A 56,540-nucleotide genomic window follows, 5' to 3' on the forward strand; every position below is an offset into this window, starting at 1 on the left:
TGTGCGACATTGCAAACGGCCTGATGGCGATTCCCAACCTGATTGCCATCGTTCTGTTGTCGCCCCTTGTGGTCCGGCTCACTCGGGAGTATTTCAGAACCCGCAGCCTCTCCGTATCGCAGGATTGAAGGTTTCCGGATTATTCCCCGGCTTCCCGGGCCTGCTTGAGCTTTTCCAGTTTCTCGTGCAGCAACTGCTCCAGTTTGATCAGCTGCTCACGGTTTTTCTCGTTGGGTTTGTTGGTGTACAGGTCCACGTAGGTCTGGGTCACCGAACTCAGAATGGGATGCAGTTTTTTATAGTCTTCGTCGGCCATGGCTGGATCCTCCCCGGGGGCTTCAATCTGTTCAACTATGGCTCATTCGCCGGCATGATCAAGTTGGTCCGCCCAGGCGGGAGAAGGTTCCGGCTCATTGGCGTGTGCATCCCGGCGGCTCTCCGGTGACCAAACGGTGTATGCTTTTGGCAGAGTGGGTTCCGAGCCCGCTGACGATCTCGCGCAGAACAGCAACAAAAGTGACAAGGGATTGAACCAATAATGTCCACAACAACCCCATCCCCCTCTTCCCCCATGGCTCTGGAGAACATCCGGGTTCTGGAGCTGGGTCAGCTGATTGCCGGCCCCTATTGTGGCCAGATCCTGGCCGATTTCGGTGCCGAGGTGATCAAGATTGAACCGCCCGGCAAGGGCGATGCCATGCGCCAGTGGGGGACCGAAGATCAACACGGCGACCCGATCTGGTGGAACGTGATTGGTCGCAACAAGAAGTCCGTGACCCTGGATCTGCGCCAGCCGGAGGGCCAGGAACTCCTGAAGGAGCTGGTGGCCAAAGCGGACGTGCTGATCGAGAACTTCCGACCCGGCACCATGGAAAAATGGGGCCTGGGTTATGACGTGCTGTCCGCCTTGAACCCCAGACTGGTGATGGTCCGGGTCACCGGTTTTGGGCAGGACGGACCCTATGCCAGGCGGGCAGGCTTTGCCGCCGTCTGCGAGGCCATGGGCGGGTTGCGCTACATCAGCGGTTACCCGGACCGGCCCCCGGTGCGGGTGGGTATTTCTCTTGGCGACTCGCTGGCGGGACTGCACGGAGCCCTCGGCGCGCTGGTGGCGCTGCAAAGCCGGGAACGGACCGGCAAAGGGCAGATGGTCGACAGCGCCATTTACGAATCGGTACTGGCGATGATGGAGAGCCTGATCCCGGACTATGCCCGGGCGGGCAAGGTGCGGGAGCGGAGTGGCAGCTTCCTGCCAGGTCTGGCACCGTCCAACGCCTATCCGACCCGTGACGGCCGTGATGTGGTCATTGGCGCCAATCAGGACACGGTGTTTGCCCGCCTGTGCAACGCCATGGGGCAGCCGACGCTGGCAGACCATCCGGATTACGCCACCCATCGGGCCCGGGGCGAGAACCAGCTGGCCATTGATGATCTGGTGGCGGCCTGGACCCGTCAGCATGACGCCCAGCAGATTGTCGATGTACTGGCAGAGGCCGGCGTTCCGGCCGGTCTGGTCTACCGTGCACCGGAAATGCTGGACGACCCCCATTTCCGGGCGCGCGACAGCATCGTTGAAGTCCCCGACCGTCATGGCGACCCACTGCCCATGCAACAGGTGTTTCCCCGCTTGTCCGATACCCCGGGGCGGGTCAGGCACGTGGGTGTCGCACTTGGTGCCCATACCGACGAGGTTCTCAGTTCTATTCTGGAGCTGGACGAGGCACGTCGGGAAGAACTCAGGGACAAACGGGTGATTTGACGCGGGTGGTCGTGGTCTGTCATTCGGATCTTCCGGGCTCTGCTAATCTGGACAACAGGCGGACGCCATTGATACAACCGGGTGTGGTCAATTCCGGTGTGGCCTTCGGGGCCGGCCGACTGGCGTCTGACAATCAACAGGAGGGATGGTTGTGAAACTAGAAGTCCGAGGTATTGAGGATGGGCAGCCGATTCCGGAGCGATTTGCTTTCGGAGTCTACAGTTCGACCGATCACATGAGCTTTGGCCCGAACAAGAATCCGGAACTGGTGTGGGACCAGGTTCCCGACGGCACCAGGAGCTTTGCGGTGATCATGTTCGATCCGGATGTGCCCAGTGTTGCCGACGATGTGAACAAGGAAGGCAGGACGGTCGCCGCGGATTTACCCCGGGTGGACTTCTTCCACTGGCTGCTGGTGGATATTCCGGCGGATACCCGCCGTATCCCCGAAGGCGAGGACAGCGATGGCGTCGCCCCGAAAGGAAAAGCGGGTGGCCCCGGTCCGATCGGCGTCCGTGGGGTGAACAACTACACCCAGTTTCTCGCCGGCAACCCGGATATGGGGGGTACCTATTGCGGATACGACGGCCCCTGCCCACCGTGGAATGATGAAATCATGCACCATTATCACTTCGAGATTTTTGCCCTGGATGTGGACAGCCTGGGCCTTGAAGGTGAATTCGATGGCAATGCGGTGCGCGAGGCCATGAAAGGGCACGTGCTCGACAGTGCGCGAGTCACCGGTACCTACACCCTGGACCCGGATCTTCGCTGAGTCCGAACGAGCTTGGGATTCTTTGCTGTGACCGGTCTCCGGGCACAGCGATAAATTGCCCTGGTTGATCTTGTATACAGCTGGAAAACTTGCTGCTAAGGGACCACGATTAGGGAAAGCGCTTAATCACGGCAGGACAGGCCATGGCTACCCCGACAGAATACCCGCTGCCCACGGAGGGAGCCGAGGGCGAGTGGAATGAGGATTCCATCCGGCAGGAGGTGAATGCACTGCGGCACAAGCCCGGCGCACTCCTGCCGATCCTGCACGCAATCCAGGACCGCATTGGCTACATTCCCGAGGGAGCGGTTGCCGTCATCGCCGAGGCCCTCCAGCAGACCCGCGCCGAAATCCACGGCGTCATCAGTTTTTATCATCATTTCCGAACCCGGCCTGCCGGGACCCATGTGTTGCAAATCTGCCGGGCCGAGGCCTGCCAGTCCATGGGCTGCCGGGCGCTGGAATCGCACATACAGCAGCGCCTCGGGATCGGCTTTCACCAGACCACCCACGATCGTGAATTCACCCTGGAGCCCGTCTATTGCCTGGGCAACTGCGCGTGTGCGCCCTCCATCCGCCTGGACGACCGGATTCTCGGCCGGATGACGCCGGAGAAATTTGACCTGCTGGCGGAACAACTCACCACCTCGACACTCGAAGTGCAATAAACGGGGGAATACATGGCAACTCGAATCTATGTGCCCTGTGACACCACGGCGTTGTCACTTGGAGCGGATGAGGTCGCGAGGCAGATCCAGCAGGCGGCTGACGAACGGGGGCTGTCCATCACCCTCGTACGCAATGGTTCCCGGGGCCTATGCTGGCTGGAGCCCCTGGTGGAGGTGGATACCGGTCAGGGCCGGATTGCCTTTGGCCCGGTGGAGCCCGACGACGTGCCCACGCTGATTGAGGCGGGGCTGCTCGAAGGCCGCCCGGACCACGAAGCCTGCCTCGGCAACATTGAAGAACACCCCTACCTGAAGCGTCAGCAGCGCCTGACGTTTGCCCGCATCGGCCTGACCGATCCGCTGTCCATCGAAGATTATCGTGAACACGGTGGCTTTCAGGGCCTTGCCCGGGCGGTAGAACTGTCGGGCCAGGCCATTGTCGATCAGGTCAAGGAATCTGGATTGCGAGGCCGGGGCGGCGCGGCTTTTCCAACCGGCATCAAGTGGCAAACGGTGCTGGACCAGCCGGATGACCAGCAGAAATACATTGTGTGTAACGCCGATGAAGGCGATTCCGGTAGTTTCGCCGACCGGCTGGTGATGGAGTGTGATCCCTACCTGCTGATCGAGGGCATGGTGATTGCCGGTCTGGCGGTGGGCGCGGACCAGGGGTTCATCTACCTCCGGGAGGAATACCCGGTGGCCCACCGCATCCTCGACGAGGCCATCGCCCGGGCAGAGGCCGAGGGCTACCTGGGGGCAGACGTCCGCGGCACGGGGCAGAGTTTTTATCTGGAAGTCCGGCTGGCGGCCGGGGCCTACATTTGCGGTGAGGAGACGTCCCTGCTGGAGAGTCTGGAAGGCAAGCGCGGGCTGGTGCGCGCCAAGCCTCCACTGCCGGCCATTCACGGATTGTTCGGTCAGCCCACGATCGTTAACAACGTGCTGTCCCTGGCGACGGTACCGTTCATTCTGGCCCAGGGTGCATCGGCCTATGCCGACGTGGGTATGGGCAAGTCCCGGGGCACACTGCCGATCCAACTGGCGGGCAACATTCGCCAGGGTGGTCTCATTGAGCTGGGGTTCGGTGTGACGCTGCGAGAGATCCTGGAGGATTTCGGGAGCGGAACCCTGTCGGGCCGGCCCATGAAGGCGGTACAGGTGGGTGGGCCGCTGATGGCTTACCTGCCGGAAAGCCAGTGGGATACCCCCATGGATTACGAGGCGTTCGCCGGGCTCGGCGCCGGCATTGGCCACGGAGGGGTCGTGGTCTTCGACGACACCGTCGACATGGGCGCGCAGGCCCGCTTCGCCATGGAATTCTGCGCTGTGGAATCCTGCGGCAAGTGTACGCCCTGCCGCATTGGTTCGGTGCGCGGAGTGGAAGTGATTGACCGCATCCGGGCCGGCGAGCGCCCGGAAGAGAATCTCGCATTACTGGAAGATCTGTGTGAAACCATGGTGGATGGTTCGCTCTGTGCCATGGGCGGGATGACCCCGTTCCCGGTCCAAAGTGTCATGAAACATTTTCCGGACGACCTGACAGGCTGACCGGAGGGAGGCAAGGCATGCTGCAATACTACGAGCCCGATCAACGGCATCTGGATCCGGATCTGGACTACGGCACCCCGCCCAGCACATCGGAGACACTGGTTGAGCTGACCATCGACGGCAAGGCGATCCGGGTGCCCGAGGGCACCTCCGTGCTCCGGGCGGCGGCCATGGTAGGCATCAACATCCCCAAGCTGTGTGCGTCGGACAACCTCGAAGCCTTTGGTTCCTGCCGGTTATGCGCGGTTCAGGTGGAAGGGCGGCGTGGCTACCCGGCGGCCTGCACCACACCGGTGGCTGACGGTATGGCGGTGACCACCCAGAACGATCGGCTGGCCCGGCTGCGCCGGAACGTCATGGAACTGTATATTTCCGACCATCCGCTGGACTGCCTCACCTGTCCGGCCAACGGCAACTGCGAATTGCAGGACATGGCCGGTGTGGTGGGACTGCGGGAGGTGCGCTATGGCTTCAGCGGTGAGAACCATCTGGATGCGGAAACCGACGCCTCCAATCCCTATTTCAGTTTTGATCCCAGCAAGTGCATTGTCTGTTCCCGCTGCGTGCGGGCCTGTGAAGAGGTGCAGGGTACTTTTGCCCTGACCATCGACGGCCGTGGCTTCGAGTCCAAGGTGTCGGCGGGCCAGAACGAGCCATTCATGGATTCCGAGTGCGTCTCCTGTGGCGCCTGTGTGCAGGCGTGCCCCACCTCCACGTTGATGGAAAAGAGTGTGATCGAGTCTGGTCAGCCGGAGCACAGCGTGGTGACCACCTGCGCCTACTGCGGCGTGGGCTGCTCTTTCAAGGCCGAGATGCAGGGCGACAAGCTGGTGCGCATGGTGCCCTACAAGGGCGGCGATGCCAATCACGGCCACGCCTGCGTGAAAGGCCGCTTCGCCTTTGGCTACGCCACCCACAAGGATCGCATTCGCGAGCCGATGATCCGGGATGCCATCAACGACCCATGGCGGACTGTATCCTGGGACGAAGCCATTGAATTCGCCGCCCGCCGGCTGCGGGCCACCCAGGATAAGTATGGCCGGGAGAGTATCGGAGGTATTACCTCCTCCCGCTGCACCAACGAGGAAACTTATCTGGTGCAGAAACTGATCCGGGCCGCGTTCGGCAACAACAACACCGATACCTGCGCCCGGGTTTGCCATTCCCCCACCGGCTACGGCCTGAAAACCACCATTGGCGAGTCCGCCGGCACCCAGACCTTCGATTCGGTGATGAAGTCGGACGCCATGATTGTTGTCGGCGCCAATCCCACCGACGCCCACCCGGTGTTTGCTTCCCAGATGCGCCGACGTCTGCGCCAGGGCGCCAAACTGATCGTGATCGATCCCCGCCGGATTGACCTGCTCCATACCCCCCATGGTGGTGAGGCTATCCACCTGCCCCTGCGCCCGGGCACCAATGTGGCAATGATCAACGCCCTGGGTCATGTGGTGGTCTCCGAAGGTCTGGAAGATCATGACTTTATCGACAATCGCTGTGACCCCGAGGCCTATCGGGAATGGCGCGAGTTCATTGCCGAGGAGCGGAATTCGCCGGAGGCCATGGAGGTCGTAACCGGAGTACCTGCGGCTCTGGTGCGTCAGGCCGCCAGGCTGTTTGCCGAAGCGGGCAACGGCGCCATCTATTATGGCCTGGGGGTGACTGAGCACAGCCAGGGCTCCACCATGGTCATGGGCATTGCCAATCTGGCCATGGCCACGGGCAACCTGGGCAGAGAGGGCGTTGGTGTGAATCCGCTTCGGGGTCAGAACAACGTACAGGGCTCCTGCGACATGGGCTCCTTCCCCCACGAATTCCCGGGTTACCAGCATGTCGGCGACGCTGCGGTTCGCCAGCACTTTGAGGCCGAGTGGGGCGTGACCCTGGATGACGAGCCGGGGCTGCGCATTCCCAACATGTTTGATGCTGCGGTGGCGGGCCATTTCAAAGGGCTGTATGTGCAGGGCGAGGACGTGGCCCAGTCCGACCCGAATATCCAGCATGTGGAGGCGGCGCTGACCTCGCTCGATTGCCTGATCGTGCAGGACATCTTCCTGAACGAAACCGCCAAGTACGCCCATGTGTTACTGCCCGGTTCCACCTTCCTGGAGAAAAACGGCACCTTCACCAACGCCGAGCGGCGGATCAACCGGGTACGCCGGGTCATGCCCCCGATTGCCGGGTTGGAGGACTGGGAAGTCACCATGGCGTTGTCCAATGCCATGGGTTACCCCATGAACTACAGTCATCCATCTGACATCATGGATGAAATCGCCCGTCTGACCCCCAGCTTTGCCGGCGTCAGCTACGACAAGCTGGATCGTCTTGGCAGTATCCAGTGGCCCTGCAACGACGCCCATCCGGAAGGCACGCCCACCATGCACGTGCAGGACTTCCCCATTGGCAAGGGGCATTTCGCGGTGACCGAATACGTGGCCAGCAACGAGAAAACCACTCGCAAGTACCCGCTGGTGCTGACCACAGGGCGGATCCTGACCCAGTACAACGTGGGTGCCCAGACCCGTCGAACCAACAACAGCAAGTGGCATCCGGAGGATGTTCTGGAAATTCATCCCAGTGATGCGGAACTGCGGGGCGTCCGTGAGGGTGACTGGGTGGGTATCACCAGCCGTGTCGGCCAGACGGTGGTCAGGGCCCGCATCAGTGAGCGGATGCTGCCCGGGGTGGTGTACACCACCTTCCACCACCCGGAAACCGGGGCCAATGTCATCACCACTGAAAACTCTGACTGGGCCACCAACTGCCCGGAATACAAGGTCACGGCGGTGCAGGTGGAGAAGGTTTCCCAGCCCTCTGCCTGGCAGCGGCACTTCGAGCAGTTCGATGAACGTCAGCACCAGTTGCTGAAGACAGCCAGCCCCGATCCGGAGGCAACCGATGCCCCAGCGCTCAAGTAATTTGGGTGGCCAGCCTCCGGGCGCGGCCGACAGCTCTCTGCCACTTCCGGTTCGGGAGCTGGTGGTTGAGGTGCAAGGTGGCGTCGCCGGCACGCCCGGGTTGGACAGTGTCGCTGAGGAAATCCCGGTGGCTCTGGTCTACAACGGCGTGTCCTATGCAGTAATGATGGCATCGCCCACCAATCTTGAGGATTTTGCGCTGGGATTCAGCATGACCGAAGGCATCCTGAATGGTGCTGACCAGCTGTTCGACCTCGAGGTGGTAGCCAGTGAGCTGGGGCTCAGTGTGGAAATGCACATTGCCGGGGAGTGCCTGGCTCGTTTGAAGGCGCGGCGTCGAAACTTTGCCGGACGCACGGGGTGTGGCCTGTGCGGTGTGGAATCGCTGGAGCAGGCAATTCCAGCGGTCGCCCGGGTGACGCCTGCCCCGGTACCCGGAGATGGGGCGGTACAGCGTGGCCTGGCCCACCTGCGCGAGCATCAGCAGCTTCAGGAGCAGACCGGTGCCACCCATGCGGCCGCCTGGTGCGATAGTCGGGGCCACATTGTGTGTGCCCGGGAGGATGTGGGCCGTCACAACGCACTGGACAAGTTAATCGGTGCGCAGCTTCAAAGCTTTGGCGACGACGCGTTTCGCGATGGCTTTGTGCTGGTTTCCAGTCGCGCCAGCTACGAAATGGTGCAGAAGTGCGCCAGTGTCGGAATTGCCTGTCTGGTGGCCTTGTCTGCGCCCACGGCCCTGGCGATCAGGCTGGCCCGGCAGGCAGGTATGACGCTGATCGCGTTTGCCCGGCCCGGACGCCACGTTATCTACCATCGCAGTGAACCGCAGACGGAAGAGGCTAACCATGACTGACCAGGAGCTGGCCCACCTGATCCAGATGATCAACCAGATCAGCGACAACAACATTTATCACGGAGACGAGGCCCGCGCGGCAGAGGCTGTGGCTACCCATCTGCGCAAATTCTGGGCGCGCAGTATGAAGCAGAGAATCACGGAGTACGCCCGTGCTGATGGGGCGCAGCTGTCTGACGTGTCGAAACTGGCGATTTCCCGCCTGAGCGAGCTTCAGCCATCGTAAACAGGCGCCTCCGTCACGCTTTGCGGGATGCGCCCCACAGCTGGCAATGAAACGGAGGTGGAACATGAACAAGGTATGTGTGGTGGTGGGTGTAGGCCCCGGGAATGGCGAAGCCCTGGTTCGGCGATTCTGCGCTGAAGACTATCAGGTGGCGATGCTGGCCCGGAGCGAAGAGTACCTCACCCGATTGGCCGATGAGCTGCCCAATGCCCATGCGCTGGTTTACGATGCCACCGATCTGGATGCTGTACCCGCGGTCTTCGAGAGTATCCGGCAGCAGCTGGGTGAGGTATCAGTGCTGCTCTATAACGCAGGTGGCGGTATCTTCAAAAGTGCCGAAGAAGCCAGCCTGGAAGAATTTGAGGCGAGCTGGCGCATCAACGTGGCGGGGCTGGTGGCCGCCACCCAGGCGCTGTTACCCCAGCTACGCCAACAGGAACACGCGAGTATCGTGGTCACCAGTGCCTCCGCTGCGTTGCGTGGCCGGGCCAACACCGCACCCTTTGCGTCGGCCAAGGCGGCCCAGCGGAGTCTGGCCCAGTCGCTGGCCCGGCAGCTGGGGCCCGAGGGAATTCATGTGGCCAACGTGATCCTCGATGGCGTGGTGGACCTGCCGCGCACCCGTCGGGCCCTGCCAGACAAACCCGATGAGTTCTTTATCCAGCCATCTGCCGTAGCCGATGCCGTGTGGATGCTGACACAGCAAGCACCGTCGGCCTGGACGTTCGAGCTGGATCTCAGGCCCTTCGGGGAGTCCTGGTAGGCTTCTTGCCGCTCACACCTGATGAGTGGCGAGGATTTTCTGCAGGAAATCCCGGGTGCGTGGGTCCTGGGGGTGGTAGAAGATGTCGCTTGGCGGCCCCTGTTCCACAATCCGGCCCCCCTCAATAAACACCACCCGATCCGCGACGTCCCGGGCAAAGGCCATTTCATGAGTCACCAGAATCATGGTCTGGTGTTCGGCGGCCAGCTGCTTCATCAGGCCCAGCACTTCGTCCACCCATTCCGGGTCCAGTGACGAGGTGGGCTCGTCAAACAGAATCACTTCCGCGCCAGTGGCCATGGCCCGGCCAATGCCCACGCGCTGCTGCTGGCCGCCGGACAGCGATGCCGGGTAGGCATCGGCCTTGTCGGCCAGGCCAATCCGTTCAAGGATTTCCCGCGCCCGTGCATGGGCTTTGGCTTTCGGCCAGCGGTCCACCACGATCAGCCGTTCGGCGATGTTCTCCAGCGCGGTCTTGTTGGCGAACAGGGCGTAGTTCTGGAACACGAAGGCGGTATGTCGGCGCAGTTGCAGGACGTCCTGCTTGCTGGCCCTCTCCACATCAACCGTCAGGTCGCCCACCGTCAGCTCGCCGGCGGTGGGTTGTTCGAGAAAGTTCACACATCGCAGCAAGGTGGATTTACCCGTCCCTGACGGGCCGATAATGACCACGATTTCGCCTTTCTCCACGGTCAATTCAATACCGTCGAGTACCACGGTTTCACCGTACTGTTTGCGCAGGCCGGTCAGTTTGATCATCGGCTATAGGCCTTGTTCAGGCGGGTTTCCAGATTGCCTTGCAGCCACGACAGAATCTCCACCACGATCCAGTACATGACAGCCGCGACAATGAAGGCTTCAAAATACAGGAAGCTGCCGGAGGCTTCTTTCTGAGTGGCGCCCATCAGTTCGGTCACACCCAGGGTGAACGCGAGGGAGGTGGCTTTGATCATATCGATGAAGTAGTTCATCAGGGTAGGCAGGGCCACGCGGGTGGCCTGGGGCAGAATGATCCGGCGCATCAGCTGGCCGTTGGTCATGCCGATGGACAGCGCCGCTTCGGTCTGGCTGCGGTCAACGCCGACAATGGCTGCCCGAATGGACTCGGCCATGTAGGCGGCGAAGTGCATGGTCAGGCCCATGATGGTTGCGGTGATGCCATCGATCACCGTCAGCGAGCTGAACAGCTGGGGGAGCCCGTAGTAGAACAGGAAAAGCTGCACCAGCAGCGGCGTGCCCCGGAAGAACGAGATGAAGACAATGGTGAACTGGTTCAGTACCGGAATCTTCAGGACCCGAACCACCGCAAACAGGCACGCCAGGATCAGCGCCAGGAGCATACCGATCGACGCCAGCTGCAGGGTCAGGGGCAGGTATCCGAGCAGGACCGGAACCAGCCCTAGCATGTAGTCGACGTCGAGGGTGCTCATTGTGCTATCGCCTGTCCTCAGGGAGCGGTGATGTCAGTACCGAACCACTTCTCGGAAATCGCTTTCAGCGTTCCGTTCTGGCGCAGAGTGCTCAGGGCGGCATTCACCTCATCCCGCAGGGCACGGCCCTCATCGGTGTTCGGGAACGGGTAGGCGTTGGCGATGCTGGAGAAGGTCGGGCCGGCCAGCTGCAGGGGCAGCGGCTTTTCCCGGATGATCTGGCTGGCGCTGACACGGTCCATCACGAAGGCATCAACCCGGCCCAGGGCGGTGTCACGCTCGATGTTGCTGTCGTAGGTCTTGATGTTGATCTCGTCGGCATAGGGCAACTCGCGCAGCAGGGCTTCGAAGTTGGAACCCAGGTTTACCGCCACGGTCTTGCCTTTGAGGTCTTCCACACCATTGATGGTGTCATTGCCTTGCTTGGTCACTACCTGGGCACCGTCGTAAACGTAGGGCTTGCTGAACAGGTAGGCCTTCTCGCGCTCTTCGGTGATGGTGATCTGGTTGGCTACGGTATCAATTCGGCCGGAACCGAGCATACCAAACAGGCCGGAGAACGCTGCGGTGCGGTATTCCACCTCGCGGCCCATCTCTTCCGCGATGGCGTCCATCACATCCACCTCAAACCCCTTCAGGGTATCCTGCTCAACAAAGGTGAACGGGAAGTATTGGCCAGACATTCCGACACGGAGCTTGGTCTCTTCCGCGAACAGTGGCGCAGACACCAGGGACAGTAATACAAGAACAGTCGCTAGCAGGGTTTTCATTATCGTTTCCTTCCTGAATTTCCTGAGTGGGTGCCGCATCTGCGGCGTACGACGTTGAATAATAGAGCCAAAAGGGCGCCTTAGCCTAACACGACAAGGCTTTGCATCGATACGGGCTTTCCCAGAGCCCTGTCTTCTGGCGATTTCAGCGATGTTCTGGCCGGCCTGGTAACAAATCGTTGTCCCCGGTGTCCTTGATGCTGTGGGCGGGTTTCGGGAGTTCGCCGCTGGCAAGAATCGGAGTCGCTCCATGTTCCAGCTACCTGTTCACCGTTTTCTATCTAACCAATGGCTAGTGGGCTTTGTTGCCCTCCACCCGCGGGTTCTGGTTTGCCCGGTATACCTTTCACCCGGACACCCGGGTCTTCGAACATGAATAAATTGGTTCACGGGTGTAATGGTTGCAGAACTCAAGTGTCTCCCGTTTAACCGCTGTGCGCGGTGCATCGGCCCGAAGCGGGCCACTGACGATGAAACGAGGGAGAGAACACCATGAACAAGAACCTCCACCCACTTCGACAAGCAATCCGGGCATCGGGCGAACACCGCTGCACGACCTGGTGGTCGGCCATGCTCATGACCGCACTGCTGGCGGTGCCGGCAGCTGTTTCGGCCGCCTGCAATCCCTGCTCTCCGTGCAAAGGCAAATGCAAGGCCAGCCAGCAGTGCAAGGCAGGGTGTAATCCCTGTGCAGGTAAGAACCCCTGCGCTGCAAAGAATCCCTGTGCGGCCGGGGGCATGTGCGCGGCCAAGCCCAACCCCTGTGCCGCCAAGCGAGTCACCCGTCCGGCCGGTTATCAGCCCTACGAGGGCAATCCCTGTGCGCTGGTGGCCATGGGCAAGAAACTGTTCAGTGATACGTCCCTGAGTACCAATGGCCTGTCCTGCCAGAGCTGCCATGCCGATGGTGCGGGCTACCAGGCCACCTTCGCCAGCGCTTACCCCCATTCCGTGGAAATGGCGAAGAATATTTTCGGCATGGACAGCGTGCATCTCGATGAAATGGTCCAGATCTGCATGGTGCAGCCCATGGCGGCCGAGCCCTTGCCCTGGGACAGCGAAGAACTGGCGGCCCTGACGGCCTACACCGAGAAGGTCCGGCTTGAGCTGGCGGCTAATCCCTGTGCCCTGAAAGGCGGCAAATGCGGGGCCTGCAATCCCTGCGCGGGCAAGAATCCCTGTGCCACGAAAAACCCCTGCGCCACCAAAAATCCGTGCGCAGGCAAGAACCCCTGCGCTTCAGCGCGCGTGAAAGCCGGTGATTCTGAAGCCGCCTGAGGCGGGATGTTGGCATGCAGTGGGCGGGGCGGCCAGGCCGAAAATCGGTCGCCCCCGATAAGGAGACAGCAATGACAGAACTTCAGATACCGGCGTTATCGGCACTGACGGATCAGCAGATTCTCACCAGCCTGGCGGCGGTGGATGATATCCGGGAAAGCTACCGGGTACTGGAGAAAGCCGGTCTTAACATCGTTGGCGAGGTCCTTAAAGGGCAGGGTCCGTTTTACGAGCTGGACCATTACCCGCAGGGCGACGTGTTCGATGCCGAGTCCGCTTCCCAGTATTACTACCATGCCCATCGCGACGATCACGACGAGCACGGCCACTTTCACCTGTTCCTGCGCAACGGCGCTATTCCATTGGGTGAGGCGCCGGTGCTGGGGCCAGCGGGGGACGATCAGGTAGTGCATCTGGTGGCGATTGCCATGGACGCCTGGGGATACCCCACCGACCTGTTCGCTGTGAACCGCTGGGTCACCGACGAAAGCTGGCTGCCGGCTAATCGGATTGTTCAGGTTCTGGACCGGTTCGAGATGGACCACGCCTACCCCAGTTGGCCGGTTAACCGCTGGCTGACCGCCATGGTGCGATGCTTCCGGCCCCAGATTGAAGCGTTGTTGCTGCACCGGGATCAGGTGGTGGCGGCTCATCCCTTGCCGCTGGAGGAAACACTGGAAGACCGGTCGCTGGACATCACCGGTAACCTGCCGATCGATGTGGAGCTCTGGGCCACGGCGCTGGCCGAGGAACAACGCCAACGCGCCGGCCGGCGTAGGGCATAATTGTGGTCAGGGAGCAGGGCTGCGGGGTTTACTGGCCGGGGTTGTTGGGTGGCTTGCGTTCCTCGAGTGCGGCAGTCACCCGATCCTGAATCCGGTCGATCACGTCGCCGTCCACCCGTGCGGAGGCGTGCCCCTGCATCAGCCGTGCGCTCATGCGCAGGTTGCCGATAAAGGAGCGGCAGTCTTTACACATCATCAGATGCACCTTGATCGACAGGGATTTGCCAAAGCCCAGTTCGCCGTCGATGTAGTCACTGGCAATGCCCGCCAGGTCCCGACACATTAGCATTCGCCTGTCTCCTGGAACGTTTCTACCATCAAGAAAATTTTCTGCCGTGCGCGATGCAGCATCACGCGTAGATTGGAGGCGCTGACATCCAGAATGTTACAGACATCCTCGGATTTGTGCTGATGGGCCTCGTACAGAATAAGCGCCGAGCGCTGGGTTTCCGGCAACTGGCCCAGATGTTTGTCGAGGCAGTCGCTCAGGGCACCGTTTTCCATCAGAGCATCGGCCGATTCATCAAAGCGAAGCCTGGGGGGCGTGGCCCAGCGGCCCGAGGGTTTGAACCGGTTATCCAGCTCCGGCTCCAGCGCTTCACTAAAGTCCGTGTTGATTTCCCGGTTGCTGGTTCGCAGACGGTTCTTGCACCGGTTGGCGACGATTCTGTGGAGCCAGGTCTTCAGGCTGGAGCGCCCTTCAAAGCGCTGGATGGCCTCAATCACGGTCACCCAGCAATCCTGCACGACTTCCTCGGCGGAGGACGGGTCCACATAGAAACGGGCCACGGACATCATGCCAGCGGTGTGTTCGGATACGGCCTGTTCGAAGGCGGACTGGTCGCCCCGCTTCAGGGCCTCGATCAGATTCTGTTCGTCCAGCGCGTTGGGCGTGCTCACGGATTGGCTCCCTGTTGTCCTTTCAACCAGTCCTGCTTTGTCCGTCGTCGGGGCTGAAGGTTTCCCATCCCCCAGAGAAAAATCAGTGGCCTGTCTCAGCTTATAACAGATCCTGAAATTGTGCGGGGATTGGGACCGTCTGGTGAAACTTTTGTGAGGTTTACGGCGTAATCTCTTTCATAACGATCTGGATTTGGGAGAATTTTTTCAAGACAACTGTAACAATGGCCGGGACTTGGCATCAGTGCAGTATCGAATCCACAACACGGGAAGAAGTGATGAATCGGAAAAAATGGCTGATGATCCTGGTAATCCTCGCGGTGGTGGTCGCCTTCTGGGCCAGTGGTGCTCAGGATGTCCTGACCCTGGATTACCTGAAAACCCATCAACAGAGCCTGCAGGCATGGATAGCCGATAACACCGGGCTGGCCATCGGCGGTTACATGCTGATCTACATTATGGTCACGGCACTGTCGTTACCGGGTGCCGCCATCATGACCCTGGCCGGCGGTGCCTTCTTCGGAAATCTGTACGGCCTGGCGGCCGTATCGATTGCCTCCACCATCGGTGCTTCCCTGGCGTTCCTGGTGGCCCGTTTCCTGGCCCGCGATACCCTGCGGGAGAAATACGCGGCAACGGTGGCCAAAATGGACCGTGGCATCGAGAAAGACGGTGCCTTTTACCTGGCCACCCTGCGGCTGGTGCCGGTGTTCCCCTTCTTCCTGATTAACATTGCCATGGGCCTGACCGGCATGAAGCTGGGCACTTACGCTCTGGTCAGCTGGCTGGGTATGTTGCCGGGCACCTTCGTGTTCGTGAATGCCGGCACCCAGCTGGCCCAGGTCCAGTCCACCGGCGACATTCTGTCCGCTGACCTGCTGCTGTCGTTTGCTCTGCTGGGCCTGTTCCCGCTGATCGCCAAGTTTGTGGTTGGCTTCATTCGCCGCCGCCGTGTGTACGCGGGCTGGGAAAAGCCGGAGACCTTCGATTACAACCTGCTGGTGATTGGCGGGGGTTCCGCCGGTCTGGTGTCCGCTTACATCGCGGCGGCCGTGAAGGCCAGGGTGGCCCTGATCGAACAGAACAAGATGGGTGGTGACTGCCTGAACACCGGCTGCGTGCCCTCCAAGGCGCTGATTCGCTCGGCCCGGGCGGCCGATACCCTGCGCCATGCCGATCGCTACGGCCTGGAGTCGGTGCCGGTAAAAGGCTCGTTCAAGAACATCATGGACCGGGTGCATCGCATCATTGCCAAGGTGGAACCCCACGATTCGCCCGAGCGCTATCGCAAGCTGGGTGTGGACTGCATCGCCGGCAAGGCCACCTTCGTGTCGCCCTGGGAACTGGAAGTGACCCATAACGACGGCCACACCGAGCGATTGACTGCCCGCAGTATTGTCATCGCCACCGGTGGCAAGCCGGCGCTGCCGCCGATTCCCGGCCTTGAGGGTATGGACCCGCTGCATTCCGACAACCTCTGGTCCATCGAAGACCAGCCGGAGCGCCTGCTGGTGCTTGGTGGCGGGCCGATCGGGTCGGAACTGGCCCATGCCTTCGCCCGGCTGGGTTCGAAGGTCGTCCAGGTACAGCGAGGTGGGCAGTTGCTCGCCAAGGAAGACCCGGATGTGGCCGAGGTGGTGCAGAAGCAGTTTGAAGCCGATGGCATCGATGTTCGCCTGAACCACAGCGCCAGCGAATTCCGCATCGAGGACGGCGAGAAAGTCCTGTACTGCGACCACGAGGGCGAACGGGTGCGTATTCCTTTCGATCAGGTACTGGTGGCAGTGGGCCGCACCGGCAATACCGACGGGCTGGGTCTTGAAAAGCTCGGTATCGAACCGCTGGCCAACGGCACGGTGCCGGTGGAAGAAGACATGAGCGTGCGTTATCCGAACGTGTTCGCCTGTGGTGATGTGGCTGGCCCTTACCAGTTCACCCACGCCGCCTCCCACCAGGCCTGGTACGCCGCGGTGAACGGTCTGTTCGGTCAGTTCAAGCGCTTTAACGTGGATTACCGGGTGATGCCCTGGGTGACTTTCACCTCGCCGGAAGTCGGCCGGGTTGGACTGAGCGAAAGCGAGGCGAAGGAAAAGGGCATCAAGTTCGAGGTAACCCGCTATGGCCTGGACGACCTGGACCGGGCCATTGCCGAAAGTGAGGATTACGGCTTTATCAAAGTGCTCACCCCGCCGGGCAAGGACAAGATCCTGGGCGCTGTGGTGGTGGGTGCCCACGCCGGGGAAATTCTCGCGGAATTCACCCTGGCCATGAAACACAACCTAGGCCTGAACAAGATTCTGGGCACCATCCATCCCTACCCGACCTGGAATGAATCGGCCAAGTTCGCGGCGGGTGAATGGAAGCGTGCCCATGCGCCGGAAGGTGTTCTGAAATTGCTGGAAAAACTGCACGGCTGGCGCCGTGGCAAAGACACCAATACCCCAAGGAGCGTGTATGCCCCTGATTGAAACACGAGAGGCCCGCAAGCGGATTCCCGCGGTGGAAATCCTGGAACCGCGGGCCTTCGACAGCTGGACCCACACCCGAAACGGCGACCCCAGGGGGTACATCGACGCTGACAAGCTCAAAGAACTGTGGATTCATACCGGCACCGCCTGCAACCTGGCGTGTCCGTTCTGTCTTGAGGGTTCGCACCCGGGAGATGGCCGGATTCCCGGGATGAAGCTGAGTGATGTGAAGCCGTTTATCCACGAAGCGCTGGATATGGGCGTGGAGCAGTTTTCCTTCACCGGTGGTGAACCGTTCGTGATCCGGGACTTCGTCAACATCCTCGACTACGCCAGCCAGCACCGGCCCTGTTTTGTGCTGACCAACGCCACCGAGCCGTTGCACAAGCGGATTCATCAGGTGAAACCGCTGCTCAATAATCCCTATCCGATTCATTTCCGGGTCAGCCTCGATTTCCCGGACCGGGAGCGTCACGACAAGGATCGGGGTGAGGGCAGTTTCGACGGTGCGCTGGACGGTATTCGGTTGCTGGTGGATCTTGGCTTCAAGGTGTCTATCGCTCGCCAGACCGATGGGAACGAGAACCCGGCGGAGGTGGAAGCGACGTTCCGGGATATTTTCCGGAAGGCTGGTATCCCTGAGAACCTGGCGTTCACAGCGTTCCCGGACCTGGGTACGCCCGGGTCTGACGATGGTAGCCCGGAGATCACCGAGGGCTGCATGGAGAAGTACCCGACCAGGGAGAGCCGGGCGCACTTCATGTGTACCTACACCCGGATGCTGGTGAAGAAGGGCGATCAGGTGCGGGTGTATGCCTGCACGCTGGTGGATGACGACCCCCAGTACGATCTGGGCACCTCGCTGGCCGAGAGCATGGATGAGCGCATTATGTTGCGGCATCACCGGTGTTTTTCCTGCTACCGGTTCGGGGCCAGTTGCTCCGCGCCCACCTGATAACAGTATGCAACTGAGCCGGGTGCGGGGGGGAGGAGATGACTTTCTGCCGGGAAAAGGTGTCTGAGCGAAGCGAGTTCTTTTCCCAAAGAAGGGCGTTTCGCCCCGCTGCCCCCGCACTATCGCGCAACCTGTTAAACCGTCGGGTGGCTGGTGAACCGGGCATTCATTTGAATTGAAAAAAGAACTCGCTGCGCTCCGACATTTTTCTCAATTCAAATAAACACCCGCTCCACCGACCAAACGGCGTTGTTTGGATCGAATACTAAAAAACGTGGATGTGAATAATGACGACATTTGAAGGCGCCCTGTTCTGGGGCTTTTTGCTGGTCTACGGCGTGGTGATGTACGTGCTGTCGCCCAAGAGCAAGACCGCCAATTCGTTCTACAAGGGCGCGGATGATCAGGGTAACCCGGTGGGTCAGTGGTCACTGACCGCCAGTATCTTTATCAGCTGGATCTTTGCCAAATCCGTCACCAACGCCGCCAACCTCGGCGCGGCCTACGGTGTCACCGGTGGCCTGGCCTACGCCAGCTACTGGCTGTCGATTCCGGTGGCCGGCTACATCATCTACCTGATCCGTACCCAGACCGGTGCCCGCAGCCTGCAGGATTTCCTCACTTCCCGCTTTGGCCGTCTGGCCGCGCTGGCCTTTGCGGCGGCCATCCTGATTCGGCTGTACAACGAGGTGTGGAGCAACACCGCGGTAGTGGGTGGTTACTTCGGCCTGCCGGGCGAGTGGGAATACTACGTGGCAGCCATGTTGTTTACCGCCTTCACCCTGGCCTATAGCCTCAAGGGCGGGCTGCGGTCGTCAATCTTTACCGATGTCATTCAGGCGGTGGTGTTCGTGTTCTTCGTGGGTGCGGTGCTGTTTCTGATTATTCCGGCCAACGACACCAGTTCCCTGCTGAGTAATGGCGAGTTCCGGTTGGATGCCGGCTTTGACCTGTTGCTGGTGGCCCTGCTGCAGATGTTCAGTTACCCGTTCCACGATCCGGTGCTGACCGACCGGGGCTTTGTGAACAGGGAAAAGACCATGCTCAAGAGCTTCGTGGTGGCTGGTCTGCTGGGCTTCGTCGCGGTATTCATCTTCAGCCTGGTGGGGGTCCATGCCCGCATCAACGGCATCGAGGCCATGGGCAATGCGCCCGCAGCCGTGGGGCAGTCCCTCGGCCTGGCAGCACTGTTCTTTATGAGCGTGGTGATGATGACCTCGGCCGGCTCGACACTGGACTCCACCTTCACCTCGCTGGCCAAGTCGCTGGCGGTGGACCTGCCACGGCTGGCGCGTCGGGCCAGTGAGCGGTTGCCGAGCATTCGCGTGGGTGCGGTGGTGATGGTGATCTTTGCCGTTGCCGGTAACCTGCCCATGTTCGCCGGCACCGATATCCTCAAGGCCACCACCATCTCGGGCACCATGGTCATGGGGCTGGCGCCGGTGTTCCTGTTTTACGGCTTCACCCAATGGTCGCCGTGGAGTTTCCACCTGAGTTTCTGGACCGGGCTGGGCCTTGGTGTGTTGCTGGCGGCGGGCCTGATTCCGGCCAGTTGGGCCATTGGTGAGGGCAAGTATGCCATGCTGCTGGGCGTGAACGCCTACGGCTTCCTGTTGTGTTCGGCCGGATTTTTCCTGCCGCTGGTGGTGCGTCGGTTGGCGGGGCGTTCACTGGCGGCCGGTGAGGCATAGACGTCCATCAAGGAGGAATCATGACGGAAGGACGAAGTTGCCCACTGGCTTATCGATACCGCCCGGAGGATCTGTGCAAGGAGCCTGAACCGGCAGAGGCCGATGTGCTCTATATCGTCGGTGGCCTGTATGGAAACCCTCTGGCTCTTGATGAAATCGAACGGATGGCCCGATTTGAGAAACAGCAGGGGCGGCGTGTCCGGCTGGTGTTCAATGGCGATTTCAACTGGTTCAACGCGGAGGATGCGCTGTTCCGGGATATTAACACCCGGGTTCTGCAGCATACGGTGAGCCTGGGCAACGTCGAGTACGAGCTGGCCAATCCCAGTGACGGTGCCGGCTGTGGTTGTGCCTACCCGGACTTTGTTGATCAGGGTGTGGTCAATCGCTCCAATCGCATTATGGATCGGTTACAAGCGGTTGCGAGCCGACATTCTGACCTCCAAGAAAAACTATCTGATCTCCCCCGGTATCGCTGTCTGTTCTTTGGAGGCCTAAAGGTTCTGGTGTTGCATGGAGACCCGGAGTCCCTGGCGGGCTGGGGATTGGCTCATGAGTCGTTTAGTGGTGCAAACACTGCGTCGGATTCTGGAGTGGTGGAACAATGGCTTGCGACCACCGGTGCCGATGTTATCGCCTGTACTCATACCTGCCTGCCGGTGCTATGGGGCGGGCAGGTTGATGGGCGGGACCGGGTGGTGGTCAACAACGGCTCGGCCGGGATGGGAAATCTCAAAGCAGACGCCCGTGGCCTGGTCACTCGCATAGCCCTTGCTGGCCCCGAGTACCCTGGAACGCCTGACGATACGCTGATCGAGGCTTCTTTGGGCGCGGTGTCTGTATCTCTCCAGCCGGTGGCGTTCGAGTCTGATGCCTGGCTTCAGCAGTTCGACCGTATCTGGCCTGACGGCTCGGATGCGGCCGTGTCTTACCGGCAACGCCTGGTCCAGGGAACCGCTCTGGAGCTCGGGCGGGTCTCTTTTGTTTCAATTTCGTAACGGATTCGTCACTGGCGTTAAACAAAAGCCGGGCTACGCTTGATAGGCGCGTGCTGGCCGGGCGGTTTCGCTTCAGGAAGGCCCGACTTGATAAATATTTCGTGGTCTATATAATTCATCACTAACTTTTTGAGACGAACTAAATCACGTTATGACATCTGAAGGTTCGAATACCACCGCCATCACCCTCCGCGTACCGACGAAGGATGATGGCTACCGACTCCACCAGCTGGTTGACGAGTGTCCGCCACTGGATCCGAATTCGATTTACTGCAACCTGTTGCAGTGCAGCCACTTTGCCGACACCGGCGTGGCGGCGGAGAAAGATGGCGATCTGGTCGGCTTTATCTCCGGTTATATCCTCCCCCAGCAGCCCGAGACCTTGTTCGTCTGGCAGGTAGCGGTCCACGAGAAAGGTCGTGGCGCCGGTCTGGCCAAGCGGATGTTGAAGGAAATCGTTGGCCGGGATGTGTGCAAGAACGTCACACACCTGGAGACCACGATCACTCCGGATAACGAGGCATCCTGGGCGCTGTTCCGCTCATTCGCTCGTGATATGGGCGCTGAGCTGACCCATCACGAGCACTTCGAGAAAGACGCCCACTTCGGTGGCGTGCACGATTCCGAGCATCTGCTGCGGATCGGTCCTTTCACGAAGTCGCCCTGATCGCACTGCTCCTGACATAGAGCAATCCGACTGCGAACAATCGTGAGCTTTGAATTGGCGAGCCGGCAGGCCACTGAGGTAGGCCTGCCATAGGGCTTCAATCAACGCACGGCAGTTTGTCGCGACCGACTATGCAATAACCGGCAAACTCCCGCGCATCTACCTCGAACCTGACATGCTAAGAGGCAAGACAATGGAACTTTTCAAGACGACTGAATCCGAAGTACGTGTATACAGCCGTGCCTTCCCGGTGATTTTTAACCGTGCCAAGAACGCGCACATTTACGCCGAAGATGGTACTGAATACCTCGACTTCTTGGCTGGCGCTGGTTCCCTGAACTACGGCCACAACAACGACATCCTGAAGAAAGCCCTGATCGAGTACATCGAGTCTGACGGTGTTTCCCAGGGCCTGGATATGTTTACCACGGCCAAGCACGACTTCATCGAGTCTTACAAGAAGCACATCCTTGAGCCCCGCGGCCTGAACTACAAAATGCAGTTCACTGGCCCGACCGGTACCAACTGTGTAGAAGCGGCCATGAAGCTGGCCCGTAAGGTGAAAGGCCGTAACGGCATTATCTCCTTCACCAACGGTTTCCACGGTGTGACCATGGGCGCGGTTGCTGCGACCGGTAACAAGCACCACCGTGGCGGCGTTGGCACCCCTCTGGGTAACGTCGACTTCATGTTCTACGACGGCTACCTGGGCGAAGACGTAGACAGCCTGGCCATCATGGACAAGCTGCTGAGCGACAGTTCTTCCGGTATTGAACTGCCAGCGGCGGTCATTGTTGAGGCCGTACAGGGTGAAGGTGGCTTAAATGCCTGTCGCGCCGAGTGGCTGAAGGGACTGTCCGAGCTGTGTAAGAAGCACGACATCCTGCTGATTCTTGACGATATCCAGGCGGGTAATGGCCGTACCGGTGAGTTCTTCAGCTTCGAATTTGCCGGCATCAAGCCGGACATCGTCACAGTCTCCAAGTCTCTGAGCGGCTATGGCCTGCCAATGGCACTGGTCCTGTTCAAGCCGGAACTGGACGTATGGGGCCCGGGTGAGCACAACGGTACCTTCCGTGGTAACAACATGGCGTTCATCACCGCCCGTACCGCTGTCGAGACTTACTGGAAAGATGACGCTTTCGCCAACGAAGTGAAAGCCAAGACCAAGGTACTGGGCGATGCCCTGCAGGCTATCTGCGACAAGTACCAGGGTGAGTTCAAGATGAAGGGCCGCGGCCTGATGCGTGGTATCGAGGCCAAAAACGCCGATATCACCGGCGCGATCACCAAGCGTGCCTTCGAGAAAGGCCTGATCATCGAGACCAGTGGTCCGAACGATGAGGTGATCAAGTGCCTCATGCCGCTAACCACCAGCGAGGACGACCTGAAGAAAGGTGCTGCTATTCTTGCAGAAAGCGTGGATGAAATTATGCAGGAAGGGGTTAAAAAGGCGTCGTAAGGCGCCTTCTCATCCACTCCACACATTCTGCAGTTAACGAAGGCACAGGTATGGCTTCACAACAACATACCGTCGAGAAAATCGGCGGTACCTCGATGAGTAATTACGAGGCCGTCCGCGATAACATCATTATTGGTAATCGCAGCAAGGACGACCTCTATCAACGGATTTTCGTGGTGTCTGCCTACGGTGGCGTCACCAACGAACTTCTGGAACACAAGAAAACCGGTGAGCCGGGCGTTTACGCCCTGTTTGCCGACGCAGAATCCGATTGGGCCTGGGGCGACGATCTCACCAAGCTGGTGAAATTCCTCACCGACATCAACGGTGAGCTGTTTGAAGACCCGATGCTCAAGCAGCAGGCGGACCAGTTCATCACCGACCGTATCGAAGGTGTTCGTGGCTGTCTGATCGATCTCCAGCGTCTGTGCTCCTATGGCCAGTTCCAGCTGGAAGAGCATCTGCTGACCGTGCGGGAAATGCTCGCTGGTATCGGTGAGGCGCATAGTGCGTTCAATACCGCCCTGAAGCTCCAGCAGGAAGGCATCAATGCTCGCTTTGTCGATCTGACCGGCTGGCGTGATGCGGAACTTCTGCCACTGGACCAGAAACTGAAGCAGGCGTTTGATGCGGTGGATCTGAGCCGCGAACTGCCGATCGTGACCGGCTACACCCAGTGTAAAGAAGGCCTGATGCGTACCTTTGACCGGGGGTACAGCGAAATGACCTTCAGCCGGGTGGCGGTGATCACCGATGCTCGCGAAGCGATCATCCACAAGGAATACCACCTGAGCTCCGCCGATCCGAAGATCGTGGGCGAAGAGAAAGTGGTTCCCCTTGGCCGCACCAACTACGACGTGGCCGACCAACTGGCGAACCTGGGTATGGAAGCGATCCATCCCCGTGCCGGTAAAGGTCTGCGCCAGAACGAGATTCCCCTGCGGGTGATGAACACTTTCGAGCCGGAGCACACCGGTACGCTGATCACCGGCGACTACGTCAGTGAAACACCGCAGGTGGAAATCATCGCCGGCACCAAGGGTGTGTTTGCGGTTGAGGTGTTCGATCAGGATATGCAGGGCGAGCCGGGTTCGGACCGTCGGATCCTGGACGTGCTGAGCCGCTTCAAGGTTCGGTTCATGTCCAAGGACACCAATGCCAACACGATTACCCACTACGTGGATGGCACCCTGAAGAACGTCAAGCGGGTGGTCAAGGCGCTGAAGGAAGAATTCCCGAACGCTGAGATCAACACGCGCAAGGTGGCCCTGGTGTCTGCCATCGGCAGTGATATGAAGGCAACGGATATTCTGGGCCGTTCGGTGAATGCCCTGATGGACGCGGATATCAGCGTACTGGCCCTGCACCACAGTATGCGCCAGGTGGATCTCCAGTTCGTGGTGGATGAAGACCACTACGACAAGGCCATCGCGGCCCTGCACGCGGCTTTGATTGAGCCGCACAACCACGAATACGCGATCGTCGCTGCATCGACCGTCGGGTAACGGGTTATCGTCAGGCGGAACCGGTCGCTCCGCCTGACGATAATGGAGGACGTCTTGCCTCCAGATCGGGGCGCCCGGTTGGCCGGCCTGCTTACGCGGGTTTTTCATGCCGGGCGCTGACCGATCACCTTCCCCCCGCTTTCTCCTGCGATCGCCTCCCTCATACTCCGTATTGCCACGATCCTCCCGTTGGTTTCTCCGGGAATCCACCCCCTACCCGATTACGTATCCTCTTTAAATTCCACACCGGACCCTTTGCCATGCTTGAATCCAAAAGGCTGGGACCGACTCCGACCTCGCCGCAGGACGGCGACAGGGAAACCTTGGTTGGGCTGTATTTCAGGGATGCGTCCCGGTATGAATTGCTGACTGATGAGGCGGAACGGCGTCTGTCACGCAAGCTGAATACCTGTTACCGGGTAATCAGCGCTGCGCTGGACCTGCCGGAGGAGACGCCACGAACCTACCGGACGTCGATTGGCGCGCTCGACAGCTCTGTCTGCCAACTCCCTGTCCGCCCCCGCCGCGCCCTTCGTCTGGCCACTGCCTGCCGCCGTAAGCTGATTCAGAGCAATCTGCGACTGGCGGTACACATCGCTCGTCGATACAGCCAGCATGGTATTCCCATGTCTGACCTGATTCAGGACGCCAACGTGGGTCTGATCAAGGCCGCCGAGCGATTTGATCCGAGCCGGGGTTTCAAGTTTTCCACTTACGCCTACTGGTGGATCAGCGAAGAGGTAAAGCGTTGTCTGCAGCGCGGTAACCGGGTGGTTCATACCCCGGAAAACGTGGTGGATGAGATCCGGCAGTTACAGAAGGCGTCCCTGAGGATGCACCAGAGCCTGGGCCGGACGCCGTCCCAGGCTGAACTGGCCCGGGAGATGGAGGCGTCGCCCTCACGCATCAGTGAGCTTCGGGCGCTGGCATTGCGGGAGGTGTCCACCGAACTGCCGCTGGTGCAGGATGGCTCCGTTACCCTCGGCGACAGCCTGGCCGGTGAGGAACAGGCTGTGCCCGAGCATTCGATGGCGCAACGGGATAACCGGCGAGCCCTGCAATCCATGTTCGACAAACTGACGGACCGCGAACAGGCGATCTTGTCCCGTCGGTACGGGCTGGGTTTGCCAGCGCCGGAAACCTTGCAGGTGATTTCCGATGACATGGGTATCAGTCGGGAGCGGGTGCGTCAGATTGAGAAACTGGCCCTGAAGAAGCTGCAAACCCTGTTTGACGATCCGGACGAGGTATTCGGGGCCTGAACTCTCAGGCCCCGGATGTGACGGCAAAATACCAGGCAGCGACCAGTATCTGGCACACCACCACAACCGACGTGAGCAGTAACCGCAGGCGCAGGTACCACGACGGCCAGAAACTCTTCATCCACTTCACATCGACCAGGCAAAGCCCGACGAAGGCCGCGGTATAAATGAACACCTGGGCGCCGACGGGAGGAATGAGGCCCAGGCCGGCGGTGAGGAAAAAGACCTGGCTCAGCACAATGGTCACGACCGGGGATTGCGGATAGGTCCGGTCACCCAATTGCATGGCAATGGGCCAGTAGACACCAGCCATGAATGCAAGAATGCCCGCACTGTACAGGTAGAACCAGTAGAGTATGGAGCCGTGATACTGCGGCAGCAGATAGAGCGAGAGGACGCCCGCCAGAAAGGGAACCAGCCCCGCCAGACCCACCAGCACGGCAATACGGGATACCGAAATCATGACCGATCCTTGTGAATGCGGATACGAAGCGGTTCGATATCATCCGCGGGCATGCCCACCATTTCATGGTAGGCCGAAGGATGAACGATCTCGGTTTCCCTGACGTCAAGACTCCCGAGGGTGTCCTGAACTTCCCATGAGCTGCGGAACAGACGGGTATGCCCGGCTTTGTCAGACAGCAGGAATGTTCCGCCATTCAGGGTAAGTCGGGCCATGTAGTGCTGGCCCTCAAGGGAAAGGATCTCCAGCAGCTCGATCTCAGGCCTGGCCTGCTCTCTCAATTCTTCGAGGGTAATTCTCACCGTGTTGCTCCCCGGCTGCGGGTGTGAGGTACTTACGACCCGGTGCGGGGTTGAGATCAGTTACCCAGGGCCCGGCACTCCCGGTGCTGGGGACACGCGACCAGATGGTCGTTCACCATGCCCACCGCCTGCATGAAGGCGTACACGATGGTGGGGCCGACAAACGTGAAGCCGGCTTTCTTCAGCGCCTTGGACATGGCTTCGGCTTCCGGGGTAGTGACGGGCACTTCCCCGAAGGTTTGCCAATGATTCTGGATTGGTGCGCCGTCGACGAACTTCCATAGAAAATCGGCGAAGTTGTCGCCTTTTTCCTTGAGATCCAGGAATCCTCGGGCGTTTTTGATGATCGACTGCACTTTCAAGCGGTTCCTGATCACGCCCGGGTTGGCCAGCAGCTCGGCCACTTTCTGGTCGTCGTAACGGACGATCTTTTCCGGATCGAAGCCGTCGTAGGCTTTGCGGTAGGTCTCCTGTTTACGCAGGATGGTAATCCAGCTCAGGCCGGCCTGCTGGCCATCCAGGCAGAGCTTTTCAAACAGGGCCTGCGGGTTCCATTCCGGCCGCCCCCAGACGGTATCGTGGTAGTGAACGTAGAGTGGATCGGTGCCGCACCAGGGGCAGCGCTGGGTTTCGGACATGAGACCGTCTTACTCCTGTTCAACGTGCATTGATTGTATGGTTTGCCTGAGCGCGACCGATGCATCCAGTTGCCGGTGCTCAGACCCCGAGAGGGTTTGTATCGTTTGCGGCGCGCTGACCTGATGAACGGCTGGGAGACCATTTGTGGTGCCTTTCCACACCAGGGTAACCAGGCAATGGGGTAACCGGAAACAGCAGGCCTGCCAGTCCGGTTCGGGCCGGTCACCGATGAGCTCGAATCCGGGCAGGACCTCAAGGGTTTGGAGGTTGCCGGCGATGCCGCGTCCCGTGGCCTTGAGCCACGCTTCCTTCAGGGTCCAAACCGTCAGAAAGGCCATTGGATCGTCTGCCTCGAGCAGCCAGGCTTGCTCCCTCAGGCTGAACCAGCGGCGCACGATGGATTGCCAGCGCGGCTTTCGCTGGATCGGTTCCAGGTCGATGCCTACCGGCACACCGTGACTTGTGGCACAGGCGACCAGGCCCTGGCTGTGGCTGAGTGACAAACGCCAGCCCTCTGGTGCCTCTGACCGGACCAGCCGACCGGACACCGGTCTGCAGGCGTCCGCCGGTTGGTTACTGGCGCCGGCCAGTGCCTGACGGATCAGCCAGCGGCTGAGCAGGTATTCGCTCCTGCGCAGCCCAGTCAGTGAGCGGAGGGTTTCCCGCTCGTGACGGATCAGCCAGGGTGGTTCCCCGGCCAGGCCGGTGCTGCCTTCCTGACATAGCCAGATGGAAGGGAGCTGGTCAGGGCTGGAGTCGCTGAATGGTCCAGCCATCGCCATCCCTTACGTATTCGAACCGATCGTGCAGGCGACTCGGGCGACCCTGCCAGAACTCGACTCGCTCCGGTCGTACCCGATAGCCGCCCCAGAAGCTGGGCAGCGGCACATCCCCGGCGCTGAACTTGCGCTTCATTTCCGCCACTTTTTGCTCCAGCAGGCCCCGGGAGGTAATGGCCTTGCTCTGCTCCGACACCCAGGCGCCAATCTGGCTGCCCCGGGGCCGGGAGGCGAAATAGCGCAGGGATTCGGCCTTGCTGACCTTTTCCACCCTGCCCTGAATGCGCACCTGCCGGTTCAGGCCAATCCAGGGGAACAGCAGTGCCGCCTGAGGGTTTTCCTCCAGTTCATGGGCCTTGCGGCTGCTGTAGTTGGTGTAGAACACAAAGCCGTTCGGGTCGAAATACTTGAGCAATACGGTGCGAAGGTTCGGCATACCGTCCCGACCGGTGGTGGCCAGGGACATGGCATTGGGTTCCAGCAGTTCCGCTCTGCGGGCATCCTCGAACCAGTGCTGGAACTGGCGGACCGGATCGTCTTCCAGACCCTCACGGTCGAGGCCTTCGCTTTCAAAGTCCCGACGCATATCGCCGATGTCCATAACCTCTTCCCCCTGATCAGAAACTGTCATCGGTACGAGCGCAGAGCATATCGGGTTCCGCAGGCCCTGTCAGGGCCGGTATTAAGTCACACGGTTACAGAATAACAACAAAGCCGGGAAGGCCGGAGTCAGTCTGTTCCGTAAATCCCGGCAGTTAAGTGTTCGCCCGGTAGGGGAAACGCCCACACAAATCCCGCAAGTCGAATTAGCAGAGAGGTCAATACGATGTTGGCGGATTACGATTCATCGCTGGTAACAGCGTCTTATGTGGTGGCCGTGCTGGCGGCCTACACCGCCCTGTATTTTGGTACCCGCCTGAATACCGCGCGGGGAGAGGAACGGCGTCGCTGGTTGATTGGTGGCTCACTGGTGATGGGATCCGGTGTCTGGACCATGCACTTCGTCGGCATGCGCGCCATGCCCATGGATGTGCCCATGTCCTTCGATATCCTGATGACCGGGCTGTCCTGGGTGGCTGCGGTGCTCGCCTCGGGTCTGGCGCTCAACATCATCAGTCGCGACCGGGTGGGCGTGGTGCCGTTTTCCACGGCGGCCTTGGCCATGGCCAGCGGCATTGTGGTGATGCATTACCTCGGCATGTATGCCATGCGCATGTCCCAGGCGCCGATAATCCATTCAGGCTTCCTGCTGCTGTCGGTGGTGATTGCGGTGCTGGCCTCCGGCGCAGCGCTGGCAATTTGCCGGTACCTGCGGAGCGTGGAAGGCGGTCGGGTCGTGCTGTTCCAGTTTGTCGCCGCCCTAGTTATGGCGGCGGCCATTTGCGGCATGCACTACACCGGCATGCTGGCGTTCATGTATCCGGAAGGCGCGGTGCCTGCCGCAGATAACGGTTTGTCGGGCCAATGGATGGGCATTCCCCTGGCCGTGGCCAGCGTCGCGTTGCTGGCGGTGGCCCTGGTGATAACCGTGGTGGATGTGCGCGATCGCCGCGCCCTGGACCGCCGCAAGGCCGAGGAAAACCGCCGGGTCAGACAGATGGCCTTTGTCGACCGGCTCACTGGTCTGCCCAATCGGGCGGGGCTGGAGCAAACCCTGCTGGATAGTCTGGCCCGGGATCCGGACCGGGAAGATCAGTTCGCGCTGATCTATCTGGATATGGCGAACTTCCGCGACCTGGCCAGCTGGCTGGAACCCGATGTGCTGGACCAGCTTGCCATGGATGTCTGCAATACCCTGAAAGAGTATTTGCCCGGGTCCGCGTACCTGGCCCGATACTCCTCCAGCGCCTTTGTGATTGTCTTGAAGGACTACCAGCGGTCAGATTACGGATTCCTGTATCGCCGTCTGCGCCAGATCGATGAAACCATCTCGGTGGCGGGCCGACCGATTACCTGGCGGGCCGGACAGTCGGTATACCCGCTCACCGGCGCCTCCAGCCGGAAACTGATTCGTGCTGCCATGGTGCCACGTCCGCTGGATCAGATTGGTCACTTTGACAAGGTGACAGCGGATGCCGAGTTGACCTTGCCGGGGCATCTGGGACATAGCTGACAAAACAGTGCCTTGGCGGCTATTCTAGTCACAAGGCACAAGCCATGAAGGCCTTGGGCTAAGTGCTTAAAAGGAGAGAACGCTGTGGCCGAAAGCCGAAAACATACCCCTCTGGCACGCACACTGCTCATCGTACTGGCTGTTCTGGTGCTGCTCTACGCCATCGTCGGCTTTCTCATTCTGCCATGGTGGCTCGAGAAGAATCTGCCAGAGCAGCTCAGCGAGCGCATGGGTTGGCAGGGGGAGATTTCCCAGGTTTCCATCAATCCCTTCGCGCTCAGTGTAGAAGCGCTGGGACTATCCGCAGAGGACGACAGTGGCGAACCGGTGCTCGGTTTCGATCGCCTGTTTGTGAACCTGAACCTGTTCCAGCTGGTCCGGGGCATTGTTGGCTTTGAGGCCATTCAGCTCCAGGAACCGTTTATCCGTCTGGATTTGCTGGAAGACTATTCAGTCAATTTTGCCCGTGACTGGCAAACCCATAATCCCGTCGTCAGTGCGCCTGAGCAGGAAGCGACCGACGCCGATCAGGCAGCGCCACCGCGCCTGTATTTTGGTGAACTCGTGATCGACGGTGGCGAACTGCTGTTCCGGGACTTCAGCCGGGGTACGGCCCAGCCGGCAGAGTTCCGGATCACCCCTCTGGACCTGAATCTTCTGGATCTGGCCACCTGGCGCCGGGACGATTCCGGCAGCACCTACAATGTGCAGGCCGCCCTCGGGGACGACACCATCGAATGGCAGGGCGACCTGAGCGTGGTGCCGCTGGCATCGCAGGGCTCTATAAACGTCAGTGGCCTTGGCTACGATAACCTCAAGCACTTCCTCGCGCCCTTTCTGCCCTACGACTTGCGTGGCGGCGAGATCAGTCTGAGTGCCGATTACGATCTGGCCGGCGGCGAGGTATTCCAGTTAACCACCCGCAACGGTGAAGTATCCCTTCAGGGATTGGCACTGGCGTTGTCGCCGGATAGCGAGCTGGCCGCCCTGTCCACGGGGGCATTCACGGTCGACCGGATAACCTTTGATCTGGCTCGTCGGGAGGCCGCCATCGGCGAGGTGAGCATCACCGGACTGGACATGGCGTTGGCCCGTAATGAATCCGGGCAGATCGACTGGCTGGTGCCACTGTCTTCGGGGCAAGCGCCGAGTGAAACCTCCGGAGAACCGAATGCAGAAAGTCCCTCCGCCGAGCCGGTCGCCTCACCCTTCCGCTGGTCGGTGCAGGGGATTGCCCTGGCGGACAGTCGCATTGCCTGGCGCGATGCCATGCTGGACACACCGGCCGAACTGGCCCTGGAACAGCTGTCTCTTGAGGTGGGGAACGCCAGCCACCGGCTGGATGAGCCGATCGGTTACCAGTTGCGGGCCACCCTGGCCAGCGGCGGCCAGTTTTCCCTCGATGGCCAGGTCACACCGCAGCCGTTTACGTTCGAAGGTGCGGTGGCGGTCTCCGGGGTGGCGCTGGAAGCTGTCAGTCCCTATGTACAGCAAAATGCCAACCTGAGGGTGGTCAATGGCACGCTCGGCCTTGATGGAAACCTGGATCTGGATGGTCAGCAGGATCCACTCACGGGCACGTTCAGCGGCACGGCAGAGATTGCCGATCTGGCACTCCGCCTTCCCGAGCAGGAGGGCGAGTTGCTGACCTGGAAAGCCTTGAGGCTGGCACCCATTGAATACAACGTGAGCCCCGCACGCCTGGAAATCGGCACGGTCACACTCACCCAGCCGGCTGTCGGACTGATCCGGGGGGCGAATAATGCGCTCAACGTGGCTTCGATTGGGCCTCAGGGTGGCGCAAAAACGGGGGACTCCGGCGCACAGCCCTCGGCTGCCGGTGATACCCCCGGCTTCATTTTCCGAATCGGCCAGCTAATGCTGGAGGAGGGTTCGGTGGCGTACACCGACCGAAGTCTGAAACCGCCGGTCACCACCTCGTTAGACCGCTTCTCCGGTAGCGTTACCGGGCTGAGCAATATCAAGCCCCAGGAGGGTAAAGTCAGCCTGCGGGGTCGGATCGACAAGGTCGCTGATCTTGAGTTTGCCGGCACCATCGGAACCCTGGGTTCCGATGCCACTAACGATCTGCAGCTCACAGTGGATGGTCTTTCCCTGCCCCAGCTTTCACCCTATTTCAGTCGGAGGCTTGGTTATCACGTCGACAGTGGCAAGATGGATCTGAATCTTGACTACAAGATTGCCGGGACCCGCCTTGATGCCAACAATCACGTTGTGCTCGATAAGATCGAACTGGGTCAAGTGGTCGACAGCGATGAGGCGGTAGACGCACCGGTGGCCCTCGGGCTGGCGGTACTGAAGGACGGCGACGGGGTGATCGAACTGGACCTGCCGGTAAGTGGCGATCTGTCAGACCCGAGTTTCAGTGTCCGGGATGTGATCCGGAAAACCTTTGTGAATTTACTGGTCAAAGCGGCGGCAGCACCCTTCACTATTCTGGGTTCGATTGTCGATCTGGCTGGTTTCACCAGCGAAGAATTGGGCGTGGTCAACTTCGGGGCCGGCAGTGCCGAGTTGTCGAAGCCGGAACAGGAAAAACTGGCAGCTCTGGCAAAAGGCATGGCAGACCGGCCAGAGTTGATCCTGAATATTCGTGGCGCTGTGGCCCCGGATGTAGATGGCAGTGACCTGTCCCCGAACGCCTTGAGCAACCTGGCTTCTGAGCGGGCTCAGGTGGTTCGCAATTTCCTGGCAGAGAGTCAGGGCGTGTCCCCGGACCGACTCTACCTGCTAGACGCATCCAGTAATGCCACGGTGCCCGACGAAGGCCTTGTGAGCATCGACCTTACTCTGGATGCCCGTTAGCAGCGAGCTGGGCAGGCAGGTTATCCGGTAGTTGAAGGCCCCACTTGTGGACCAGTTCAGCATAGGAGCCGTTGGCGATCAGCGGGTGCAGTAGCCGCATCAGGTCGTCCGCGGTTACCCGGCCTTCCTTGCGGCCGATCACGCGCAACTGGTAACGCTGGTCTGGCTTGTCCGAAATAAGCAGCTGGGACCGGCAAACGTCGTTCTCTGCCAGGATGTCGCGTAAATAGGATCGGTTGATGATGGCAACTTCCGCCAGTGACGGTCGATCCGCTTTGATCAGCCGCAGGCTTCGATTGTGGTTGTCGGAGAACTCGATACGGAAGTTCTGCCGGAGCACGTCTGGATCGGTCTCACGGTCGGCAAAACCGTAATGGTAGCCGGACATGGCGACAATGCTGCGACTGGCAATGGCATCGAAAAACGACTGGTCCCGGTCGGGTTTGTTCAGTGCAACATACACTTCCTCTTCAACGAGGATGGGCTGGCTGATCAAGGCATCCCGGTCCGACCAGCCCCAGTCGGCGCTTTCAAAGAGGATGATGTCGTACCGTCCGGCTTCAAAATCGAGGTAGCGCCGTTTCGGCGAGGTGTGAAAAACTCGGATGTCCAGGTCGTCGTGGGCCGCTTCCAAAGCGGTGATCAGATCACCTAATAGCCCTTTGGGTTTCTGGTTGCTGCCCATATCCGCAATCGGCGGGAAATGATAGGCGCCGAGGGTGATGACGGTTTCCGACTGGGCAATGGGCAGCCAACCGGCCAGCAGGGCTGTGCTGGCAAGCTGCAAGAAGGTTCGTGAAAACCGACCAGTAACGGACATAGGGTGACTGCCTCTGGATCAGATGACTCAGTTGCAGCCTACCACCTGCAACACAGACCCTGAATGACAAGATTATAAAGTTCTGCAAAATGGGATTAAGAAACATGGGACACGTTGCCAGCCACTTCTTCGCCTACGTATCGCGCCTGCGGTGGATAAAGCGCTGGGGCCTGATGCGCAACGCCATTGAGGAGAATGTCGCGACCCACTCCTGGGAAGTGGCGACGTTAGCCCATGCCCTGGCGTTGATCCGCAACCGGCATTTTGGCGGCCAGGTGAACGCCGATCGCATCGCGGCGGCCGCCCTGTATCACGATGCCACCGAGGTCATCACCGGGGACATGCCCACGCCGGTCAAATATCACTCCAAAGTCATGCGAGAAGCCTTTGGCGATATCGAACACAAAGCGGAAGCGGAACTGCTGGCGTTGTTACCGGAGGATCTGCGGGACGATTTTTCGCCCTATGTGCGGGAATCGCGCTTGCCGGCGGAAGACAAGGAACTGATCAAGGCTGCCGATCGCCTGTCGGCATTGTTGAAGTGCGAGGCGGAGATCCGGGCTGGCAATTCAGAATTCGAGCCGGCGGCCCGGCAAATCCGGGCACGGCTCGTACAGGAGGGATTACGGGAAGTGGAGTATTTCCTGCAGGTGTTTGCGCCCAGCTACGACCGCCCGCTGGACAACCTGCTGGAGTAACCCCGCTTCCCGGATGGGTCAGGCGTCGGCGGCTGATCCGAGCACGCCGGCACGCAGGCCATCCCGTTGCAGGGACTGTCGAACCACGTCTTCCGGGCTGCCAGTCAGTTCGCGGAACATGCCCATGGAACCGAGCAGCGCAGAAGACTCGTAGGGCACGAAGATCCGCTCGCCGTCTTTGGCCATGTTGGGCAATACCTTGATGTAGCTTTGCCCCAGCAGGTAGCCAATAACGGTCTGCTTGTTCTGTTCCGTTTCGCCCATGGCACTGAGCACCAGGCGGATGGATTCCTGCTCACCCTGGGCCCGTAGGATGGCGGATTCCTTATCGCCCTGGGCATTGAGGATGGCGGACTCCCGCTGGCCCTGGGCCATGGCAATGGCTGCCGACTTCTCACCTTCGGCTTCGGTCACGGTCGCCCGGCGCTTACGCTCGGCTGCCATCTGCAGGCGCATGGCTTCTTCCACTTCTTCCGGCATGCTGATGTCCTGGACTTCCACCCGGGTCAGCTTGACCCCCCACTTGGAGGCTGGCTCCTCCATTTCAGCCTGAATGGCGTTGTTGACCTCGCTGCGGGACTCGAACAGTTTGTCCAGTTCCATCTTGCCCACCACCGAACGCAGGGTGGTCTTGGCAAGAACTTCAACGGCCTGGCTCATGTTGGCGACTTCGTACACGGCCCGGCGAGGATCGATGATCTGGTAGTAGAGCGCGCCGTTGATTTTGACCGTCACGTTATCGGTGGTCACCACCGGCTGGCCCGGAAAATCCATCACCGTCTCGCGGCGATCAATGCGGGTTTCGTCGCTGGTGACCGGATGGTAGTCCTCGCCCATGCGCACGTAGCGGATCATGGTGATCGGGCGTGGCCGCTCGATAAACGGGATGATGATGTTTACCCCGCTTTCCAGCACCCGGTTGAAGGAACCCAGGCGCTCGATGACCATGACCTCCGACTGGCGGACAATCACCAGCCCCTTGGCGATGATAAAAATGCCGATAACAACGAAAACCAGGCTGATCACCAGTCCCGGTGAGATGAATGCTTCCATGTTTACTGCTCCGTGTTGTGGGTCGTTTCGACAACGGCGGTGGTGCCGTCAAACTGCTGAAAGATGACTTCGGTGCTTTCGGGCAGGTCGGTCTGGCCCGTGCTCTTAACGCGCAGCCGGTAGAAATCCCCGTTCACCTTGATGCCGGTGGCACCGTCAAAATCCCGTTTCAGGGTGCGATAGCGCTGCTGGTGTTCTACGCCAGTGCCGGTCGTGCCATAGGCCACGCCCTTGGGCGAGAAGCGGGGACGTATCCAGCGGATTGCCACCGGTACCAGGATGCCGGAGAAAATGCCCATGGCGACCAGCTGACCTTCGAGCGGCGCGCCCAGAAACGCCACCAGGGCGGTCAGCGCAGCGGCAACGCCCAGTGCCAGCAGCACCAGAACGCCGGAGGTAAGTTCAGCAAGGCTCAGCACCAGGGCCAGGATCAGCCAGAAATGCGTGAGGCTCCATTCCATAGGTAACGTCCAGTAATTCAGAGAGTTGGGCCAAATCAGGAAGTTGGCCTCCGGGCCCTGATTGTATCCAAATCCGTGTGCCGAGTCTTCGGGTGACCGAAGTGCCTCTCAGTTCTGTGGGCGAAGTCATGTTCAGGGGGAGGCCAATTGATAAAGAATCTGCCTTACTAAAGAAGGGCGGCTTCCCGCGCGTGACAAACTAAACGGGGCGTTGCATTCAACTCAGTCAGCGAGGAGAACTGACACTTATGAAGGATCTGAACAACAAGGTGGCCGTGGTAACCGGTGCGGGTTCTGGAATTGGGCGGGCACTGGCCCAGGCGCTAGCTGCCAAGGGGTGCCGATTGGCGTTGTCCGATGTCAATGACACCGGGTTGGCGGAAACGGTGAAGTCGCTCGGTGAGGTTGAGGTCAAAAGCTACCACCTGGATGTGTCAGACCGGGATGCAATCTACGCCCATGCTGAACAGGTACGGAAGGATTTTGGTCAGGTCAACCTGGTGATCAACAATGCCGGTGTCGCTCTGTCGGCGTCGGTCCGGGAAATGACCGACGAAGACTTCAAGTGGGTGATGGACATCGACTTCTGGGGTGTTGCCCACGGCACACGTGCCTTCCTGCCGCACCTGATCGAATCCGGTGATGGCCATGTGGTCAACATTTCCAGTGTGTTTGGGCTGATTGGCGTGCCCAAGCAAAGCGCCTACAACTCAGCCAAGTTCGCCGTCCGTGGCTTTACCGAGGCGTTGCGGCAGGAAATGAAGTTGGAGGAACAGGCGGTGGAAGTGAGTTGCGTACACCCGGGGGGCATCCGGACGAACATCGCCAACGCCGCGCGCATGGGCAAATCGGAGAATGCCGCAGGACTCCGCAAGGGGTTTGACAAGCTGGCTCTCACGACCCCGGAAAAGGCTGCGAACACCATCGTCAAAGGTATCCTTCGCAATGAATCCCGCATCCTTGTCGGTCCCGACGCCTGGGGCATCGACGCCATCAACCGGCTTTTGGGCGCCGCCTACCAGCCTTTGGTGGAGCGTTTCTCGCGCAAGAACCTGTACGTGTAAGGGGCGGATGGCCGGAGTCATCCGGCCATCACACGGCAGCGCTTGTCCTGTTGTCAGACAGGAAAAACCACCTATACTTGCTGAGACGTCAGGGAAAGAAAACGATCAGCATGGATAAGCCAAACCAAATGGATTTGGGGGCAACACTGGAGCACAGCCGCTCCGGCCTCAGGGACAGTCATCGCCGTTCATTGACACGGCTCCTGTTTACCGTAACCGGCACGGCCCTTGTGCTGTTTGCGTACATGCAGTTTCTGGCGGGCGCGTTCTGGGTGGGTGGTGCAGAGCTATTGGCCAGTGTCGTGTTGTTTATCGGGTGCTGGCGGTTGAAAACCACACCACAGCTGCAGCAGTGGATCTATCTCTATCTGGCCTCCCTGTTCTCCTTCTTCCTGATCATCATGATCCTGCCCAATGCCTCGGTGACCGCATTCGTCTGGGTACTGATGATGCCAGTGCTGGCCTATTTGCTGCTGGGCAAGCATGAGGGATTGATCCTCAGTATGCCCTTCATGATGTTGGGCTGTTATTTCTACTACCGTTACCTCGGAAGCGTTGACAGCCCCCAGGTCGCCATCGATCTTCTGAACATGGTGTTATGCGCGGGCCTGATGCTGACCTTTGTTCACCTGTATGAAGTGCGACGGGAAGAGGCGGAGAGCCGGCTGGTGGAGGTGGCCCAGACCGACGGCCTTACCGGCCTGCCCAGCCGCAGCAGCTTCCAGGCAACGCTGGCCCGCACGTTGGCCGAAAGTGAACGCAGCGGCGCCGAATTTGCCCTGGTGATCATGGATATCGACCATTTCAAGCTGATTAACGACACCCTCGGTCATGTTGCCGGCGACAAGGTCCTGAAACACATCGCCAGCCGATTGCAGGAAAGACTGCGGGCCACGGACTTCGTCGGGCGCATTGGTGGCGAGGAGTTCGGTCTGATTCTGCGTAACGTCCGGCCCGACCATGCCTTTGAGCTGATGGATGAGCTCCGGCAGGTGGTTGCTGACAGGGACTTGCGGTACGGCGAAGACCGGATACGGGTGACCGCATCCTTTGGCATTGCCCACTGGCCCAGACACGGCCATACGGCGGAAACCCTGTTCTCCATGGCCGACCGGTCGCTATACAAGGGTAAGACGGCCGGGCGCAACTGCGTGGTGTCGGCAGAGGCCCCGGGTCTGCTCCGTTCACGGGATATATTGGCTGGCGGCGCCGCCTGAATCAGGTACCCTTGGAGCAGGTTCTGAGCTATCCCTGAACGAACGGACTGCCCTATGTGTGAATTGCTGGCCATGAGCGCCAATACCCCCACCGACCTGTGCTTCAGTTTCACCGGCTTGACCCGACGCGGCGGCGCAACCGGTCCGCACAAGGATGGCTGGGGAGTCGCGTTTTATGAAGGCAAGGGTGTGCGGGCGTTCCACGACGTGGACGCCAGCGCCAATTCCCGCATTGCCGAAATGGTTCAGACCCACCCGATCAAGAGTGAAGTGGCCATCTGCCATATTCGTCAGGCCAATGTGGGCAGTGTCTGCCTGGCCAATACCCATCCTTTTATCCGGGAGCTGTGGGGGCAGTACTGGGTGTTTGCCCACAACGGCCAGATTTCGGACGTCAAACCACAGCCTGGGTTTTACGAGCCGGTCGGCTCCACCGACAGCGAGGCCTTGTTCTGCCGGATGCTCAATCACCTGAGGGATCACTGCAACAGGGAAACGCCGGCCGAGGACCTGGTGCAGCATCTGGTCCAGCTGTCGGTCGAGTTTTCCCGGCTCGGGGTCTTCAACCTGTTGCTGAGTAACGGCGACTGGCTCTTTACCTATTGCAGCACCAAGATGGCTTGCATCACCCGCCGGGCACCGTTTGGGCCGGCACGACTCAGGGATGCCGATGTGATTGTCGATTTCGAGTCTGAAACCACGCCCGATGATGTGGTCAGTGTGATCGTGACTGAACCGCTCACCGCCGACGAAGTCTGGGATATCTACCAGCCCGGGGAGTGGCGGTTGTGGCGTCAGGGCGGTGTTGTCTTGCAGGGACACGCTGGCGAAGCATGATGCTGCCGGCCTGCTTGCCAGTCGGCTACGACAGGCCAGCCATGCTCGAATTACTGCAATGTTCGCCGGTTGGTTGCCTGGTACTCCGGCGCGATGTGCTGCTCGATCTGTTTCTTGAACTCAGCGACCAGTTCGCTGTTGTCCTTGTCCCAGGGGTGGAAGTCCGGGCGGAAGTAATCCAGCCACGAGGGAATCAGGCTCGAAAACGCGCCCTTCCTGCCCCATAGCTGCCAGAGGCCCCGGGCCGAGTCTGTCAGCGAGAAGCGCTTGCGATCCCTGAGCATCATGCGAGCGGTGAACCAACTTGCCACCACTCCCAGAACGGCAGTGCTGAGTAACAGGTAAAACGCACGTTCGGCATAGGTACCGCCGGCCTGTTTGAAGACATCGTAGGCCACCGCCTTGTGTTCGGTTTCCTCGATGGCGTGCCAGACCCACAATGGCTGCATGCTCTCGTGCAGGTCTGCGCGGACATCGTCACGCTCCAGCAGCAAGTCCGCCATCATGGCAGTGATGTGTTCCAGGGCGCAGGTGATGGCCAGCTGGTGGCGCTCCGGCAGCAACCTCACCACATCCAGCAGTTGTTTCAGGTCCTGTTCCATGGCTTCCACGGGCATGCCCTGTTCGGCAACGTGTTGATTCATATCGTCGTGTTCCAGGGAATGCATGGCTTCCTGACCGATAAAGCCTCGCACCTCGCGCTTCAGTTTTTCGTCCTGAATGTCCTTGCGGAAGGCGCGCACAGAGTCAACAAAGAACTGTTCACCCTCGGGGAATAGAACGGACAGGGCATTCATGGTGTGGCTGACCAGGTAATTGTTGTTGACCCAGTACCGGGGCACCCTGGCATCAAAGGTAAAGCCCATACGCTGTGGCTTGATGGTCACGGTCTCTGGCGTGTGTGAGGCATTCCGAGGAATCGTCCCCGATTTGGCTGAAGCATCTGACGTCTGCATGTCTGTACTCCCTTGTGGGCGGATGTCATGGCCCCAGTTTGTGGAAATCCAGAGAGTGTCGGAATGCGATTAGGGGACGGTCTCCGTTCAGGTTGGGACACGGGGCCTGTCGATTGGCCGGATTGACGGAGTGGACCCAGGGCCGGCCCCACTGTCGGCCATGAGGGCTTTTGATAGAGTCGGTGACATTGCTTTGTACTCTTAATCGGGAAGGAACCACCATGACCAGAACCGGACCGGGTCAGGAACGACGGACAGCGGGGTTGTCGCTGGTTCCAGGCGTTTACATGAAGGTACTGGCCGAGACGGTCCGCCGGCTTGGGCACAATGACCGGCTGATGTTCCAGGGCCTGAATGTTACTCCCGATGACCTGAAATCCAGCGACAGCCGCGTCTTCGCGACCGATGCGATTGTGCTGGCCCAGCGTGCCCTCCATCTGGCGGGACCGGATGGCCTGAGCTTTGCGCTGGCACGACAGCTGCGCCTGACCATTCATGGCACGCTGGGCTTCGCGGCCCTCACCAGTCCGACCTTCTCGGCTGCGGTCGCCTCGGTGCAGCGTTATCTGCAGTTGCGGGCCCCTTTTCTGAGCATGGATTATTCCATCACCGGTAATCAGGTGCGGATGTATCTGCACGCAGAGCCCGGACTGCCGGAGTTGTATGACTTTCTGTTGGAGACCGTCAGCGCGACCCTGATTTACCTGACCGAACAGCTACTGGACCGTGGCATCGCGGGGCAGCGGGGGCTGATCATGGAACAGGGCAAGCTGCCAGGTGTGATTGTCCGTCTGAGGGCGCCTGAGCCACCTTACTACCCGCGTTTTGAGTGCCAGTTGCCCGTGCGCTTCGAGTACGGGCAGCCTGAAGACACGCTGGTGTTTCCCCTCGAACTGATGACTGTGCCCATGCGGCTGGCCGATGCGGATGCGTCCCGCATGGCCCGGGAGCAGTGCGAGCTGGAACTGCAAAAGGCGTTGAAGGAGCAAGGGGACATCAGTCTGGCCATCCGAAACATGTTGCGGATGATGCCGGGGCCTTTGCCCTCGCTGGAGGCCACCGCCGAGCGCTTTTTCGTATCCTCGAGAACCCTGAAACGACGGCTGGCAGAGCGCGATACCAGTTATCGGGAAATCGTTGAGGCGGTACTGAAAGACCGGGCCATTCAGTTGCTGCGCTATACCAACAAGTCAGCAACCGAAATTGCCTATGAACTGGGGTATGCGGATCTGTCCAATTTCAGCCGTGCGTTTCGGAAGTGGACCGGCAAGTCGGCTGGCGAATTCCGGGAAACCGATCCCGCGCCCGACGTTGGTCCCTGACCGGCGCTGGCAAAAACCGTCTCATCAGCCCTTGTGTATTTTCGTCCGGGCACCCATATAACTGTTTGAAACCAATCATTATCGGGACGTTTTATGACCACTGACTTGGACGTGAAGGATACGCACAGCAAGCTGTTCGGGTACCTGCTCTGGATCTTCGGGTTCCTGGGTTCCCACCGGTTTTACTATGGAAAGCCAGTGACCGGCACCATCTGGTTCTTCACCCTGGGCCTATTGTTTGTCGGCTGGATCATCGATCTGTTCCTGATCCCGGCCATGGACCGGGAGGCGGACATCCGGTTCCGAAGCGGGGAAGTCAACTACAACATTGGCTGGTTACTGCTCACGTTCACCGGTGTCTTCGGCTTGCACCGGATGTACATGGGCAAGTGGATCAGCGGCATCATCTACCTGCTCACCGGCGGTCTGTTCCTGCTTGGTGTGCTCTATGATTTCTGGACCCTGAACGACCAGATTTCCATCCGCAACCGGGAACGGCGGTTCGACTGATTACAGCCCCGCCGCCTGTTCCAGCTCTTCCAGCCCCTGCTCCAGCCCATCCAGCATCCGCTGGAGGCTGGGCAGGGTGCGCCGGCAACCGATGAGGCCAAATTCGACCTGATCGTTATAGCTGGTCAGCGTCATGTTCAGGGCCAGACGGTCCATCGCAATGGACACCGGGTACATGCCTTCCAGTCTCGCGCCGTTCCAGTACTGTGTCTCTTTCGGACCGGGCACGTTGGATATCACCACGTTGAAGGTCTGCCAGTCCGGCGCCATGCCGGTGAGCAGGTGGAAGGCGGCAGGTGCCATCATCAGTGCGGTATAGTTGATGATTTCCTCGGACGACATCTGGGCGTAGCGATCCTTGGCCTCCCGGACCTCCCTGTGAATGTGCATCAGCCGTTCTGCCGGCTCGCTCAGGTCGGTCGCCAGCGAAGCCAGGATAATGCCCACCTGATTACCTTCGGCACTGCTGTCGTCGTGCCGCAGGGACACTGGCACCATGGCCACCAGTGGCTTTTTCGGCAGAGCGTCCCGGTTCATCAGGTACACCCGCAACGCCGTGGCGCACATGGCCATCACCACATCGTTTACGGTAGTGCCATAGGCATGGCATACCCGACGGATTCTCTCCATGCCGAACGACTGGGCGGCGAAACGGCGTGACCCGGTGATTTTCTGGTTCAGGACGCTGCGCGGCGCGTGGAAGATGGAATCGTACACGGGGTTTTTGCGGGCCTCGTTGACCGTGCGAAGAATCTCCCGGGCAACGGTGGGCACCGTGCCCAGCTGCTTGCCCGATTCGCCCAGCCAGTGTCGGAGCGTACGCCACAGACTTGGCTCCGGGCCATCGTCCCGCCCGGAGCGAGCCGGCAGGTCCCAGATGGGTGGCATATTCCGCCGGGACGGATCGGACGACAACATGCGCCGAATCAGGCGCATGGCCGACATACCATCGACCAGCGAATGATGCACCTTGATGTACAGGGCAAACTGCCGGTCCTGCAGGCCCTCGATCAGATGCAATTCCCACAGGGGCCGTTCCCGATCCATCAGGTGTGAATGCTCGGCCGAAATGAAGGTCAGCAATTCTCGTATTCGCCCCGGTGTGGGCAGTGCCTCGAACCGGAAGTGATGCTCCAGATCCAGGTGGTCGTCGTGCACCCACACCGGCTGCGTCAGGCGGGTGTCGAGGCAGCGATCGAAGGGCGCTGTCACATGAGTGTGCTGGCGGAGCTGCCCGGCCAGCTGGGCCACGTAATCGTCCGGCGCATCGTCAGGAAAAGAGAACAGCTGGAGCCCGCCCACATGCATGGGTTGCTGGCGCTTTTCGAGCCAGAGAAACAGCTGATCGGTGGGGCTGAGAGATTTCAAATGACGATCCTTGTTCAGGGCTTGGTGTGGATGACTTTGATGGTAGCCGAAGGTTTGGCGCCCGGACATTGACCGGTCCGCAGAATTGACGGTTCCTGCCGGTCAGGTCTGAACTAAGGTTAGGGTCGTAGCAGTTAATCAGGGAAATCAATACGCAAGGGGTGAGTCTGTGCCGACAGAGTCAGGCATACATGGCGTGAAGACAAGGTGCTGGGCTGGGTGTGTCGCAGTGTTGATCTTGCTGATGGGGCTGTCGGCCGGCGTCAGGGCGCAGCAGGCGCCCGATGTGCGTCTGGAAACGGTCGCCCGGGAACCGGTTCTGCAGGAGATCCCGCTCAATGGCACGGTGAATCCGTTGAAGGCCTCGGCTATTTCCCCGGCTGTCGCCGGTCTGGTGGACTCGGTGCCGGTGGACACGGGCGACCAGGTGGCCCGGGGCGATGTCCTGGTAGAGCTGGACGATGAGCAGGCGGTTTACGAACTGGCGGCGGCCCGGGCGGAAGCCAGCCAGGCCCGGGCGCTGTTGGCGGAGGCTGAACGCCGGTTACAGGAAGCCCAGTCTGTTGGCGCCGGACGGAACATCGCCGCCACCGAGGTGCGCAGCCGGGAGAACGATGTCGTGGCGGCACGGGCGTCCCTGGCCCGAAATCAGGCGAGATTCAACCTGATGGAAGTCATGGTGCGCCGACATCAGGTATTGGCTCCGTTCGACGGGGTGGTCAGCAGCCGGAGTGTCGACCTGGGCGAGTGGATCACACCCGGCGGTGAGATCATGCAATTGGTGGACATCACCCACCTGCGCCTCGACTTTCAAGTGCCCCAGGAATACCTGCATCGCCTGGACGAACGTTCCCGGTTACTGGCTCGTGTCGGAAAGCACAGCAAACTGAAGGAAGCGCCGATCACTGTGCGGGTGCCGGTGACCGACCCCCAGGCCCGTACCTTTCTGCTGCGGGCGCGGCCACCGGAAGGTGAGACGGTCTGGCCGGGCATGGCGGTGCAGGCCACCCTGCAGGTGAGCACCGGCGAATCCGGACTGACCGTATCCCGGGATGCCCTCAACCGTTACCCCGAAGGCCGCGTTACCGTGTGGATTGCCACGCCTGCGGGGGATGACACCTACACCGTCAGCGAAAAGCGGGTCCAGCTTGGTCTGGCCTTTCAGGGCAAGGTGGAAATCACCCGTGGTCTTGACGGGGGCGAGCAGGTGGTGGTGCGCGGCAACGAGTCGCTGACGGAGGGCATCACGGTCCGGCTGGCTGCCCGAGAGGCCCGGTAATGTTTTCAGCCATCATCAGGCGCGGCACGCTGGTCGCTGTCGTTGCCCTTATCATAGCGATCCTGGGCACTGCGGCTGCCTTTCGCATCCCGGTCCAGATGATTCCGGATCTGGAAGTGCGCACGGTGACCGTGGAAACCCGCTGGCCCGGCGCGACGCCCCAGGACATTGAGAAGGAAATCCTGATCGAGCAGGAGCGTTATCTCCGCAACGTGCCCAACCTGAGCCGGATGATGGCTACCGCCTTCAGTGGCAGCGCGGAGATTGAACTGGAATTTCCGTTCGGAGTGGACATCACCGAAACCCTTATCCAGATCAACAATGCCCTCAGCCAGGTCCCTGATTACCCTCTGAACGTGGACGAGCCCCGGATTGTTGCTGCGTCCTTCTCCTCTAATTCCTTCATGTATCTGAGAGTGTCCACCCTGCCGGGAAACCCCCGGGAACTGGATATCCAGCTGATGCGGGATTTCATCGAAGACCGGGTGCGGCCACGAATGGAAAGTGTGTCCGGGGTGTCCGAGGTTGAGATCGGGGGGGGTGCTGACCGGCAGATTCAGATCCTGGTCGACGAAGCGGCGCTGGCACAGCGGGGCCTTGGCCTTGTGGATCTGCGTAACGCCATCAACCAGCGCAACCGGGATGTCTCCGGGGGGGAACTGGAGGCGGGCAAGCGCCGCTACCTGTTGCGGACGGTCGGGCGGTTTGAGGATATTTCCGAGCTGGAACAGCTGGTTATCCGCCGTCAGGGCGACAGTGTGGTGCGGCTCAGGGATGTGGCCCGGGTCCAGACCGGCCATTCCCGCATCCGGGAGCTGGCGATCGTCAATGGCCAACGGGTGATCGGCGTGCAGGTCCGGCGCGAGAGCGGTTCCAATGTCATTGATATCAAGCACGCGATGATGGACGAGGTGGCGTCCATCAACGAGGAAGTGCTTGAACCCGCGGGCATGATCCTGGAGCTCACAGCGGACGACGCCCGCTACGTGGAGGCGTCCATCGCCAATGTCTGGACCAACCTGGGCATTGGCGCGGTCTTTGCCACCCTGGTGATGTACCTGTTCCTGCGCTCGGGCCGGGCCACCCTGGCCGGCGTCTGTGGTATTCCCCTGTGCGCCATTGCGGCGTTTATGGGCCTGCTGCTTACCGGCCGGACCATCAACGTCATCTCGCTGGCCGGCATTGCCTTTGCCATCGGCATGACCGTGGACAACAGCATTGTGGTACTGGAGAACATTGAGCGCCATCGGCGTCTGGGGCTGGACCGCTTCGAATCGGCGCTAAAGGGTGTGCAGGAGGTGTGGCCAGCGGTGTTCGCTTCGACCGCCACCACGCTGCTGGTGTTTCTGCCGATCCTGTTTATCGAAGAGGAAGCCGGGCAACTGTATTCCGATGTGGCCATTGCCATTTCAGCGGCCATCCTGGCTTCCATGCTGGTGGCCATCACCATCATCCCCACCCTGTGCGCCCGGCTCGATTTTCGCCGCAGCGCCACGGAAACCGATCAGTATGGCAATGTGACCGCAGGCGGCTGGTCCACGTCGGTGCTGCGGGCGGTTCGGTGGCTGGTGTCTGAATCCTTGCGTCGCACCCTGGTGATTGTTGCGACCGTTCTGGTCAGTGCCTGGATCATTTTTGCCCTGACGCCGCCGGCGGAGTACCTGCCCGAGGGCGAAGAACCCAAGACCTTCGCCTTTATGAACGCACCGCCTGGTTACAATCTGAGCGAAATGGCCGCCATTGCCCGGCAGGTCGAGGACCATTTCCTGCCCCACGTGAATGCCGATGGCCTGGCGTATGCTGCAGGCGAGACCCGAGTCCCGCCCATGGCGTACCTGAACATGCAGGTGTCACCCACCGGTATGCGGATCATCGCCGAAACCCTGGATCCCACCCACATTGAGGCGCTGATGGATGAAATCACCCGGGTCTACGAAGAGTTCCCGGGCATGCGCGCGTTTGCCGCGAAAGGCTCCATCATCTCGAGCAACGATGGCGGCACCCGCAGCATCAACCTCGATATCTCCGGCCCGGATCTGGCGTCGGTCTATCGGGCTGCCAACGCGGCCTATCGCCAGGCCGAAACCATTTTCGACAACCCACGTATCCAGAGCCAGCCGCCGACCCTGTCCCTGGCTCAGCCACTGGTGCAGGTCCGGCCGGACTGGGACCGCGCGGCAGAGCTGGGCCTGGACACCGAGGCCATCGGCTTCACGGTGGCCTCACTGACGGAAGGCAGCTATATCGGCGACTTCTTTCTGGACGACGACAAGGTGGACATCTATGTCTACGGTCAGGCCAGCGAGGGGGTGCAACTGGCCAGTCTGCCCGATGTCATGGTGCATACGCCGGATGGCGCCACCCTGCCACTTTCCAGCATTGCGACGCTGGAGGAAACCGTGGACACCAGTGTGGTCCGGCGCGTGGATGGCCGGCGCACAGTCACCCTGAATGTCATCCCGCCGGGCAAGGTGCCGCTGGAAACCGGGGTGGAACGGGTGCGTACCGAGTTACTTCAGACCATGCGGGAAGAAGGAACGCTGCCGGCCAGCGTGGATGTGGATATCTCCGGGGCCAGCGATCAGCTCAATGCCACCCGTGATGCCCTGACCGGTAATTTCATCATCGCCATTGCCATTGTTTACCTGGTGCTGGTGGCCATCTTTGCCCACTGGGGATTCCCGCTGCTCATCCTGACCGCCATTCCGCTCGGCGTTGCCGGAGGCATCATCGGGCTGGCGCTGATGAATCTGGTGGGCGGTATGCTGCCGCTGCTGGGGCTTCAGCCCCTGAGCCAGCCGTTCGATATGATCACCATGCTGGGCTTCCTGATCCTGATGGGCACCGTGGTGAACAACCCGATTCTGGTACTGGATCAGGCCCGCCAGAACCTCCGCCACCAGGGCGGCAATGTGGTCGAGGGGGTGGTCGATGCGGTGGCCACCCGGCTGCGTCCCATTGCCATGACCACCCTGACCACCATTTGCGGCCTGTCGCCGCTGGTATTCCTGCCCGGGGAAGGCACCGAACTGTACCGGGGCGTGGGAGCCATCGTCCTGTTCGGGCTGATGGGGGCGGCCATTGTGACGGTCACCTTCCTGCCGGCCCTGGCGATCCTGGTGTTTTCGCTCCGGGACCGCATCGACACCGAAACAGGTGCCGTGCGTCGTTAATGTCCAGAAACGAAAAAAACCGGAGCATCTCATCCCTTCAGGGATTCGATGGTCCGGCACCAATGCCAACAACAATGATCTGATGATCCAGCCAAATCCATGGCCAAAGCGTTCATCCTTACGGGTTATTTAGCGATCTTCATGCCAGTTTTTAGTCTCTATAAAAATCAGTGGGTTGGTGTGGTTTTGACGGTAAAGGCCTGGCCCGAGTGCAGGAAAGCTGCCCCGAACTGGGGCGAATGCCCATTTTTAAGGCCGGACAGTGGCCGGGTACTTGCTCCAGTCCTGTTGTTCGGAGTTGAAGGGCTGGCGTTTTGCCATGAGTACCAGAAGGCAGCCGCAACCGGCGGTCGCTTCCTAGGCTGCGGATTACCTGATCGCCTCACGCCAGTGCGAGTCCTGTATCCCGGAGCTTCGCAGCCTGCTGGAGGCCCATGGCGACGCCGGGGCGATCGAAGTGCGGGATCAGGTGTTAGCGGACTGACCGAAGCATCTGCATAGGTACCCGGTAACGGACGCCTTTGGCTGCGCCGGTGCCCTCCACCGTGCAGGTTTTGCGATTCACCCGCAGAATTCGTCCCTGAATGACCTTTGGTTCCTGGCCGAAAACGATGGGTTCTCCGACCTGCCACTGCCGGTGGCTATGAACCGGGCCGGGCAGTTCCAGGGGCGTGTCAGACAGTCTCAGCGAGTGGTGTTCGGCCTTTTCGGCCAGGGTCTGTCGTGCCGCCTCCGCGCCCCCGCTCTGATGCAGATTATCCAGAATGTTGTAGAAATGCCGGTTATGGACCGAGCCTCGAAAGCGTTTGCCGGCGCTTTGCTGAAGTAGGTGGGCGAACTCGTGACAGCAGGTGTGGGCCAGCAGGTTCAGCGGGCTGACTTCTCCGTCGAAATAACCCCTGCGCTGGATTTCGCGACTGGACAGCCAGCCGTGGGCGGATTCGGCGCAATGCTTGGCCTCGATCATCCGCACGCCATAGGTGATCTGGTGTTGCTTGTTCCGGGGATCAAAGCGGTGGTAAGTGGCCTGGCCGGAACCGGTGCGGCAGGCCAGCGTACTGCCTGGAAGCCGTTCCCGGACCCAGTTGGCGGCCGGGAGCCAGAGGATCTGCTCGGTGACTTCGCACATCAGTTCACCGAGTTGTCGGGCAGGTAGGGCAGTGGTACTCATGAGTCGGGCTTATCGCTTGGACGGTCTACAACGGTATGGCTCTAGGGTAACGCCAGCGGTGGCCGATGACCATGAACATTCTGAGAGTCGCAGTGGCGGTCAGGCCAGCCAGTCAGCACTCGCCAGCCAGATCAGCCTCAATGCCAGCACCGTCAGCACCAGATTGAACAGCCGGTTAAACCACTGGTTGCTGAACGATTTGAGCAGGTGCAGGCCAATCCAGGTACCGGCAAAGCCGCTGATGATCATGGCCAGGATAAACGGCAGCCAGTCCGGAAAGACAAATCCCGCCAGACTGAACACCAGTGCCTTGGGCGCATGTTGCAGGCTCATGGCGGTGGCGAAGGTGGCAACGGTGGAAAAACGGTCTGGTTGAATCTGCTTGATGAAAGCGGCGACCAGAGGCCCGGTTGCCCCCACGAACAGGCTGATGAAACTGGTCAGCGCCGAGGCCAGAAAGGTGCCGACGCTACCGAAGGATGCCCTGGGCAGTGGCGGCCCCCAGCACAGGTAGAGCACAAACCCGGCCACGGCCAGTTGCCAGACCGGCTCGGGCAGATCGACCAGTAACCATGCCCCCGCCAGGGTGCCCACCAGAACGCCGGGTGCGAAGGCGATGATCACCGGCCAGTTGATGTGTCGGACGGTCATGGCCGCCCGGCCAGCGTTGGAACCCAGCTGAATCATGCCGTGGACCGGAATGATGGCCGCCGGGGGCAGCCAGCCGGCCATCAGCACCAGAAGCAGCACGCCGCCGCCCGCCCCCAGGGTGGCGGTGATCAGTGAGGTCAGTGCAGAACAGGCAAGCAGGGTCAGGGCAATGGGCAGGCTCAGGGCCTCGGGTAACAACAGGCTTACTTCCATGCACAGAAGTCCGTCTCGGTGATTTCCGGTGTTTTGCACAGGGCTTCCATGGCCAGTTCCACATCGGCCACATAATACAGCGATGCCAGACCCAGCCGGTCCCGTCCCAGATTATGAAACACCATACCAAAGGCAATATCGCCGGCGCTAAAACGCCCATGGTGGGTGGCGAAGTAATCGGCGGGTTTGCCCAGTTGCGGGTCGGTCAGCAGCGAGGTGATCCGCCCTGCACCGCCGTGGTAAGCCTGTATCAGCAACAAGTTAAACAGACGTTCCCGTTTTTGCTCCGTCAGGTGGCCAAAGCGTTCATTGAAGGCCGGTCGCAGGTTCCGCGCGTTCTGGTTGGTCAGGCGCAGTGCACAGTCGATTTGCGCCAGCCGGTGCCAGTAGTTCTTGGGCCGGATCTGGCAGTCGGACAGCGCCGTGGGCGACAGTTGCATGATGCCACGGGCGTCTGCGGCCGAGTGGGCGCGTTGCTGGCCGCCGCTTTCAATCAGGATCTGTCCGGCCAGGTGCGGCAGCAGCCCGGGTGCGAGGTTGATCCGCTGCTGCTCCGCGCGGGTGCTGTAAACGTAGTTCAGCGCGTCGTGCAGGGAACCCGGCTCGGCCGACGAAGCAAAGGCCAGGTCGTCCCAGGCGCCCCACAACCGGTAGGCGGGCGCTCGGCCAAGGTAGCGGGCCAGGGCTCTATCAAGGTCCACATGGGGTTGGTCGCAGGAGAGTGCGAAGGGATACCCCGTTTGTCCTTTGCCCCCCGGTACCCAGGTGTCAACCCGTTCGTCCTGGTGCAAGGAGCGCCGGGTATCGTTGAGCTGGGCCTGGGTTGCTTCCCGGGTGGCCTTGTCGGAGAGCCAGGCCAGAAACTGCCCGCGCATATCGAACAGGATGTGGCGGTCGCTTTCGGAGCAGTAGCCCGACTCTCGAAGGACCCAGTCGCGGATGGTCAGAATGTTGGTGTAGACACCCTGGCTGACCCAGTAGGGTGAGCTGCGCACGACCTGGGTCCAGTCCCGCTCCGAGTCGTCCGGGACGTCTGACTCCGCCGTGGCACACAGCGCCCACAAGGCGGTCAGGATGAAAAACAGACTCTGCTGTCGTAAGCTCAGGCGATTAGGGTCCATACGCGCTCCATCCCTGATATTCCAGGCGAGACAATAACAACCGGAACTGATCATGAAGCAATCAGAATACCTGAGGTACGACGCAACAGCACTGGCTGATCTGATGAAACGCGGTGAGGTGAGCGCCCGAGAGGTATGTGAGGCGGCCATCGAACGTGCCACCCATGTGGATGGCACCCTGAACACCATCTGCCACCCACAGTTTAACGAGGCCAAGGGGCAGGGCTTTCCTGCTGAGGGGACTCTGGCCGGGGTGCCCATGCTGCTGAAGGACCTGGCCCAGGAACAGGAGGGGCATCCCTGCACTTATGGCAGCCGAGGTCTGGCGAAGAACATAGCGACCCGGGATTCGGAATTTGTCCGTCGGGTAAAAAACGGTGGCCTGGTGATTCTTGGGCGGACCGCTACTCCGGAATTCGGGCTCAAGGCCATTACCGAGTCCGCTCTGTGGGGCGCTTCCCGCAATCCGTGGGATACCGAGCTGACTCCCGGGGGCTCCAGTGGTGGTTCGGGCGCAGCGGTGGCGGCTGGCATCGTACCCGTGGCGGGGGCGAACGACGGCGGTGGTTCGATCCGGATTCCTGCTGCCTACAATGGCTTGCTGGGGCTGAAACCCTCACGGGGGCGCATTTCCAGTGGCCCACAGGTTGGCGAGGCCTGGACCGGGGCATCGAGCGATCATGTGGTGACCCGGACCGTCAGGGACAGCGCCGCGATGCTCGACCTGCTCAGTGGCCCTGCCCCCGGCGACCCGTTCACTATCGCCCCACCGCCGGGCCGGTACTCCGAGCTTTTGCACCAGTCCCCCGGTCAGCTCCGGATTGGCGTCTTTACTTCGTCCCCCTACGACACCGAGGTAGCGCCGGAGTGTGTCGAGGCGGTTGAAGCCACCGCGAAAATGCTGGAAAACCTTGGCCACGTGGTGGAATACGCGCGGCTCGAATTCGACGGCATGGCCATGGCCCGCAGTTACCTGGGGCTCTATTGTGGCGAGGTTTCTGCCATGGTTGCGCGAGCCAGGGAGCAGTTCGGCGCCAACGATGATGACTTCGAGCTGGATACCCGCCTGATCGCCATGCTGGGCGACAGCATGCCATTGTCAGAGTACGTTCGCCGGCGTCAGCGCTGGAACGATTTTGCCCGGGCACTCGGAGCGTTCTTTGATGGTTATGACATGTACCTGTGCCCGACCACCGGTCAGTTGCCGGCGCGTATCGGCGAAATGGATACCCCGGCAACCCTGAAAATGCTCGGTAAGCTGATGCTGGCCCTGCGAGCCGGCAAGCTGCTGCATGTGTCGGGACAGGTGGATCAGCTGGCCATGGAAAGCCTGGCGCGCACCCCCTTCACCCAGCTGGCCAATCTCACCGGCACGCCTGCCATGTCCGTTCCTCTGCACTGGACCGAGTCTGGTCTGCCTGTGGGCGTGCAGTTTGGCGCTCCCCATGGAGACGAGGTCCGGCTATTGCAGCTGGCGGCTCAACTGGAGGAAGTCGCGCCCTGGTTTGGCCACTATGAGCGCCTGGAACAAAAATTTGTCTGACGGGGGTTGTGATCTGCTCGGCAAAACTCCACGTTTATCTTTGAGTACGTATCAGGCTATGCTGTTTACAAGGAAGGGGTGTTCCTTCCTTCAGACCCTGATGGCATCGAGGAGGCGAGCGTCTTATGAACCAACCGATGGCAATCGATGATGTGGTGTCCGTTGCACAAGCCGAAGCCATGGGGGAGCTGGACGCCCCGATGATGGCGATTGTGCTGTCCAATGAACAAAGCTACGACCTGCCCATTAACTCTCTGGAAACCGATGCCGACAAGGCCCGCTGGGGGCTGATTCTGCGCGCCGCGCGGGAACACGTCGAAGCAGACGCCGTCGCTGTGCTTTACCCGGCGTGGACCACCATCCGTCAGAAAGACAAAGACAAGGCTGCCGAAACCGAAGCTGCGGCCGCGGATACGGATGGGCAGGAGCCCATCGATACCCTGTTTGTCCAGCTTCACACCCGGGACAAGGTGTACTGGCGGGGCTTCGAGCAGATCCGTGATCCCAAGCACCAGCGCATCATCGGATTCCGCGGCATCAAGGCGCTGTCGTCCGATTACCTTCGGGACGAGGCACCCTCCATTGCCAGCTGGCTGAGCACCCTGTTCGAGCCGCTGCCGGAAGAAGGTGAGGAAACCGAGGTTGACCGCGAACTGGCCAACCTGCTGGAAGAGCCGGAGGTGAGTGCGGCACTGTACCCCCGGCAGATGCGCGCCCTGCACTAGGCAGGGCATGTTTCGCCAGCATCAGAGACCGGCGAGTTCTCCGGATGGCTCTTACGAATGGTGGCCGGATAATTTCGGCAGATAAACCCCACTAGACAAATCGGGGGCTGGTCCGCAGCTCCCGTCTTTACCTCCTGGACACCTTTCCCCTCTCTGTTTTGCCCGTTTAACGGTCCTGGTACGGGCAACTACCCACATTCCACAGGGTGCCCGGATTCAGGTTTGGTGCCCAAATAGTCTATAATCCCTGCCCTTTTTAACGCTGCACCCACAAGGCGCTGAACGTGATTGTATTTGACCAGGTACAGAAGTCGTATCAGGTCGGGGGGCGGGCGATCCCCGCACTGCATCCGACTGATCTGACCATTGAAACCGGCGAAGTGTTTGGCATCGTTGGCCATTCCGGCGCCGGCAAGTCGACGCTGGTGCGTCTGATCAACCTGCTGGAACGGCCCACCGGTGGCCGCATTCTGATTGATGGCGAAACCATCAACGATTACGGCTCCGCCGATCTCCGGGCCTTCCGCCGCAAGGTGGGGATGATCTTCCAGCACTTCAATTTGCTGTCCTCCAAGACGGTGGCCGAAAACATTGCGTTTCCAATGAAGCTGGCGGGCATCTACTCGAAGTCGGAAATCACTGAGCGCGTGCAGGAATTACTGGCCCGGGTAAGCCTTTCGGACCATGCCAACAAGTACCCGTCCCAGTTATCCGGTGGCCAGAAGCAGCGCGTCGGCATCGCCCGGGCCCTGGCCTGCCGTCCGACGATTCTGCTGTGTGATGAGGCCACCAGTGCCCTCGATCCGCAGACCACCCAGTCGGTGTTGAAACTGCTGGCGGACATTAACAGGGAACTGGGACTGACCATCGTTCTGATCACCCACGAAATGGACGTGGTTCGCCGTGTCTGTGACCGTGTTGCGGTGATGGACGCCGGCCGTGTGGTGGAAATGGGGCCGGTGAGCGACGTGTTCCTGCATCCCCAGCATCCGACGACCCGGGACTTTGTCTTCGAAAGCGAAAGCATCGATCGGGACGAGCTTCAGGAAGATCTGAGCAAGGCGGAAGGTCGTATCCTGCGCCTGACGTTCAAAGGGGATGCCACCTACAAACCCCTGCTGGGCCGGGTCGCCCGGGAAGCCGGTGTGGACTTCAGCATCCTGTCCGGACGGATCGACCACATCAAGGATCGCCCCTACGGTCAGCTGACGCTATCGCTGGTGGGCGGCGATCTGGATGTGGCCATGAGCGCCTTTGAAGCCGCCGATGTACACGTGGAGGTATTGCGCTGATGGAACTGCTGACGGAACTGTTGAGTAACGTGGACTGGCCGGAAATCGGCTGGGCCAGCTGGGACACCCTGGTGATGGTGGGCATGTCCCTGCTGTTCAGCGTAGTCATTGGCCTGCCCATTGGCGTGTTGCTGTTCCTGACCGGCAAACGCCAGCTGCTGGAACAGCCGGTGGCCTATGCGGTGTTGTCGTTCGTGGTGAATGTGCTGCGTTCGGTACCGTTTATCATCCTGCTGATTGTGATGATTCCGTTCACGGTGATGCTGATCGGTACCTCGCTGGGCGTGGCCGGTGCCATACCGCCGCTGGTGGCCGGTGGTGCGCCGTTCTTCGCCCGGCTGGTGGAAACCTCCCTGCGGGAAGTGGACCGGGGCATTATCGAGGCCACCCAGGCCATGGGCGCGAGCGTCAAACAGATAGTGTTTGGTGCCCTGTTGCCGGAGGCCCTGCCGGGCATCATTGCCGGTATTACCGTGACCGCTATTACCCTGGTGTCCTACGCGGCCATGTCCGGCGTCATCGGCGGTGGTGGCCTGGGTGATCTGGCCATCCGGTTCGGATACCAGCGCTTCCAGACTGACGTCATGGTCATTACCGTGGCACTGCTGGTCATTTTCGTACAAGTGCTGCAGATGGTTGGCGACCGTCTGGTGCTTTATTTCAGCCGAAAGTAATAACACTGGAGAGAATCATGAACGTGAAAAAGACATTGGCCGCATTCGCCGCAACCTTGACGTTTTCCGCGGCGGTTTCCGCCGAGGAGCTGTCGGTGGCGGCGACGCCGGTTCCCCATGCCGAGATCCTGGAATTCGTGAAGCCGGCTCTGGCTGAGCAGGGCGTTGAGCTGGACGTGAAAGTGTTCACCGACTACATCCAGCCGAACATCCAGGTGGCCCAGGAGCGTATGGATGCCAACTTCTTCCAGCACCAGCCGTACCTGACCGAATTCAATGCCGGCCGCGGTACTGACCTGGTGAGCGTAACCGGTGTGCACGTTGAGCCGTTCGGCGCCTACTCCAGCAAGATCGAATCTCTGGACGAGCTGGCCGAAGGTGCCGTGGTGGCGATTCCCAACGATCCGACCAACGGCGGCCGTGCCCTGCTGCTGCTCCAGAAGGCCGGCCTGATCACCCTGGAAGACGCCAGCAAGATCACCGCCACGCCGCGTGATATCGCTGACAACCCGAAGGACCTGGACTTTAAGGAACTGGAAGCGGCGACCCTGCCGCGTATCCTGGGCCAGGTGGATCTGGCGCTGATCAACACCAACTACGCGCTGGAAGCGGGCTTGAACCCGACGGAAGACGCCCTGGTGATCGAAGGCTCTGACTCACCATACGTCAATATCCTGGTGGCTCGTCCGGACAACAAGGACAGTGATGCCATGAAGAAACTGGCCGAGGCCCTGGCCAGCGACGAGGTGAAGCAGTTCATCATGGACAAATACGAAGGTGCCGTGGTTCCGGCCAACTGAGTTCGCGTCCTGATTGAACGGGCATAAAAAAGCCGGGCGGTAACCACCGCCCGGCTTTTTTCGTTTAAGCGCGGATGAATTTAGTCGCCGCTCCAGTTGGCCTTCGGATCCGGTGTCATGCGCAGGTAGGATTTCACCGCCTTGTAGCCTTTCGGGAAGCGTTGCTTGATTTCGTCCTCGTCCTGCAGCGAGGGCACGATCACCACGTCTTCACCCCGCTGCCAGTTGCCGGGAGTGGCCACCTTGTGGTCTTCGGTCAGCTGCAGTGAATCGACCACCCTCAGCACCTCGTTGAAGTTGCGCCCGGTGCTGGCCGGATAGGTAATCGTCAGGCGCACCTTCTTGTTCGGATCGATTACGAACAGGGAGCGCACGGTCAGGCTGTCGTTGGCGTTCGGGTGGATCATGTCGTAGAGCTCGGACACCTTCCGGTCGTGATCGGCAATGATCGGAAAGTTCACCGTGCAGCCCTGGGTCTCGTTGATATCCGAGATCCATTCCTTGTGGGAATCCACCGGGTCCACGCTCAGCGCGATGGCTTTCACGTTGCGTTTGGCAAACTCGTCTTTGAGTTTGGCGGTCAGGCCCAGTTCGGTGGTGCACACCGGAGTGAAGTCTGCCGGATGGGAAAACAGGATCCCCCAGCTATCCCCCAGCCAGTCATGGAAGGAGATCTGGCCTTCGGTGGAGTCCTGAACGAAATCCGGTGCGGTGTCTCCCAAACGTATACTCATAAACTGTGCTCCTCCTTGGTTTGCCTCAAGTGGCACTGAATGGACAGAC

54 protein-coding genes (1 of these 54 running past the window's edge) are annotated in these 56,540 nt (G+C 60.4%); 34 read left to right on the top strand and 20 right to left on the bottom strand.

Annotation, left to right across the window (positions count from 1 at the left end; genetic code table 11):
• A protein-coding gene (locus QVZ43_RS07095) for an alanine/glycine:cation symporter family protein (protein ID WP_223795174.1) crosses the window boundary here: on the top strand, window positions 1–128 show its 3' portion. 1,264 nt of this gene lie to the left of the window's left edge; only the last 128 of its 1,392 coding nucleotides appear in the window; its start codon lies off the left edge, out of view; it ends in the stop codon at window positions 126–128.
• Between the two features lie 11 nt (window positions 129–139).
• Here QVZ43_RS07095 and QVZ43_RS07100 read toward each other — a convergent pair whose 3' ends face one another.
• On the bottom strand, window positions 140–316 hold the full coding sequence (locus QVZ43_RS07100) for a hypothetical protein (RefSeq protein ID WP_223795175.1): 177 nt from the start codon (window positions 314–316) through the stop codon (window positions 140–142).
• A gap of 222 nt (window positions 317–538) precedes the next feature.
• Here QVZ43_RS07100 and QVZ43_RS07105 point away from each other — a divergent pair, with 222 nt between their 5' ends.
• From QVZ43_RS07105 to QVZ43_RS07140, 8 genes are all read left to right on the top strand, one after another.
• On the top strand, window positions 539–1,759 hold the full coding sequence (locus tag QVZ43_RS07105; RefSeq protein WP_302909371.1) for a CaiB/BaiF CoA transferase family protein: 1,221 nt from the start codon (window positions 539–541) through the stop codon (window positions 1,757–1,759).
• Window positions 1,760–1,910: 151 nt separating this feature from the next.
• Entirely contained in the window at window positions 1,911–2,534 is a 624-nt protein-coding gene (locus tag QVZ43_RS07110) for a YbhB/YbcL family Raf kinase inhibitor-like protein (protein WP_302909372.1), read from the top strand.
• A gap of 143 nt (window positions 2,535–2,677) precedes the next feature.
• Entirely contained in the window at window positions 2,678–3,202 is a 525-nt protein-coding gene (locus tag QVZ43_RS07115; protein ID WP_223795178.1) for a formate dehydrogenase subunit gamma, read from the top strand.
• 12 nt (window positions 3,203–3,214) lie between these two features.
• A complete protein-coding gene (locus tag QVZ43_RS07120; RefSeq protein ID WP_302909373.1) occupies window positions 3,215–4,753 on the top strand; it encodes a formate dehydrogenase beta subunit in 1,539 nt (512 codons plus the stop codon).
• A gap of 17 nt (window positions 4,754–4,770) precedes the next feature.
• The gene (gene fdhF, locus QVZ43_RS07125; protein ID WP_223795180.1) at window positions 4,771–7,671 is read left to right on the top strand and encodes a formate dehydrogenase subunit alpha; all 2,901 of its coding nucleotides are present in this window, start codon (window positions 4,771–4,773) and stop codon (window positions 7,669–7,671) included.
• Window positions 7,652–8,527: a formate dehydrogenase accessory sulfurtransferase FdhD gene (gene fdhD / locus QVZ43_RS07130; RefSeq protein WP_302909374.1), complete on the top strand. Its 876-nt coding sequence runs from the start codon at window positions 7,652–7,654 to the stop codon at window positions 8,525–8,527. The genes fdhF and fdhD overlap by 20 nt, the downstream gene beginning before the upstream one ends.
• Window positions 8,520–8,753: a formate dehydrogenase subunit delta gene (locus tag QVZ43_RS07135; protein WP_302909375.1), complete on the top strand. Its 234-nt coding sequence runs from the start codon at window positions 8,520–8,522 to the stop codon at window positions 8,751–8,753. The genes fdhD and QVZ43_RS07135 overlap by 8 nt, the downstream gene beginning before the upstream one ends.
• 64 nt (window positions 8,754–8,817) lie before the next feature.
• Window positions 8,818–9,516: an SDR family NAD(P)-dependent oxidoreductase gene (locus tag QVZ43_RS07140; protein WP_223795183.1), complete on the top strand. Its 699-nt coding sequence runs from the start codon at window positions 8,818–8,820 to the stop codon at window positions 9,514–9,516.
• A 12-nt stretch (window positions 9,517–9,528) separates the two neighbouring features.
• Here the strand turns inward: QVZ43_RS07140 and QVZ43_RS07145 are convergent, their stop codons facing one another.
• The 3 genes from QVZ43_RS07145 to QVZ43_RS07155 are packed head-to-tail and all read right to left on the bottom strand — an operon-like array spanning window position 9,529 to window position 11,716.
• A complete protein-coding gene (locus QVZ43_RS07145; protein ID WP_302909376.1) occupies window positions 9,529–10,275 on the bottom strand; it encodes an amino acid ABC transporter ATP-binding protein in 747 nt (248 codons plus the stop codon).
• The gene (locus QVZ43_RS07150) at window positions 10,272–10,946 is read right to left on the bottom strand and encodes an amino acid ABC transporter permease (protein WP_302909377.1); all 675 of its coding nucleotides are present in this window, start codon (window positions 10,944–10,946) and stop codon (window positions 10,272–10,274) included. The genes QVZ43_RS07145 and QVZ43_RS07150 overlap by 4 nt, the downstream gene beginning before the upstream one ends.
• Before the next feature lie 17 nt (window positions 10,947–10,963).
• A complete protein-coding gene (locus tag QVZ43_RS07155) occupies window positions 10,964–11,716 on the bottom strand; it encodes an amino acid ABC transporter substrate-binding protein (RefSeq protein WP_223795186.1) in 753 nt (250 codons plus the stop codon).
• A gap of 492 nt (window positions 11,717–12,208) precedes the next feature.
• Between QVZ43_RS07155 and QVZ43_RS07160 the strand changes: the two genes are divergently transcribed.
• Together QVZ43_RS07160 and QVZ43_RS07165 are read left to right on the top strand one after the other, a co-directional pair.
• Window positions 12,209–12,994 carry a cytochrome c peroxidase gene (locus tag QVZ43_RS07160; protein WP_302909378.1) on the top strand — a complete coding sequence of 262 codons (786 nt, stop codon included), beginning with the start codon at window positions 12,209–12,211 and terminating at the stop codon, window positions 12,992–12,994.
• Between the two features lie 71 nt (window positions 12,995–13,065).
• Window positions 13,066–13,779, top strand: coding sequence for a DUF6969 family protein (locus tag QVZ43_RS07165; RefSeq protein ID WP_302909379.1), 714 nt, complete (start codon window positions 13,066–13,068; stop codon window positions 13,777–13,779).
• 28 nt (window positions 13,780–13,807) lie between these two features.
• Here QVZ43_RS07165 and QVZ43_RS07170 read toward each other — a convergent pair whose 3' ends face one another.
• Window positions 13,808–14,068, bottom strand: coding sequence for a zf-HC2 domain-containing protein (locus tag QVZ43_RS07170; protein ID WP_302909380.1), 261 nt, complete (start codon window positions 14,066–14,068; stop codon window positions 13,808–13,810).
• A complete protein-coding gene (locus tag QVZ43_RS07175) occupies window positions 14,062–14,679 on the bottom strand; it encodes an RNA polymerase sigma factor (protein WP_223795190.1) in 618 nt (205 codons plus the stop codon). The genes QVZ43_RS07170 and QVZ43_RS07175 overlap by 7 nt, the downstream gene beginning before the upstream one ends.
• Window positions 14,680–14,957: 278 nt before the next feature.
• Here QVZ43_RS07175 and QVZ43_RS07180 point away from each other — a divergent pair, with 278 nt between their 5' ends.
• The 8 genes from QVZ43_RS07180 to QVZ43_RS07215 all read left to right on the top strand — a co-directional run bounded on the left by QVZ43_RS07180 (window position 14,958) and on the right by QVZ43_RS07215 (window position 25,687).
• Window positions 14,958–17,147 carry an FAD-dependent oxidoreductase gene (locus tag QVZ43_RS07180; RefSeq protein ID WP_302909381.1) on the top strand — a complete coding sequence of 730 codons (2,190 nt, stop codon included), beginning with the start codon at window positions 14,958–14,960 and terminating at the stop codon, window positions 17,145–17,147.
• Window positions 17,134–18,102 (top strand): radical SAM protein, encoded by a 969-nt coding sequence (locus QVZ43_RS07185; protein WP_302909382.1) that lies wholly within the window; start codon window positions 17,134–17,136, stop codon window positions 18,100–18,102. Before QVZ43_RS07180 ends, QVZ43_RS07185 begins: the two co-directional genes overlap by 14 nt.
• A 287-nt stretch (window positions 18,103–18,389) precedes the next feature.
• The gene (locus QVZ43_RS07190; RefSeq protein WP_223795193.1) at window positions 18,390–19,793 is read left to right on the top strand and encodes a sodium:solute symporter family transporter; all 1,404 of its coding nucleotides are present in this window, start codon (window positions 18,390–18,392) and stop codon (window positions 19,791–19,793) included.
• A 20-nt stretch (window positions 19,794–19,813) separates the two neighbouring features.
• Window positions 19,814–20,791: a metallophosphoesterase family protein gene (locus QVZ43_RS07195; RefSeq protein ID WP_302909383.1), complete on the top strand. Its 978-nt coding sequence runs from the start codon at window positions 19,814–19,816 to the stop codon at window positions 20,789–20,791.
• Between the two features lie 151 nt (window positions 20,792–20,942).
• Window positions 20,943–21,458, top strand: a complete 516-nt coding sequence (ectA, locus tag QVZ43_RS07200; RefSeq protein WP_302909384.1) for a diaminobutyrate acetyltransferase — start codon at window positions 20,943–20,945, stop codon at window positions 21,456–21,458.
• Between the two features lie 193 nt (window positions 21,459–21,651).
• Window positions 21,652–22,920, top strand: coding sequence for a diaminobutyrate--2-oxoglutarate transaminase (ectB, locus tag QVZ43_RS07205; protein ID WP_223795363.1), 1,269 nt, complete (start codon window positions 21,652–21,654; stop codon window positions 22,918–22,920).
• 50 nt (window positions 22,921–22,970) lie between these two features.
• Complete coding sequence (locus tag QVZ43_RS07210; RefSeq protein ID WP_223795196.1) at window positions 22,971–24,425, top strand: aspartate kinase; 1,455 nt, start codon at window positions 22,971–22,973, stop codon at window positions 24,423–24,425.
• A 260-nt stretch (window positions 24,426–24,685) separates the two neighbouring features.
• Window positions 24,686–25,687 (top strand): sigma-70 family RNA polymerase sigma factor, encoded by a 1,002-nt coding sequence (locus QVZ43_RS07215; protein ID WP_302909385.1) that lies wholly within the window; start codon window positions 24,686–24,688, stop codon window positions 25,685–25,687.
• Window positions 25,688–25,691: 4 nt separating this feature from the next.
• On the opposite strand, the gene QVZ43_RS07220 is transcribed toward QVZ43_RS07215, so the two are convergent.
• From QVZ43_RS07220 to pdxH, 5 genes are read right to left on the bottom strand one after another with little or no spacing between them, the layout of a single operon-like run.
• On the bottom strand, window positions 25,692–26,150 hold the full coding sequence (locus tag QVZ43_RS07220; RefSeq protein WP_223795198.1) for a DUF3429 domain-containing protein: 459 nt from the start codon (window positions 26,148–26,150) through the stop codon (window positions 25,692–25,694).
• Window positions 26,147–26,452 carry a DUF6482 family protein gene (locus QVZ43_RS07225; protein ID WP_302909386.1) on the bottom strand — a complete coding sequence of 102 codons (306 nt, stop codon included), beginning with the start codon at window positions 26,450–26,452 and terminating at the stop codon, window positions 26,147–26,149. Before QVZ43_RS07225 ends, QVZ43_RS07220 begins: the two co-directional genes overlap by 4 nt.
• Window positions 26,453–26,508: 56 nt before the next feature.
• Window positions 26,509–27,090: a DNA-3-methyladenine glycosylase I gene (locus QVZ43_RS07230; protein ID WP_302909387.1), complete on the bottom strand. Its 582-nt coding sequence runs from the start codon at window positions 27,088–27,090 to the stop codon at window positions 26,509–26,511.
• Window positions 27,091–27,099: 9 nt separating this feature from the next.
• Window positions 27,100–27,867: a 4'-phosphopantetheinyl transferase family protein gene (locus tag QVZ43_RS07235; RefSeq protein ID WP_302909388.1), complete on the bottom strand. Its 768-nt coding sequence runs from the start codon at window positions 27,865–27,867 to the stop codon at window positions 27,100–27,102.
• Window positions 27,836–28,471, bottom strand: a complete 636-nt coding sequence (pdxH, locus tag QVZ43_RS07240; protein WP_302909389.1) for a pyridoxamine 5'-phosphate oxidase — start codon at window positions 28,469–28,471, stop codon at window positions 27,836–27,838. Before pdxH ends, QVZ43_RS07235 begins: the two co-directional genes overlap by 32 nt.
• A gap of 225 nt (window positions 28,472–28,696) precedes the next feature.
• On the opposite strand from pdxH, the gene QVZ43_RS07245 reads away from it, so the two are divergent.
• Both QVZ43_RS07245 and QVZ43_RS07250 read left to right on the top strand, forming a co-directional pair.
• The gene (locus QVZ43_RS07245; protein WP_302909390.1) at window positions 28,697–29,983 is read left to right on the top strand and encodes an MHYT domain-containing protein; all 1,287 of its coding nucleotides are present in this window, start codon (window positions 28,697–28,699) and stop codon (window positions 29,981–29,983) included.
• An 84-nt stretch (window positions 29,984–30,067) separates the two neighbouring features.
• On the top strand, window positions 30,068–32,809 hold the full coding sequence (locus tag QVZ43_RS07250) for a DUF748 domain-containing protein (protein ID WP_302909391.1): 2,742 nt from the start codon (window positions 30,068–30,070) through the stop codon (window positions 32,807–32,809).
• Here the strand turns inward: QVZ43_RS07250 and QVZ43_RS07255 are convergent.
• Entirely contained in the window at window positions 32,790–33,629 is an 840-nt protein-coding gene (locus QVZ43_RS07255; protein WP_302909392.1) for a substrate-binding periplasmic protein, read from the bottom strand. The genes QVZ43_RS07250 and QVZ43_RS07255 overlap by 20 nt on opposite strands.
• A 104-nt stretch (window positions 33,630–33,733) precedes the next feature.
• On the opposite strand from QVZ43_RS07255, the gene yfbR reads away from it, so the two are divergent.
• Window positions 33,734–34,327, top strand: coding sequence for a 5'-deoxynucleotidase (gene yfbR / locus QVZ43_RS07260; RefSeq protein ID WP_223795206.1), 594 nt, complete (start codon window positions 33,734–33,736; stop codon window positions 34,325–34,327).
• A gap of 18 nt (window positions 34,328–34,345) precedes the next feature.
• Here the strand turns inward: yfbR and QVZ43_RS07265 are convergent, their stop codons facing one another.
• Both QVZ43_RS07265 and QVZ43_RS07270 read right to left on the bottom strand, forming a co-directional pair.
• Window positions 34,346–35,380, bottom strand: coding sequence for an SPFH domain-containing protein (locus QVZ43_RS07265; protein ID WP_223795207.1), 1,035 nt, complete (start codon window positions 35,378–35,380; stop codon window positions 34,346–34,348).
• 2 nt (window positions 35,381–35,382) lie between these two features.
• Entirely contained in the window at window positions 35,383–35,841 is a 459-nt protein-coding gene (locus QVZ43_RS07270) for an NfeD family protein (RefSeq protein WP_302909393.1), read from the bottom strand.
• Between the two features lie 248 nt (window positions 35,842–36,089).
• Here QVZ43_RS07270 and QVZ43_RS07275 point away from each other — a divergent pair, with 248 nt between their 5' ends.
• The 3 genes from QVZ43_RS07275 to QVZ43_RS07285 all read left to right on the top strand — a co-directional run bounded on the left by QVZ43_RS07275 (window position 36,090) and on the right by QVZ43_RS07285 (window position 38,959).
• Entirely contained in the window at window positions 36,090–36,905 is an 816-nt protein-coding gene (locus tag QVZ43_RS07275) for an SDR family NAD(P)-dependent oxidoreductase (RefSeq protein WP_302909394.1), read from the top strand.
• 110 nt (window positions 36,906–37,015) lie between these two features.
• Window positions 37,016–38,122: a GGDEF domain-containing protein gene (locus tag QVZ43_RS07280; protein WP_302909395.1), complete on the top strand. Its 1,107-nt coding sequence runs from the start codon at window positions 37,016–37,018 to the stop codon at window positions 38,120–38,122.
• A gap of 54 nt (window positions 38,123–38,176) precedes the next feature.
• Window positions 38,177–38,959, top strand: coding sequence for a class II glutamine amidotransferase (locus QVZ43_RS07285; protein WP_223795211.1), 783 nt, complete (start codon window positions 38,177–38,179; stop codon window positions 38,957–38,959).
• A gap of 50 nt (window positions 38,960–39,009) precedes the next feature.
• Here QVZ43_RS07285 and QVZ43_RS07290 read toward each other — a convergent pair whose 3' ends face one another.
• Window positions 39,010–39,915, bottom strand: a complete 906-nt coding sequence (locus QVZ43_RS07290; RefSeq protein ID WP_302909396.1) for a metal-dependent hydrolase — start codon at window positions 39,913–39,915, stop codon at window positions 39,010–39,012.
• 221 nt (window positions 39,916–40,136) lie between these two features.
• Here QVZ43_RS07290 and QVZ43_RS07295 point away from each other — a divergent pair, with 221 nt between their 5' ends.
• Both QVZ43_RS07295 and QVZ43_RS07300 read left to right on the top strand, forming a co-directional pair.
• Complete coding sequence (locus QVZ43_RS07295; RefSeq protein ID WP_302909397.1) at window positions 40,137–41,237, top strand: helix-turn-helix domain-containing protein; 1,101 nt, start codon at window positions 40,137–40,139, stop codon at window positions 41,235–41,237.
• A 93-nt stretch (window positions 41,238–41,330) separates the two neighbouring features.
• A complete protein-coding gene (locus tag QVZ43_RS07300; protein WP_302909398.1) occupies window positions 41,331–41,747 on the top strand; it encodes an NINE protein in 417 nt (138 codons plus the stop codon).
• Here QVZ43_RS07300 and QVZ43_RS07305 read toward each other — a convergent pair whose 3' ends face one another.
• Window positions 41,748–43,115: a WS/DGAT/MGAT family O-acyltransferase gene (locus QVZ43_RS07305; RefSeq protein ID WP_302909399.1), complete on the bottom strand. Its 1,368-nt coding sequence runs from the start codon at window positions 43,113–43,115 to the stop codon at window positions 41,748–41,750. It abuts the gene before it with no gap.
• Window positions 43,116–43,344: 229 nt separating this feature from the next.
• Between QVZ43_RS07305 and QVZ43_RS07310 the strand changes: the two genes are divergently transcribed.
• Window positions 43,345–44,394: an efflux RND transporter periplasmic adaptor subunit gene (locus QVZ43_RS07310; protein ID WP_302909400.1), complete on the top strand. Its 1,050-nt coding sequence runs from the start codon at window positions 43,345–43,347 to the stop codon at window positions 44,392–44,394.
• Window positions 44,394–47,567: an efflux RND transporter permease subunit gene (locus tag QVZ43_RS07315; RefSeq protein WP_302909401.1), complete on the top strand. Its 3,174-nt coding sequence runs from the start codon at window positions 44,394–44,396 to the stop codon at window positions 47,565–47,567. The genes QVZ43_RS07310 and QVZ43_RS07315 overlap by 1 nt, the downstream gene beginning before the upstream one ends.
• Window positions 47,568–48,039: 472 nt before the next feature.
• Here QVZ43_RS07315 and QVZ43_RS07320 read toward each other — a convergent pair whose 3' ends face one another.
• From QVZ43_RS07320 to QVZ43_RS07330, 3 genes are all read right to left on the bottom strand, one after another.
• On the bottom strand, window positions 48,040–48,738 hold the full coding sequence (locus QVZ43_RS07320) for a hypothetical protein (RefSeq protein WP_302909402.1): 699 nt from the start codon (window positions 48,736–48,738) through the stop codon (window positions 48,040–48,042).
• Between the two features lie 99 nt (window positions 48,739–48,837).
• Window positions 48,838–49,602: a sulfite exporter TauE/SafE family protein gene (locus QVZ43_RS07325; protein ID WP_302909403.1), complete on the bottom strand. Its 765-nt coding sequence runs from the start codon at window positions 49,600–49,602 to the stop codon at window positions 48,838–48,840.
• A complete protein-coding gene (locus QVZ43_RS07330; protein ID WP_302909404.1) occupies window positions 49,593–50,723 on the bottom strand; it encodes a lytic transglycosylase domain-containing protein in 1,131 nt (376 codons plus the stop codon). Before QVZ43_RS07330 ends, QVZ43_RS07325 begins: the two co-directional genes overlap by 10 nt.
• A 52-nt stretch (window positions 50,724–50,775) precedes the next feature.
• On the opposite strand from QVZ43_RS07330, the gene QVZ43_RS07335 reads away from it, so the two are divergent.
• The 5 genes from QVZ43_RS07335 (at window position 50,776) to QVZ43_RS07355 (ending at window position 55,757) form a co-directional block, all read left to right on the top strand.
• Complete coding sequence (locus QVZ43_RS07335; RefSeq protein WP_302909405.1) at window positions 50,776–52,266, top strand: amidase; 1,491 nt, start codon at window positions 50,776–50,778, stop codon at window positions 52,264–52,266.
• A 125-nt stretch (window positions 52,267–52,391) separates the two neighbouring features.
• Window positions 52,392–52,991 carry a hypothetical protein gene (locus tag QVZ43_RS07340; protein ID WP_302909406.1) on the top strand — a complete coding sequence of 200 codons (600 nt, stop codon included), beginning with the start codon at window positions 52,392–52,394 and terminating at the stop codon, window positions 52,989–52,991.
• 284 nt (window positions 52,992–53,275) lie between these two features.
• Entirely contained in the window at window positions 53,276–54,283 is a 1,008-nt protein-coding gene (locus QVZ43_RS07345) for a methionine ABC transporter ATP-binding protein (protein WP_223795231.1), read from the top strand.
• Window positions 54,283–54,957, top strand: a complete 675-nt coding sequence (locus QVZ43_RS07350) for a methionine ABC transporter permease (protein ID WP_223795232.1) — start codon at window positions 54,283–54,285, stop codon at window positions 54,955–54,957. Before QVZ43_RS07345 ends, QVZ43_RS07350 begins: the two co-directional genes overlap by 1 nt.
• Before the next feature lie 17 nt (window positions 54,958–54,974).
• Window positions 54,975–55,757 carry a MetQ/NlpA family ABC transporter substrate-binding protein gene (locus QVZ43_RS07355; protein WP_223795233.1) on the top strand — a complete coding sequence of 261 codons (783 nt, stop codon included), beginning with the start codon at window positions 54,975–54,977 and terminating at the stop codon, window positions 55,755–55,757.
• Window positions 55,758–55,837: 80 nt separating this feature from the next.
• Here QVZ43_RS07355 and QVZ43_RS07360 read toward each other — a convergent pair whose 3' ends face one another.
• Window positions 55,838–56,491 (bottom strand): peroxiredoxin, encoded by a 654-nt coding sequence (locus QVZ43_RS07360; RefSeq protein ID WP_223795234.1) that lies wholly within the window; start codon window positions 56,489–56,491, stop codon window positions 55,838–55,840.
• Window positions 56,492–56,540: the final 49 nt, after the last annotated feature.

Origin of the sequence: Marinobacter suaedae (genome assembly GCF_030519635.1) — a bacterium.
In the GTDB taxonomy this organism is placed as follows: Bacteria; Pseudomonadota; Gammaproteobacteria; order Pseudomonadales; family Oleiphilaceae; genus Marinobacter; species Marinobacter suaedae.

Bases quoted from the DNA above. Each gene is read 5' to 3' on its own strand.
- QVZ43_RS07100 (WP_223795175.1), bottom strand. From the start codon at position 316: ATGGCCGACGAAGACTATAAAAAACTGCATCCCATTCTGAGTTCGGTG.
- QVZ43_RS07105 (WP_302909371.1), top strand. From the start codon at position 539: ATGTCCACAACAACCCCATCCCCCTCTTCCCCCATGGCTCTGGAGAAC.
- QVZ43_RS07115 (WP_223795178.1), top strand. From the start codon at position 2,678: ATGGCTACCCCGACAGAATACCCGCTGCCCACGGAGGGAGCCGAGGGC.
- QVZ43_RS07120 (WP_302909373.1), top strand. From the start codon at position 3,215: ATGGCAACTCGAATCTATGTGCCCTGTGACACCACGGCGTTGTCACTT.
- fdhF (WP_223795180.1), top strand. From the start codon at position 4,771: ATGCTGCAATACTACGAGCCCGATCAACGGCATCTGGATCCGGATCTG.
- fdhD (WP_302909374.1), top strand. From the start codon at position 7,652: ATGCCCCAGCGCTCAAGTAATTTGGGTGGCCAGCCTCCGGGCGCGGCC.
- QVZ43_RS07135 (WP_302909375.1), top strand. From the start codon at position 8,520: ATGACTGACCAGGAGCTGGCCCACCTGATCCAGATGATCAACCAGATC.
- QVZ43_RS07140 (WP_223795183.1), top strand. From the start codon at position 8,818: ATGAACAAGGTATGTGTGGTGGTGGGTGTAGGCCCCGGGAATGGCGAA.
- QVZ43_RS07145 (WP_302909376.1), bottom strand. From the start codon at position 10,275: ATGATCAAACTGACCGGCCTGCGCAAACAGTACGGTGAAACCGTGGTA.
- QVZ43_RS07150 (WP_302909377.1), bottom strand. From the start codon at position 10,946: ATGAGCACCCTCGACGTCGACTACATGCTAGGGCTGGTTCCGGTCCTG.
- QVZ43_RS07155 (WP_223795186.1), bottom strand. From the start codon at position 11,716: ATGAAAACCCTGCTAGCGACTGTTCTTGTATTACTGTCCCTGGTGTCT.
- QVZ43_RS07160 (WP_302909378.1), top strand. From the start codon at position 12,209: ATGAACAAGAACCTCCACCCACTTCGACAAGCAATCCGGGCATCGGGC.
- QVZ43_RS07165 (WP_302909379.1), top strand. From the start codon at position 13,066: ATGACAGAACTTCAGATACCGGCGTTATCGGCACTGACGGATCAGCAG.
- QVZ43_RS07170 (WP_302909380.1), bottom strand. From the start codon at position 14,068: ATGCTAATGTGTCGGGACCTGGCGGGCATTGCCAGTGACTACATCGAC.
- QVZ43_RS07180 (WP_302909381.1), top strand. From the start codon at position 14,958: ATGAATCGGAAAAAATGGCTGATGATCCTGGTAATCCTCGCGGTGGTG.
- QVZ43_RS07185 (WP_302909382.1), top strand. From the start codon at position 17,134: ATGCCCCTGATTGAAACACGAGAGGCCCGCAAGCGGATTCCCGCGGTG.
- QVZ43_RS07190 (WP_223795193.1), top strand. From the start codon at position 18,390: ATGACGACATTTGAAGGCGCCCTGTTCTGGGGCTTTTTGCTGGTCTAC.
- QVZ43_RS07195 (WP_302909383.1), top strand. From the start codon at position 19,814: ATGACGGAAGGACGAAGTTGCCCACTGGCTTATCGATACCGCCCGGAG.
- ectA (WP_302909384.1), top strand. From the start codon at position 20,943: ATGACATCTGAAGGTTCGAATACCACCGCCATCACCCTCCGCGTACCG.
- ectB (WP_223795363.1), top strand. From the start codon at position 21,652: ATGGAACTTTTCAAGACGACTGAATCCGAAGTACGTGTATACAGCCGT.
- QVZ43_RS07210 (WP_223795196.1), top strand. From the start codon at position 22,971: ATGGCTTCACAACAACATACCGTCGAGAAAATCGGCGGTACCTCGATG.
- QVZ43_RS07215 (WP_302909385.1), top strand. From the start codon at position 24,686: ATGCTTGAATCCAAAAGGCTGGGACCGACTCCGACCTCGCCGCAGGAC.
- QVZ43_RS07220 (WP_223795198.1), bottom strand. From the start codon at position 26,150: ATGATTTCGGTATCCCGTATTGCCGTGCTGGTGGGTCTGGCGGGGCTG.
- QVZ43_RS07230 (WP_302909387.1), bottom strand. From the start codon at position 27,090: ATGTCCGAAACCCAGCGCTGCCCCTGGTGCGGCACCGATCCACTCTAC.
- QVZ43_RS07235 (WP_302909388.1), bottom strand. From the start codon at position 27,867: ATGGCTGGACCATTCAGCGACTCCAGCCCTGACCAGCTCCCTTCCATC.
- pdxH (WP_302909389.1), bottom strand. From the start codon at position 28,471: ATGGACATCGGCGATATGCGTCGGGACTTTGAAAGCGAAGGCCTCGAC.
- QVZ43_RS07245 (WP_302909390.1), top strand. From the start codon at position 28,697: ATGTTGGCGGATTACGATTCATCGCTGGTAACAGCGTCTTATGTGGTG.
- QVZ43_RS07255 (WP_302909392.1), bottom strand. From the start codon at position 33,629: ATGTCCGTTACTGGTCGGTTTTCACGAACCTTCTTGCAGCTTGCCAGC.
- yfbR (WP_223795206.1), top strand. From the start codon at position 33,734: ATGGGACACGTTGCCAGCCACTTCTTCGCCTACGTATCGCGCCTGCGG.
- QVZ43_RS07265 (WP_223795207.1), bottom strand. From the start codon at position 35,380: ATGGAAGCATTCATCTCACCGGGACTGGTGATCAGCCTGGTTTTCGTT.
- QVZ43_RS07270 (WP_302909393.1), bottom strand. From the start codon at position 35,841: ATGGAATGGAGCCTCACGCATTTCTGGCTGATCCTGGCCCTGGTGCTG.
- QVZ43_RS07275 (WP_302909394.1), top strand. From the start codon at position 36,090: ATGAAGGATCTGAACAACAAGGTGGCCGTGGTAACCGGTGCGGGTTCT.
- QVZ43_RS07280 (WP_302909395.1), top strand. From the start codon at position 37,016: ATGGATAAGCCAAACCAAATGGATTTGGGGGCAACACTGGAGCACAGC.
- QVZ43_RS07285 (WP_223795211.1), top strand. From the start codon at position 38,177: ATGTGTGAATTGCTGGCCATGAGCGCCAATACCCCCACCGACCTGTGC.
- QVZ43_RS07290 (WP_302909396.1), bottom strand. From the start codon at position 39,915: ATGCAGACGTCAGATGCTTCAGCCAAATCGGGGACGATTCCTCGGAAT.
- QVZ43_RS07295 (WP_302909397.1), top strand. From the start codon at position 40,137: ATGACCAGAACCGGACCGGGTCAGGAACGACGGACAGCGGGGTTGTCG.
- QVZ43_RS07300 (WP_302909398.1), top strand. From the start codon at position 41,331: ATGACCACTGACTTGGACGTGAAGGATACGCACAGCAAGCTGTTCGGG.
- QVZ43_RS07315 (WP_302909401.1), top strand. From the start codon at position 44,394: ATGTTTTCAGCCATCATCAGGCGCGGCACGCTGGTCGCTGTCGTTGCC.
- QVZ43_RS07320 (WP_302909402.1), bottom strand. From the start codon at position 48,738: ATGAGTACCACTGCCCTACCTGCCCGACAACTCGGTGAACTGATGTGC.
- QVZ43_RS07325 (WP_302909403.1), bottom strand. From the start codon at position 49,602: ATGGAAGTAAGCCTGTTGTTACCCGAGGCCCTGAGCCTGCCCATTGCC.
- QVZ43_RS07330 (WP_302909404.1), bottom strand. From the start codon at position 50,723: ATGGACCCTAATCGCCTGAGCTTACGACAGCAGAGTCTGTTTTTCATC.
- QVZ43_RS07335 (WP_302909405.1), top strand. From the start codon at position 50,776: ATGAAGCAATCAGAATACCTGAGGTACGACGCAACAGCACTGGCTGAT.
- QVZ43_RS07340 (WP_302909406.1), top strand. From the start codon at position 52,392: ATGAACCAACCGATGGCAATCGATGATGTGGTGTCCGTTGCACAAGCC.
- QVZ43_RS07350 (WP_223795232.1), top strand. From the start codon at position 54,283: ATGGAACTGCTGACGGAACTGTTGAGTAACGTGGACTGGCCGGAAATC.
- QVZ43_RS07355 (WP_223795233.1), top strand. From the start codon at position 54,975: ATGAACGTGAAAAAGACATTGGCCGCATTCGCCGCAACCTTGACGTTT.
- QVZ43_RS07360 (WP_223795234.1), bottom strand. From the start codon at position 56,491: ATGAGTATACGTTTGGGAGACACCGCACCGGATTTCGTTCAGGACTCC.